The 56,590-nt window shown below is 65.4% G+C and carries 52 protein-coding genes (1 of these 52 cut by a window edge); 24 read left to right on the top strand and 28 right to left on the bottom strand.

The annotated features are described in order from the left end of the window. Window positions 1-236: transposase (locus ACXJMY_RS27950; RefSeq protein ID WP_456622571.1), on the top strand; the 236-nt coding region annotated here is incomplete at its 5' end. A 177-nt stretch (window positions 237-413) separates the two neighbouring features. On the opposite strand, the gene ACXJMY_RS27955 is transcribed toward ACXJMY_RS27950, so the two are convergent. Beyond that, window positions 414-1,190, bottom strand: a complete 777-nt coding sequence (locus tag ACXJMY_RS27955; RefSeq protein ID WP_456622572.1) for a glucose 1-dehydrogenase — start codon at window positions 1,188-1,190, stop codon at window positions 414-416. A 77-nt stretch (window positions 1,191-1,267) separates the two neighbouring features. Here ACXJMY_RS27955 and ACXJMY_RS27960 point away from each other — a divergent pair, with 77 nt between their 5' ends. Beyond that, the gene (locus ACXJMY_RS27960) at window positions 1,268-1,726 is read left to right on the top strand and encodes a MarR family winged helix-turn-helix transcriptional regulator (RefSeq protein WP_456622573.1); all 459 of its coding nucleotides are present in this window, start codon (window positions 1,268-1,270) and stop codon (window positions 1,724-1,726) included. Between the two features lie 181 nt (window positions 1,727-1,907). Here ACXJMY_RS27960 and ACXJMY_RS27965 read toward each other — a convergent pair whose 3' ends face one another. Continuing rightward, complete coding sequence (locus ACXJMY_RS27965; RefSeq protein WP_456622574.1) at window positions 1,908-2,702, bottom strand: SDR family oxidoreductase; 795 nt, start codon at window positions 2,700-2,702, stop codon at window positions 1,908-1,910. A gap of 51 nt (window positions 2,703-2,753) precedes the next feature. Then, window positions 2,754-3,449, bottom strand: coding sequence for a PAQR family membrane homeostasis protein TrhA (gene trhA, locus ACXJMY_RS27970; protein WP_456622575.1), 696 nt, complete (start codon window positions 3,447-3,449; stop codon window positions 2,754-2,756). 191 nt (window positions 3,450-3,640) lie between these two features. Here trhA and ACXJMY_RS27975 point away from each other — a divergent pair, with 191 nt between their 5' ends. Both ACXJMY_RS27975 and ACXJMY_RS27980 read left to right on the top strand, forming a co-directional pair. Further along, complete coding sequence (locus ACXJMY_RS27975; protein WP_456622576.1) at window positions 3,641-5,110, top strand: YcjX family protein; 1,470 nt, start codon at window positions 3,641-3,643, stop codon at window positions 5,108-5,110. Further along, on the top strand, window positions 5,107-6,135 hold the full coding sequence (locus ACXJMY_RS27980) for a YcjF family protein (RefSeq protein WP_456622577.1): 1,029 nt from the start codon (window positions 5,107-5,109) through the stop codon (window positions 6,133-6,135). Before ACXJMY_RS27975 ends, ACXJMY_RS27980 begins: the two co-directional genes overlap by 4 nt. A 114-nt stretch (window positions 6,136-6,249) precedes the next feature. Here ACXJMY_RS27980 and ACXJMY_RS27985 read toward each other — a convergent pair whose 3' ends face one another. Further along, window positions 6,250-7,767, bottom strand: a complete 1,518-nt coding sequence (locus ACXJMY_RS27985) for a glycosyltransferase family 39 protein (protein ID WP_456622633.1) — start codon at window positions 7,765-7,767, stop codon at window positions 6,250-6,252. Window positions 7,768-8,093: 326 nt separating this feature from the next. On the opposite strand from ACXJMY_RS27985, the gene ACXJMY_RS27990 reads away from it, so the two are divergent. The 4 genes from ACXJMY_RS27990 (at window position 8,094) to ACXJMY_RS28005 (ending at window position 12,092) form a co-directional block, all read left to right on the top strand. Continuing rightward, entirely contained in the window at window positions 8,094-9,830 is a 1,737-nt protein-coding gene (locus tag ACXJMY_RS27990; protein ID WP_456622578.1) for an adenylate/guanylate cyclase domain-containing protein, read from the top strand. Window positions 9,831-10,162: 332 nt separating this feature from the next. Then, window positions 10,163-11,362 carry a SorA family sulfite dehydrogenase catalytic subunit gene (sorA, locus tag ACXJMY_RS27995; RefSeq protein ID WP_456622579.1) on the top strand — a complete coding sequence of 400 codons (1,200 nt, stop codon included), beginning with the start codon at window positions 10,163-10,165 and terminating at the stop codon, window positions 11,360-11,362. Between the two features lie 12 nt (window positions 11,363-11,374). Beyond that, complete coding sequence (sorB, locus tag ACXJMY_RS28000; RefSeq protein ID WP_456622580.1) at window positions 11,375-11,683, top strand: SorB family sulfite dehydrogenase c-type cytochrome subunit; 309 nt, start codon at window positions 11,375-11,377, stop codon at window positions 11,681-11,683. 208 nt (window positions 11,684-11,891) lie between these two features. Further along, a complete protein-coding gene (locus ACXJMY_RS28005) occupies window positions 11,892-12,092 on the top strand; it encodes a cold-shock protein (protein ID WP_008134691.1) in 201 nt (66 codons plus the stop codon). A 167-nt stretch (window positions 12,093-12,259) separates the two neighbouring features. Here the strand turns inward: ACXJMY_RS28005 and ACXJMY_RS28010 are convergent, their stop codons facing one another. Continuing rightward, window positions 12,260-12,721, bottom strand: coding sequence for an Lrp/AsnC ligand binding domain-containing protein (locus ACXJMY_RS28010; protein WP_456622581.1), 462 nt, complete (start codon window positions 12,719-12,721; stop codon window positions 12,260-12,262). A 114-nt stretch (window positions 12,722-12,835) separates the two neighbouring features. On the opposite strand from ACXJMY_RS28010, the gene putA reads away from it, so the two are divergent. The 3 genes from putA to ACXJMY_RS28025 all read left to right on the top strand — a co-directional run bounded on the left by putA (window position 12,836) and on the right by ACXJMY_RS28025 (window position 18,225). Then, window positions 12,836-15,835, top strand: a complete 3,000-nt coding sequence (gene putA, locus ACXJMY_RS28015; RefSeq protein WP_456622582.1) for a bifunctional proline dehydrogenase/L-glutamate gamma-semialdehyde dehydrogenase PutA — start codon at window positions 12,836-12,838, stop codon at window positions 15,833-15,835. A 339-nt stretch (window positions 15,836-16,174) separates the two neighbouring features. Beyond that, window positions 16,175-17,380, top strand: a complete 1,206-nt coding sequence (locus tag ACXJMY_RS28020) for a CaiB/BaiF CoA transferase family protein (protein ID WP_456622583.1) — start codon at window positions 16,175-16,177, stop codon at window positions 17,378-17,380. A gap of 197 nt (window positions 17,381-17,577) precedes the next feature. Further along, on the top strand, window positions 17,578-18,225 hold the full coding sequence (locus ACXJMY_RS28025) for a glutathione S-transferase family protein (protein WP_456622584.1): 648 nt from the start codon (window positions 17,578-17,580) through the stop codon (window positions 18,223-18,225). Between the two features lie 187 nt (window positions 18,226-18,412). Here the strand turns inward: ACXJMY_RS28025 and ACXJMY_RS28030 are convergent, their stop codons facing one another. From ACXJMY_RS28030 to ACXJMY_RS28040, 3 genes are all read right to left on the bottom strand, one after another. Then, window positions 18,413-18,577 (bottom strand): hypothetical protein, encoded by a 165-nt coding sequence (locus ACXJMY_RS28030; protein WP_456622585.1) that lies wholly within the window; start codon window positions 18,575-18,577, stop codon window positions 18,413-18,415. Between the two features lie 27 nt (window positions 18,578-18,604). After that, window positions 18,605-20,149 (bottom strand): hypothetical protein, encoded by a 1,545-nt coding sequence (locus ACXJMY_RS28035; protein WP_456622586.1) that lies wholly within the window; start codon window positions 20,147-20,149, stop codon window positions 18,605-18,607. A 93-nt stretch (window positions 20,150-20,242) separates the two neighbouring features. Further along, window positions 20,243-21,256 (bottom strand): hypothetical protein, encoded by a 1,014-nt coding sequence (locus ACXJMY_RS28040; protein ID WP_456622587.1) that lies wholly within the window; start codon window positions 21,254-21,256, stop codon window positions 20,243-20,245. A 291-nt stretch (window positions 21,257-21,547) separates the two neighbouring features. Between ACXJMY_RS28040 and ACXJMY_RS28045 the strand changes: the two genes are divergently transcribed. Both ACXJMY_RS28045 and ACXJMY_RS28050 read left to right on the top strand, forming a co-directional pair. Further along, window positions 21,548-21,919, top strand: coding sequence for a Crp/Fnr family transcriptional regulator (locus tag ACXJMY_RS28045; RefSeq protein WP_456622588.1), 372 nt, complete (start codon window positions 21,548-21,550; stop codon window positions 21,917-21,919). After that, window positions 21,916-22,728 (top strand): MBL fold metallo-hydrolase, encoded by an 813-nt coding sequence (locus tag ACXJMY_RS28050; protein WP_456622589.1) that lies wholly within the window; start codon window positions 21,916-21,918, stop codon window positions 22,726-22,728. The genes ACXJMY_RS28045 and ACXJMY_RS28050 overlap by 4 nt, the downstream gene beginning before the upstream one ends. A 17-nt stretch (window positions 22,729-22,745) precedes the next feature. On the opposite strand, the gene ACXJMY_RS28055 is transcribed toward ACXJMY_RS28050, so the two are convergent. Genes ACXJMY_RS28055 through ACXJMY_RS28065 form a run of 3 tightly spaced genes read right to left on the bottom strand, consistent with a single transcriptional unit; the run spans window position 22,746 to window position 25,272 of the window. Further along, complete coding sequence (locus tag ACXJMY_RS28055) at window positions 22,746-23,573, bottom strand: ABC transporter substrate-binding protein (protein WP_456622590.1); 828 nt, start codon at window positions 23,571-23,573, stop codon at window positions 22,746-22,748. Between the two features lie 35 nt (window positions 23,574-23,608). Beyond that, window positions 23,609-24,373, bottom strand: a complete 765-nt coding sequence (locus tag ACXJMY_RS28060) for an amino acid ABC transporter ATP-binding protein (protein WP_456622591.1) — start codon at window positions 24,371-24,373, stop codon at window positions 23,609-23,611. Next, complete coding sequence (locus ACXJMY_RS28065) at window positions 24,370-25,272, bottom strand: amino acid ABC transporter permease (RefSeq protein ID WP_456622592.1); 903 nt, start codon at window positions 25,270-25,272, stop codon at window positions 24,370-24,372. Before ACXJMY_RS28065 ends, ACXJMY_RS28060 begins: the two co-directional genes overlap by 4 nt. Window positions 25,273-25,569: 297 nt before the next feature. On the opposite strand from ACXJMY_RS28065, the gene ACXJMY_RS28070 reads away from it, so the two are divergent. Further along, window positions 25,570-26,700: a M20/M25/M40 family metallo-hydrolase gene (locus tag ACXJMY_RS28070; RefSeq protein WP_456622593.1), complete on the top strand. Its 1,131-nt coding sequence runs from the start codon at window positions 25,570-25,572 to the stop codon at window positions 26,698-26,700. A gap of 130 nt (window positions 26,701-26,830) precedes the next feature. Then, window positions 26,831-27,850, top strand: a complete 1,020-nt coding sequence (locus ACXJMY_RS28075; RefSeq protein WP_456622594.1) for a LacI family DNA-binding transcriptional regulator — start codon at window positions 26,831-26,833, stop codon at window positions 27,848-27,850. A gap of 36 nt (window positions 27,851-27,886) precedes the next feature. Here ACXJMY_RS28075 and ACXJMY_RS28080 read toward each other — a convergent pair whose 3' ends face one another. From ACXJMY_RS28080 to ACXJMY_RS28090, 3 genes are all read right to left on the bottom strand, one after another. Further along, window positions 27,887-28,384 (bottom strand): TPM domain-containing protein, encoded by a 498-nt coding sequence (locus tag ACXJMY_RS28080; protein WP_456622595.1) that lies wholly within the window; start codon window positions 28,382-28,384, stop codon window positions 27,887-27,889. 5 nt (window positions 28,385-28,389) lie between these two features. After that, entirely contained in the window at window positions 28,390-29,289 is a 900-nt protein-coding gene (locus ACXJMY_RS28085) for a TPM domain-containing protein (protein ID WP_456622596.1), read from the bottom strand. Between the two features lie 132 nt (window positions 29,290-29,421). After that, window positions 29,422-30,030 carry a LemA family protein gene (locus tag ACXJMY_RS28090; protein ID WP_008563456.1) on the bottom strand — a complete coding sequence of 203 codons (609 nt, stop codon included), beginning with the start codon at window positions 30,028-30,030 and terminating at the stop codon, window positions 29,422-29,424. Between the two features lie 286 nt (window positions 30,031-30,316). Between ACXJMY_RS28090 and ACXJMY_RS28095 the strand changes: the two genes are divergently transcribed. From ACXJMY_RS28095 to ACXJMY_RS28105, 3 genes are read left to right on the top strand one after another with little or no spacing between them, the layout of a single operon-like run. Then, entirely contained in the window at window positions 30,317-31,171 is an 855-nt protein-coding gene (locus ACXJMY_RS28095; protein ID WP_456622597.1) for an enoyl-CoA hydratase, read from the top strand. A 5-nt stretch (window positions 31,172-31,176) separates the two neighbouring features. Next, a complete protein-coding gene (locus ACXJMY_RS28100; RefSeq protein WP_456622598.1) occupies window positions 31,177-32,325 on the top strand; it encodes an acyl-CoA dehydrogenase family protein in 1,149 nt (382 codons plus the stop codon). 17 nt (window positions 32,326-32,342) lie between these two features. Further along, on the top strand, window positions 32,343-33,539 hold the full coding sequence (locus ACXJMY_RS28105; protein WP_456622599.1) for an acyl-CoA dehydrogenase family protein: 1,197 nt from the start codon (window positions 32,343-32,345) through the stop codon (window positions 33,537-33,539). 180 nt (window positions 33,540-33,719) lie between these two features. Here ACXJMY_RS28105 and ACXJMY_RS28110 read toward each other — a convergent pair whose 3' ends face one another. The 3 genes from ACXJMY_RS28110 to ACXJMY_RS28120 all read right to left on the bottom strand — a co-directional run bounded on the left by ACXJMY_RS28110 (window position 33,720) and on the right by ACXJMY_RS28120 (window position 38,112). After that, entirely contained in the window at window positions 33,720-36,041 is a 2,322-nt protein-coding gene (locus tag ACXJMY_RS28110; protein WP_456622600.1) for a xanthine dehydrogenase family protein molybdopterin-binding subunit, read from the bottom strand. A gap of 167 nt (window positions 36,042-36,208) precedes the next feature. Then, window positions 36,209-37,084, bottom strand: a complete 876-nt coding sequence (locus ACXJMY_RS28115; RefSeq protein WP_456622601.1) for a dihydrodipicolinate synthase family protein — start codon at window positions 37,082-37,084, stop codon at window positions 36,209-36,211. A 62-nt stretch (window positions 37,085-37,146) separates the two neighbouring features. Beyond that, complete coding sequence (locus ACXJMY_RS28120) at window positions 37,147-38,112, bottom strand: VOC family protein (RefSeq protein ID WP_456622602.1); 966 nt, start codon at window positions 38,110-38,112, stop codon at window positions 37,147-37,149. Between the two features lie 183 nt (window positions 38,113-38,295). Here ACXJMY_RS28120 and ACXJMY_RS28125 point away from each other — a divergent pair, with 183 nt between their 5' ends. Both ACXJMY_RS28125 and ACXJMY_RS28130 read left to right on the top strand, forming a co-directional pair. Beyond that, the gene (locus ACXJMY_RS28125) at window positions 38,296-39,162 is read left to right on the top strand and encodes a S1C family serine protease (RefSeq protein WP_456622603.1); all 867 of its coding nucleotides are present in this window, start codon (window positions 38,296-38,298) and stop codon (window positions 39,160-39,162) included. After that, a complete protein-coding gene (locus tag ACXJMY_RS28130) occupies window positions 39,159-39,530 on the top strand; it encodes a response regulator transcription factor (protein WP_456622604.1) in 372 nt (123 codons plus the stop codon). Before ACXJMY_RS28125 ends, ACXJMY_RS28130 begins: the two co-directional genes overlap by 4 nt. A 10-nt stretch (window positions 39,531-39,540) precedes the next feature. Here the strand turns inward: ACXJMY_RS28130 and ACXJMY_RS28135 are convergent, their stop codons facing one another. From ACXJMY_RS28135 to ACXJMY_RS28155, 5 genes are all read right to left on the bottom strand, one after another. Then, the gene (locus tag ACXJMY_RS28135) at window positions 39,541-40,782 is read right to left on the bottom strand and encodes an amidohydrolase family protein (protein ID WP_456622605.1); all 1,242 of its coding nucleotides are present in this window, start codon (window positions 40,780-40,782) and stop codon (window positions 39,541-39,543) included. Window positions 40,783-40,811: 29 nt separating this feature from the next. Continuing rightward, window positions 40,812-41,900 carry a sensor histidine kinase gene (locus ACXJMY_RS28140; protein ID WP_456622606.1) on the bottom strand — a complete coding sequence of 363 codons (1,089 nt, stop codon included), beginning with the start codon at window positions 41,898-41,900 and terminating at the stop codon, window positions 40,812-40,814. Next, entirely contained in the window at window positions 41,887-42,579 is a 693-nt protein-coding gene (locus ACXJMY_RS28145) for a response regulator transcription factor (protein ID WP_456622607.1), read from the bottom strand. The genes ACXJMY_RS28140 and ACXJMY_RS28145 overlap by 14 nt, the downstream gene beginning before the upstream one ends. Before the next feature lie 97 nt (window positions 42,580-42,676). Further along, window positions 42,677-43,246, bottom strand: a complete 570-nt coding sequence (locus tag ACXJMY_RS28150; RefSeq protein WP_456622608.1) for a hypothetical protein — start codon at window positions 43,244-43,246, stop codon at window positions 42,677-42,679. A 365-nt stretch (window positions 43,247-43,611) separates the two neighbouring features. Next, window positions 43,612-45,948, bottom strand: a complete 2,337-nt coding sequence (locus ACXJMY_RS28155; RefSeq protein WP_456622609.1) for a Tex family protein — start codon at window positions 45,946-45,948, stop codon at window positions 43,612-43,614. A 400-nt stretch (window positions 45,949-46,348) separates the two neighbouring features. Between ACXJMY_RS28155 and atzD the strand changes: the two genes are divergently transcribed. Then, complete coding sequence (atzD, locus tag ACXJMY_RS28160) at window positions 46,349-47,458, top strand: cyanuric acid amidohydrolase (protein WP_456622610.1); 1,110 nt, start codon at window positions 46,349-46,351, stop codon at window positions 47,456-47,458. A gap of 227 nt (window positions 47,459-47,685) precedes the next feature. On the opposite strand, the gene ACXJMY_RS28165 is transcribed toward atzD, so the two are convergent. Next, window positions 47,686-48,945, bottom strand: a complete 1,260-nt coding sequence (locus ACXJMY_RS28165; protein ID WP_456622611.1) for a hypothetical protein — start codon at window positions 48,943-48,945, stop codon at window positions 47,686-47,688. After that, complete coding sequence (locus ACXJMY_RS28170) at window positions 48,942-49,616, bottom strand: hypothetical protein (RefSeq protein WP_456622612.1); 675 nt, start codon at window positions 49,614-49,616, stop codon at window positions 48,942-48,944. Before ACXJMY_RS28170 ends, ACXJMY_RS28165 begins: the two co-directional genes overlap by 4 nt. 326 nt (window positions 49,617-49,942) lie before the next feature. Between ACXJMY_RS28170 and ACXJMY_RS28175 the strand changes: the two genes are divergently transcribed. Continuing rightward, on the top strand, window positions 49,943-51,412 hold the full coding sequence (locus tag ACXJMY_RS28175; protein ID WP_456622613.1) for an amidase: 1,470 nt from the start codon (window positions 49,943-49,945) through the stop codon (window positions 51,410-51,412). Between the two features lie 39 nt (window positions 51,413-51,451). On the opposite strand, the gene ACXJMY_RS28180 is transcribed toward ACXJMY_RS28175, so the two are convergent. Beyond that, window positions 51,452-51,769: a hypothetical protein gene (locus tag ACXJMY_RS28180; RefSeq protein WP_456622614.1), complete on the bottom strand. Its 318-nt coding sequence runs from the start codon at window positions 51,767-51,769 to the stop codon at window positions 51,452-51,454. Between the two features lie 149 nt (window positions 51,770-51,918). On the opposite strand from ACXJMY_RS28180, the gene ACXJMY_RS28185 reads away from it, so the two are divergent. Next, window positions 51,919-52,827, top strand: a complete 909-nt coding sequence (locus tag ACXJMY_RS28185; RefSeq protein WP_456622615.1) for a PaaI family thioesterase — start codon at window positions 51,919-51,921, stop codon at window positions 52,825-52,827. A 68-nt stretch (window positions 52,828-52,895) separates the two neighbouring features. Continuing rightward, a complete protein-coding gene (locus tag ACXJMY_RS28190; RefSeq protein WP_456622616.1) occupies window positions 52,896-53,261 on the top strand; it encodes a hypothetical protein in 366 nt (121 codons plus the stop codon). Here the strand turns inward: ACXJMY_RS28190 and poxB are convergent. The 3 genes from poxB to ACXJMY_RS28205 all read right to left on the bottom strand — a co-directional run. After that, entirely contained in the window at window positions 53,258-54,994 is a 1,737-nt protein-coding gene (poxB, locus tag ACXJMY_RS28195) for a ubiquinone-dependent pyruvate dehydrogenase (RefSeq protein WP_456622617.1), read from the bottom strand. The two genes, ACXJMY_RS28190 and poxB, sit on opposite strands and share 4 nt — an antisense overlap. Window positions 54,995-55,074: 80 nt before the next feature. Then, window positions 55,075-55,707, bottom strand: a complete 633-nt coding sequence (locus tag ACXJMY_RS28200; protein ID WP_456622618.1) for a 2-dehydro-3-deoxy-6-phosphogalactonate aldolase — start codon at window positions 55,705-55,707, stop codon at window positions 55,075-55,077. A gap of 13 nt (window positions 55,708-55,720) precedes the next feature. Next, window positions 55,721-56,590 carry the 3' portion of a 2-dehydro-3-deoxygalactonokinase gene (locus ACXJMY_RS28205; protein ID WP_456622619.1) on the bottom strand. The gene runs 45 nt beyond the window's last position, so 870 of the gene's 915 nt are visible here — the last part of the coding sequence; the start codon falls outside the window, past its right edge; its stop codon occupies window positions 55,721-55,723.

Here is a 56,590-nt window from a genome sequence, read left to right on the forward strand (position 1 = left end):
GGAGCTTGCGCGACGAACTGGCCGCACGCCGTATCAAGGCCGTGATCCCGCCAAATCCGACCCGCAAGCATCCGCATCGCTACGACAAAACCGCTTACAAAGGTCGCAACGTTATCGAGCGGATGTTCTGCCGTCTCAAGGACTTCCGCCGCATCGCAACCCGATACGACAAGCGCGCAGACATCTTCCTGTCCGCAATCCTTCTGGCCGCTGCAATCACTTGGTGGATCAATTGAGTCCGGACCCTAGTGCGCAATTGCGCACGGGGGGCCGGGACCCATACCGCGTGATCTATCGATTGTGCGCGGTGCCAATCCCGAACAACCAATCTTCGCCAAACTTCTCCCTGGGGTTATGGGTCCCGGCCTTCGCCGGGACGACACCGAATTTTTGGCGAACCCCGCCAACCAAATCTACGACGCCAAAAATCCACCGTCCGCCGCCAGCACGTGGCCGACGACATAGGACGCGGCGTCGGACGATAGCCACACCACCGCTTCCGCCACCTCCTCCGGATTGCCCATCCGCCGCAGCGGCAGGCCTGCGCTCACCGTCGCCACGTCACCGACGCCGGCGCGCAGCATCATGTCGGTGACGACGCGGCCGGGGGCGATGGCGTTGATGCGGATGCCGCGCGGGGCGTTTTCCATCGCGGCCGAGCGCGTCAGCGATATCGCGGCGGCCTTCGAGGCGGAGTAGAGTGAAAAGCCGGGGTTGGGATTGCGGACGCCGCTGACGGAGGCGTTGACGACGATGCTGCCGCGGCCTTGCGCCAGCATCGCCGGCAGTTGATGGCGCAGGCACAGGAACAGCGCGCGGACATTGGTATCGAACACGCTGTCGTAGATGTCGGTGCCCTGCTCTTCCAGCGGCGCGCGCCGTTCCTGGAAGCCGGCATTGTTGAAGGCGACGTCGAGCCTGCCGTAACGGGCGAGCCCCGCGGCGATCAGGTTTTGAACCTCGTCCTCCCGCGTGACATCGGTCTTGACCGCGAGCGCCGCAGCACCGAGCTCGCGGCATGCGGCCGCGGTTTCCGCGATCTCGGCTTCGCGCCGGCCCGCGACCACGATCGCTTCCGCACCGTCGGAGGCCATCCGCAGCGCCGTGGCACGACCGATGCCGCTGCCGCCCCCCGTCACCAGGCAGACCTTGCCACTCATCCGTCCGCCGGCCGGCAAAGTTCCGCTCATGGGCCACTCCAAAACGCTTGCGCGCGCCGCTGCGCGCATATAGTTGTATGATACAACTTTATGCGGAGAGTCAAGCCGTGGCTGAGCTTGCGCTGATCGACGACATTCGCGCCGCGTCGCGCCTGATGGTGCGCGAGCTCGGCTTCATGGATGCCACGGTGGCGGCGTCGGACTATCCGCCGTCGGCGGTCCACACCATTCTCGAGATCGGCATCCGCGGTCCAATGACCTCGGGCGAGCTTTGCGACTTCCTGCGCCTGGAGAAATCCAGCGTCAGCCGCATGGTGCGCAAATTGATCGACTGCGGCGAGTTGAGGGAGACGCCGGATGAGGCCGACGCACGCAGCAAGCTGCTGTCATTGACCGCGAAGGGCCGCCGCACGCTGGAGGCGCTGCACGCCTTCGGGCGACAGCAGGTGAGCGGCGCACTGGCAGCGCTGACGGCGGCTGAGCGGCGCACGGTCCGCGAGGGGATGATGCTCTATGCGCGGGCGTTGCGGCAGAGTCGGGAGGATGAGGCACAATCGGCGGCGTAGCCGCTGGTGTCGTCCCGGCGAAGGCCGGGACCCATACCGCGTGATCTATCGGTGAAGCGCAGTCGTTAGTACCGAATAACTGCCGGTCTTCGCCAAATTTTGCCCCGTGGTTATGGGTCCCGGCCTTCGCCGGGACGACACCGATTGTTTGGCGCGAGCGTGCCACCGGCACACCGTCAGGTCACTTCCCGAACTCCTCGCGCATCTTCGCCTGGATCTTGGCCATGCCGCCGATCCAGCGGTCGTAGTTCTCGGTCTTCTTGCGCATGTAGCCGAGCACCTGCGGGTGCGGCAGGATCAGGAACGTCTCCTGTTCGAGGCCGGCGAGCACGTCCCTGGCGACTTGCTCGGGCGTCAGATCGCCGTCGCCGGATTGCGGGCCCTTCGGGATCGAGCGCAACATGTTGGTGTCGACGCCCTGCGGGCAGAGGATCGAGACGCGGATGTTGTGCGCCTTGTGCGAGATCGCGAGATTTTCGGCAAAGCCGACCGCGGCGTGCTTGGTCGTCGAATAGGCCGGGCTGCCGACCTGCGACAACAGGCCCGCGGCCGAGATCGTGTTGAGGAAATAGCCGCCGCCGCGCGCCTTCATGCGTGGGACAAGATGCCGTGCCGCGTAGACATGGGCCATGACGTGGATCGCCCAGCTGCGCTGCCACGGCTCATCCGAAGCACCACCGGCATTCACCGACATGGGATCGAAGCCGCCGCCGATGCCGGCATTGGAGCAGAACAGGTCGATCGGTCCGAACTGCCGCTCGGTCTCCTCGATGACGTGGGCGATCTCTTTTTCCTGCGCGACGTCGCATCTGAAGGCCGCGCCATCAACCGTGGCAGCCACGGCTCTTGCGTTGGCGGCGTCCATGTCCGCGACCACGACCTTGGCGGCGCCCGCCTTGTGGAAGGCCTCGCACAGCGCCTTGCCGATGCCGTTGGCGCCGCCAGTGACGACCACGACCTTGCCGGTCACCTGCATGCGACGTCTCCTCTGGTCTTATTTTGTCTTATACCGCTTCGCGGGCCTTGCTCAGCTCAACACGAGGTCGAGCACCGCGGTATAATGGCACGCCGCGCCGGCCAAGACAAAGCCGTGCCAGATCGCATTCTGGAAGCGCAGCCGCCGCCAGGCGTGGAAGATGACGCCAAAGGAGTAGAGCGCACCGCCCGCAACCACGAAGCCCAGGGCCATCGCGGGAAGCGCCTTGACCACGGCGTCGTACAGCATCATGCCGCTCCAGCCCATCGCCAGATAGATGCCGACGGCGACACGGTCGAACCGGCCGGGATAGCGAAGCTTCAGCACGATGCCGAAGATCGCCACGCACCACACGCAGACGAGCAGCGCCAGCGCAAACACGCTGTCCTTCACTTCCAGGATGAACGGCGTGTAGGTCGCCGCGATCAGCAGGTAGATTGCCGAATGATCGAACCGCCGCAGCAGCCATTTGACCGGCGAGACCGGCCAGAGGTTATAGGTCGCCGACAGCACCAGCATCGAGAGCAGGCCGGCGACGTAGATCGACACGCCGACGATGTCGATCGCGTTGGCATAGAGCACCGCAAGCACCACGAGGACGGTCGCCGCGATGATGCCGGAGAGGACGCCGATCGCATGGATGACGCCATCGGCGATCAGCTCGGCGCGATCGTAGTTCCAGCCGATCGCGTCGGCTGCGGCATGGACGGAGGTGGACGCGAACTGTTTCATTTGGAAGACGGTCATGGCAATCCAGAGGCAAGGAAGGGGCCACTTTTCTATGGGTCTTTCGGCATCGGCGCGTCGTTCAAACCGCTGATTTACCGACAAAGGCGGTGGAAGTATGAAGCTTGATTTTCCTCAGGCAGTTGCCACTTTTGTGACTAGTCCGTTTTACCTATTTGGCCCGCCCGCTCGCCCGAGACCCTCTCGTTCACATGGCATTCAGTTTCCAGGATATGGTCGAGGAGGCGCGCCTGTCGGCCCGGGCGCTGATGGACTATGGCGGGCATTTCTTCAACCCGACGGTGCGGCTCGGCGTCACCGGCCTGTCCCGGGCCGGCAAGACCGTGTTCATCACCGCCTTGATCCATGGGCTGACGCGCGGCGGCCGGTTTCCGGTGTTCGAGGCCTATGCCTCGGGCCGGATCGCGCGGGCGCATCTGGCGCCGCAACCCGACGATGCCGTGCCGCGCTTCGCCTACGAGAACCATCTGCGCACGCTGATCGAGGAGCGGCGCTGGCCGAACTCGACGGTCGACATCAGCGAGCTGCGGCTCGTCATAGACTACCAGCGCCACAACGGCGCGGACCGGACCCTCACGCTCGACATCGTCGACTATCCCGGCGAATGGCTGCTCGACCTGCCGCTGCTCCAGAAGAGCTTTGAGCAATGGTCGTCCGAAAGCCTCGCGCTTTCGCGCGAAGCGCCGCGCGTGCATCTTGCCACCGAGTGGCACGCGCATCTGGCAACGCTCAAGCCGGAGGCGCGCGAGGACGAGCAGGCGACGCTTGCGGCCGCGAAGCACTTCACCGGCTATTTGCGAGCCTGCCGCGACGAGCGCTTTGCCATGAGCCTGCTGCCGCCCGGCCGTTTCCTGATGCCCGGCAATCTCGCCGACACGCCGGCGCTGACCTTCGCGCCGCTCGACGTGCCGATCGACGGCCAGGCGCCGGAGGGATCGCTGTGGGCCATGATGGTCCGCCGCTACGAGGCCTATAAGGACGTCGTGGTGCGGCCGTTCTTCCGCGATCATTTCGCTAGGCTCGATCGCCAGATCGTGCTGGCGGATGCGCTGGCCGCATTCAACTCCGGACCCGAGGCGCTGCACGATCTCGAAGCAGCCCTTGCCGGCATTCTCGATTGCTTCCGCATCGGCCGCAGCAGCTTCATCTCCAGCCTGTTGCGGCCGCGCATCGACCGCATCCTGTTCGCGGCGACCAAGTCGGACCATCTGCATCATTCCAGCCACGACCGGTTGGAAGCCGTGCTGCGCCGCGCGGTCGCCAGCGCGGTGGCGCGGGCGGAAGATACCGGCGCCGAGATCGACGTGGTCGCGCTCGCCGCCGTCCGCGCCACGCGGGAGGCGCAGGTCGCGCGCGGCCGCGACAAATTGCCGTCGATTTTGGGAACGCCCGCCGCGGGCGAAAGCGCCGGTGGCGAGTTCTTCGACGGCAACACGGAGGTCGCGACCTTTCCGGGCGACCTGCCGCTGGATCCGGAAGCCCTGTTCAACGGCACCGACGCCTTTCGCGGGCTGTCGACGGAAGCGGCCGAGAAGAGCGACTTTCGCTTCCTGCGCTTCCGCCCGCCCAAGCTCGAACGCGAGGGCACGGACGAGCCGGCGCTGCCTCACATCCGCCTCGACCGTGCCTTGCAATTCCTGATCGGAGACAAGCTGTCATGAACGACCGACCCCAGCCGCGGCGGCCGGCGACGTTCCGGCTGGACGATCCCGGCGTCGTCGTCACCGAGGCCGATGAGACCGGCCGGCCCGGCCGCGGCACCATCCAGATCACGCCGGAGCCGGATCCCCTGACGCTGCCGGTGCCGATCGAAACCGCGCTTCCGGCGCGGCGCGGCTGGCCCTGGGGCGCGCTGTTCTGGTCCGGCGTTGCCGGGCTGACGCTGCTCGGCGTCGGGCTCGGCGTGGTCCATCTGATCGAGGACCTGTTTGCGCGCAGCGAAAGCCTCGGCTTCGTCGGTCTTGCGTTCGCCCTCGTCACGACGCTCGCGCTGGCAGTGGTGACCGGGCGCGAGGCATTTGGCCTGGCGCGCCTTGCGACGATCGAAAAGCTGCATCAGCGCGCGGCCGCGGTGCTCGCCAGCGACAATCGCAAAGAGAGCCGCGCCATCGTGCAGGACCTGCTCAAGATCGCGCACCAGAACCCGCAGCTCGCGCGCGCCCGCGCCGCGCTGGAGAGCCATGCCGGCGAAATCATCGACGGCGCCGACATGGTCCGGCTCGCCGAGCGCGAACTGATGTCACCGCTGGATGCCGAGGCCCGGCGGCTGGTGTCGGTTGCGGCACAGCGGGTGTCGATCGTCACGGCTGTTTCGCCGCGCGCGCTGATCGACGTGATGTTCGTGTTCGTGGCCTCGCTCCGCCTGATCCGCCAGCTCGCCCGGCTCTATGGCGGCCGCCCCGGCGCGCTCGGCATGATCCGCCTGCTCCGCCACGTCATCGCCCATCTCGCCATCACCGGCGGCATGGCCGCGAGCGACAGCCTGGTGCAGCAGATGCTCGGCCACGGCATCGCGGCGAAGCTGTCGCAGCGCCTCGGCGAAGGCATGCTCAACGGATTGCTCACGGCGCGGCTTGGCCTCGCCGCAATCGACGTCACCCGCCCGCTGCCGTTCGCGGCCCTGCCGCGGCCAAAACTGTCCGATCTCGCGACGGATCTGCTGCGGAAGAAGGAGGATGAGGAGTAGCGCTTCGCCTCTCCCCGCTTGCGGGGAGAGGCCGGAATGCGCGCAAAGCGCGGATTCCGGGTGAGGGGGACTCTCCGCGAGTCCATCTATCACTGTCCTCGCGGAGACTCCCCCTCACCCCAACCCTCTCCCCGCACGCGGAGAGAGGGAGAAGAAGGCCAGCACGCGCCACTGGAACAACGGCGAATCTTTCGGCGGTGAGAGTTCTGGCGTCCAACCGGTGAGCTTCTCAATTACATAGGTATCCGTCAGAACGCCGCGCCAGCGGCGCTCGACCTGGCCGAGCTGCTCGCGCTTCGCCGGAATATTCTCCCACAGCGGCGAACGATTGTCGGGCTCGCGGCCGACATAGATGCCGGCGTGCCCCTTGATCCTGTCGATGCCGGGATCGCGAAAATCCTGGAAGCGGCCGCGCTCGTTGATCTCGATCACCGGCACGCGGCCCCTGAACAGCCAGCGCATCATGGCGTAGGTGCGGTAATCCGTGGTCGCGATCCAGGTCGCGCCGGTCTCATCGAGCGCTGCCTGCGCGCGCGCCTCGACCTGCTCGTAGCCGGCCTCGGCGCCGATTGGATCGATCTTGCCGAGAAAATTCCAGGGCGCGGCGACGTAATAGAGGAACACGATGACGACAAAGGCGAGCCCCGAGACGACCGCGGTGTTGGCCCAGAACACGCACGACCGGATCATCCGCGCCGACCAGTTTTCGCGCGACAGCACGGCGAGGTTGATCGCCGCCGCGGCAAAGCCGACCGGCCACATGAACATCGGCCAGGTGTCGCCGACCCTGAGCGTCAGAGATTTCGCGAAGAAATACAGGAACGGCACCAGCACCGCGGTCGACAGCAGGATCGCGACCGGCTCGCGCGTGCGATAGCCGCGCCACGCCGTCATCACCAGCCCGGACAGCACCACCGGCAGCATGACGAAGCCGACGAGGCCGAATTGCAGGCCGATATAGTCGCCGATGGTGCGCAGAGAGATGCCGTAATTCGTGGTGGCGCGCACGCCCTGGAAACGGAACGAGGCCCAGTCGTGCTGCGCGTTCCAGATCAGGACCGGCGAGCACACGGCGATGGCGACCACAATCGCGAGCCAGGGATAGGGGCTGCGCAGCCAGCGCCCGCGCCAATCCGGCACCAGCAGAAAGGCGGCCACGGCAGGCGCGAACATGACCGCGGTGAATTTCGACAACATCGCCAGCCCGGCGAACAGTCCGGCCGCGAGCCACCAGCGACCGTCGCCACCTTGCGCGAGCCGCACCAGCGACCAGATCATCGCGACCGCAAACGGGATCATGGCGACGTCGGGCGCCACCTTGGCCATCAACAGGCCGTAATAGAGCGCAGCCTCCGGCATCAGCACCGCAAGCACGACCGCGCGCGTGTCATGGGTGACGCGCCGGACGATGTCGGCGAGCAGCAGCTGCGTGACCAGCATCGCGACGATGCCGCCGAAGCGAACGCCGAGCGGGGTGTCGCCGAAGATCGCGGTACCAAAACGGATGAACCAGGCGATCATCGGGGGATGGTCGAGGAAGCTCAGCGCGCTCTCGTTCGACCAGGTCCAGTAATAGGCCTCGTCGGTGCGCAGCTCGATCGCGGAGGCATAGACGATGCGCAGCACCGTCATCGCGGCAATGATCAGCGCGGCCACGGCGAGCAGCCGGCGCGCGGCGCCGTGAGCGGGTACGGTGATGTCGGGAACTGTCGTCACGGCCGCGCTTTTCGCCAACCTGGGAGGGGGAGTCAATGTTGGGGAGACCGTAGGGTGGGCAAAGCGGAGCGTGCCCACCATCAAAGGATGCGATGCGGGATGGTGGGCACGGCGCCAAGGGGCGCCTTTGCCCACCCTACGATTTCGTAACCATTGCCGCGCATGTGATCCGGCCAGCTGCCCATCGCCGGAATTAAACGCTACGCTGGCTGTTCTCCTTCATGAACTGATACGATCGAATCATGGCCGCCACCGCTCTTTCACGAATGTCCGAACTTATCCGCGGCACCAGCGCGCGGCAGGTGCGGCTGGTCTGTGGCGTCATCCTGTTCGCCTATGTGGTCAGCCATTTCCTCAACCACGCGCTCGGCAACGTTTCGGTCGACGCCATGGAGGTCGGGATTTATTACCACATGGCGTTCTGGCAGTTCCTGCCGGTCACGCTCGTGTTCTATGGCGCCGCGCTCACGCATATGGGGCTCGGCGTCTACGCGCTGTATCAGCGCCGGCAGTTCCGGTGGAAGACGATCGAGCCGCTCCAGCTCGTGCTGGGGCTGAGCATCCCCGCCCTCATCATGGCGCATGTCATCGGCGTGCGGCTCGGGCAGACGCTGTACGGGCACGAGAAGCTCTATCCGCAGGAGCTCTATCTGTTCTTCGTCGCCTCGCCCGTCCGGCTCTGGCTGATGACGATCCTGCTCATCATTGCCTGGGTGCACGGCTGCATCGGCATCTATTTCTGGCTCCGCCTGAAGCCGTTCTTCACGCGCGCCGCCCCTTATCTGCTCGCGGCGGCCGTGCTGATCCCGACCCTGGCGCTGCTCGGCATCTATCAGGGCGGACGCAACGTTGCGGCCGAGGCCGACGACGGGGAGTGGCGCACCCACAATCTCACCCGGCGCCAGGTCGGTTCGGTCGCGGAGGCCAACACGCTCGACCGTATCACCGGCGGCCTCACGGTGGGCTATGTCGGCCTTCTCGGGCTGGTGCTGCTCGCGCGCGGCGTGCGGGCCTATCGCGAGCGGCGCGGCGGCATGATCGCGCTGTCCTACGGCAACGGCAAGACGGTGCGCGTGCCAAAAGGCCTCTCCGTGCTGGAAGCAAGCCTGCGACACAATCTGCCGCATGCCAGCGTCTGCGGCGGCCGCGCCCGCTGCTCGACCTGCCGCATCCGCGTCATCGGCGACCATGCCGCCCTTCCCGAGCCCTCGCAGCGCGAGGCGTTCGTGCTCTCACGCGTCGGCACCACCGATCCCTCGATCAGGCTCGCCTGCCAGCTGCGGCCGGACTCCGACCTTTCCTTCTTCCAGCTCTTCATGCCGCATACGCTGTCGGCCAACGCACAGGCCTCGAGCCCGGCGCGGATCGGCCAGGAGCGCTATCTCGTCAGCCTGTTCGTGGACATGCGCGGCTCGACCCAGCTCGCCGAGAAACGGCTGCCGTTCGACACCGTCTTCATCGTCAACCGTTTCCTCGGCGCGGTGTCGCAAGCCGTGATCGAGAATGGCGGCCAGCCCAACCAGTTCGTCGGCGACGGCATGCTGGCGCTGTTCGGGCTCACCAGCGACCCACAGACGGCTTGCCGGCAAGCGCTGAGGGCCGTGGCCGGCATCGCCACCCATGTCGACGAGCTGAACGAGCTCCTGAGCCACGATTTGCGCCAGCCGATCCGCTTCGGCATCGGCGTCCACGGCGGCGAGGTCATCATCGGCGACATCGGCTATCGCGATCACATCGTCTTCACTGCGCTGGGCGACGCCGTCAACGTCGCCGCCCGCCTCCAGGACATGACCAAGACGCTTGCCTGCGAGGCGATCGTCTCCGAAGAGGTCCGCCGCACCGCCGGCCTCGCCGACGATGCCCTGCCGCAGCAGGAGGTCGCAATCCGCGGCCGTGACGAGCCGATGGTCGTGCGTGTCGTCGCCGATGCCAGGCAGGTGTCGGCGCTGGTCGCGGGCAGCGAGCGCGTCGCGGCCTGATTCTTCGCCTCTCCCCGCGGGCGGGAGAGGCCGGAATTCAAGCGCAGCCTGAATTCCGGGTGAGGGGGAGCCTCCGCAAACTCAACTGTCACCGTCCCCGCGGAGACTCCCCCTCACCCCAACCCTCTCCCCGCACGGCGGGGAGAGGGAGCGCATCGGCGCAGCGGTCACAACTCGACTCCACCTCGTCGCAGCGTAACACCGCGTTGTTGCATCGCAGCGGCATGGGCCTGCTGCGAAAGCACGAATTGACTTCGCGGCTTTCGACGCGACAGATGGGCGCGGGTTTGTGGTGATGACCGCGACCCAACGAAAAGCTCCGGGAGGAGACCATGTTTGACAGACGCGACCTGCTCAAAGGAGCGGGACTTGCCGCACTTGCGGCCACACTGAACTCGACCAAAGCGCTGGCCGCGGACACCGTCACCCTGCCATTCGTCAATGGCGAACGGCCGCTGGTGAAATATCCGCAGAAGCGGCCGATGATCGGCCTGACCAGCCGGCCGCCGCAGCTCGAGACGCCGTTTGCGGTGTTCAATGACGGCCCGATCACGCCGAACAACGCGTTCTTCGTGCGCTATCATCTCTCCGACCTGCCCTACAATCTCGACCCCGACAAGTTCACGCTCGAGGTCAAGGGCAAGGTCGACAAGCCGCTCAAGCTGTCGCTCAAGGACATCCGGAAGATGAAGGCGACGGAGATCGTCGCCGTCAACCAGTGCTCCGGCAACAGCCGCGGCTTCTTCGAGCCGCGCGTTGCCGGCGGCCAACTCGCCAACGGCGCGATGGGCAATGCGCGCTGGCGCGGCGTGCCGCTGAAGAGCGTGCTGGAGCTGGCGGGCGTGCAGAGCGGCGCCAGGCAGGTCACCTTCAACGGCATGGACGGCCCGGTCAGCGACAAGACGCCCGATTTCGTCAAGGCGCTCGACCTCGATCACGCCAGCGATGGCGAGGTGATGCTGGCCTATGGCATGAACGGCGAGGACCTGCCGTTCCTCAACGGCTTCCCGCTCCGCCTGATCGTGCCCGGCTATTACGGCACCTACTGGGTCAAGCACCTCAACGAGATCACCGTCATCGACAATGTCTTCGACGGCTTCTGGATGAAGTCGGCCTATCGGATTCCGGACACGCCGAACAATGCGATCGAGCCAGGCACTGCGCCGAAGGCGACGATCCCGATCAACCGCTTCACCATCCGCTCCTTCATCACCAGCGTCGCTGACGGCGCGAAGCTGAAGGCGGGCGGCACGACGCTGCGCGGCATCGCCTTCGACGGCGGCAAGGGCATCAAGGAGGTCGCGGTCTCCACCGACGGCGGCAAGACCTGGGCCAGCGCCAAGCTCGGCAAGGATCTTGGCAAATACTCCTTCCGCGAATGGAAGCTGCCGGTGAAGCTTGCAGCCGGCCCCTACGAGCTCAAGGTCCGCGCCACCAGCAATTCCGGCGAGACGCAGCCGGACCAGCCACGCTGGAACCCGGCGGGTTATTTGCGCAACGTCGTCGAAACCGTCCGCGTGACGGTGGCCTGAGGGAGAATGATCATGCAGCGCACCGTTCTCCTCGCCATCTCACTCGCCGTCGCCGCCATGGTGGGTTCGGCACTTGCGGCGCCGGTCAACTACAAGACGCCCGACGAGGTCGCCGCGTTCAAGCCAGGCCCCAATCTCGAGGTCGTGCAGGGCAATTGCAGCGCCTGCCACTCGGCCGACTACATCAACACGCAGCCGCCGATGAAGAACAAGAAGGAGTTCTGGCAGGCCGAGGTGACCAAGATGATCAAGGTCTACGGCGCGCCGATCGACGATGCCGATGTCGGCAAGATCGTCGATTATCTGGCCGCGACTTATTGACAGGTCGCGGTGCGCGTTCGAGCCGATTGACCGCGAAACGGGCAAAACCGGTAAAAACGCCGCGAAGTTGAGCGATTTTCGGCGGAATGCCGATGTGGTTTGATCTATGAAGCCCGCCACATTCCGCGTATCCTGTTAGGACCGAACCGGCCGGTTGGCGGGGACTGGCGGTTCGAGATCTTGGAGGAAGACCCGCGGAGAAGACGTGATGGCTAAAGGTACGGTCAAGTGGTTCAACCCGACGAAGGGTTATGGATTTATCCAGCCTGCGTCGGGTGGCAAGGATGTGTTCGTGCATATCTCGGCAGTGCAGAAAGCCGGTCTGTCGTCCCTCAACGAAGGACAGACGGTGGAATATGAAGAGATCGCAAACCGGGGCAAGACATCCGCAGAGAACCTCAAAGTATAAGCCCGCCGGCCTTTGCCGCCTCCCGGATCTGCCGGGAGTTGGGCCAAGAAAATTTCATAAGACGGTCCGTGCATTCGACGACAGGCGTTGCGATTGCACACGGATGGCTGTTTGCCGCAAAGACCGCTTCGTCAACGCCATGGCAATGACAATCGCGACGGCACTTCTCAGCCCACCGGCAACGGTGCGTCGCGCTTGATCTCCTCCATCACCGCGTAGGTGCGCGTCTCGCGCACGCCCGGCATCGACAGCAAGGTCTCGCCGAGGAACCGCCGGTATGCGGTCATGTCGGCCAGCCGCGCCTTCACAAGATAGTCGAAGCCGCCGGCAACCATGTGACACTCCAGCACTTCAGGCGCGAGTTTCACCGCGCGCGCAAACCGCTCGAAATTATCGGGCGTGGTCTTGTCGAGCATCACCTCGACGAACACCAGAAGTCCGAGGCCAAGCCGATGCGGATTGAGCCTGGCGCCATAGCCCTCGACAAAGCCCTCGCGCTGCAAGCGCTTCAGCCGTTCGCCGATCGAGGTCGGCGACAGCCCGATGCGCTCGGCGAGCTCGACATTGGCGATTCGCCCATCCTCCTGGAGGATCGAGAGGATTTTGCGGTCGATTCGGTCCAATTCCATTGTTTCCACGGGAAAAATATCATCTGTCTTCATTTTCTAAGGCAATATCGCTAATTTGTCTATCGAACTACGGCGCAGCGGGAATTATCGTGGAGTTGAGCCACAGGACACGCCATGTCGAACATTCCGCCTTCCTTCAACGCCCCCTACGCGCCTGACGATGCCGAGATCGCCGCGCGGCTCTTGCCAGCGTCGCATCTCAGCCCGCCGCAGGAGGCGCGGATCGATCGCACCGCGACGCGGCTGATCGAGACGATCCGCAAGCGCGACGACCGGCTCGGCGGCGTCGAGGACATGCTGCGGGAGTTCGCGCTCTCCACCAAGGAAGGGCTGGCGCTGATGGTGCTGGCGGAGGCGCTGCTGCGCGTGCCGGACGCGCGCACCGCCGACCAGTTCATCGAGGACAAGCTCGGCGAGGGCGACTTCATCCATCACGAGACCAAGTCCACCGCCTTCCTGGTCAACGCCTCGGCCTGGGCGCTCGGCCTGTCGGCGCGGGTGATCCAGCCCGGCGAGACGCCCGACGGCACCATCGGCCGGCTGGTGAAGCGCCTGGGCGCGCCGGCGGTGCGCACGGCCACCCGCCAGGCGATGCGGCTGATGGGCAATCATTTCGTGTTAGGGGAGACCATCGAACAGGCGCTGGAGCGGGGCCGGCCGCGCTCCGGCCAGAAGCCGCGCTACTCCTTCGACATGCTCGGCGAAGGCGCGCGGACGGCTGCGGACGCAAAGCGCTATTTCGACGCCTATGCCAGTGCGATCGAGACCATCGGCAAGGCGGCCGGCAACCATCCCCTGCCCGACCGGCCCGGCATCTCCGTCAAGCTGTCGGCCCTGCATCCCCGCTTCGAGGCGATCAGCCACGCGCGCGTGATGCGCGAGCTGGTGCCACAACTGCTCGATCTGGCCCGGCGCGCCAAGGCCCATGACCTCAACTTCACGGTCGATGCCGAGGAAGCCGACCGGCTGGAGCTGTCGCTCGACGTGATCGCGGCAACGCTCGCCGATGCCTCGCTCAAGGGCTGGGACGGGTTCGGGCTCGCGATCCAGGCCTACCAGAAGCGCGCCAGCGCGGTGATCGACTACATCCACCAGCTTGCGCACGCGCATGATCGCAACCTGATGGTGCGGCTGGTCAAGGGCGCCTATTGGGACACCGAGATCAAGCGCGCGCAGGAGCGCGGGCTCGACGGCTATCCCGTGTTCACGCGCAAGGCGATGACGGATCTGAACTACGTCGCCTGCGCGCAGAAGCTCTTGGGTCTTCGGCCGCGCATCTTCCCGCAATTCGCCACCCATAACGCGCTGACGGTCGCGACCGTGCTGGAGCTGGCCGGGACCAGCGGCGGCTTCGAATTCCAGCGCCTGCACGGCATGGGCGAAGCGCTCTACGAACAGCTCGCCAAGGATCACCCTGATATCGCCTATCGCACCTATGCTCCGGTCGGCAGCCATCGTGACCTGCTCGCCTATCTGGTGCGGCGGCTGCTGGAGAACGGCGCCAATTCGTCCTTCGTGGCGCAGGCGGCCGATTATCGCGTGCCGGTCCTGGCGCTGCTGAAGCGCCCGGCCGATCTCATCGTCCGGCCGGATCATGCGCACCACGCCAAAATTCCGCTGCCGGGCGACCTCTTCGCCCCGGAGCGGCGCAATTCACGCGGCGTCGAGTTCGGTGAGCGTGCCGCGCTCGACCGCCTGCTGGCCGATGTCAAGCGTGAGACGCCCGATCTCGGACCGCCGCCCGACGCAACGCCGGATCAGGCCAACGCAGCGATAGAAGCGGCACGCGCGGACTTTGCGGCCTGGAGCCGGACGCCCGCGGCCACGCGCGCCGCGGCGCTGGAGCAGGCCGCGCATCTGCTGGAGAGCCGCAGCGCCCATTTCATCGCGCTGTTGCAGCGCGAGGGCGGCAAGACGCTCGACGATGCGCTGTCGGAACTGCGCGAGGCCGCCGACTTCTGCCGCTACTATGCAGCGCAGGGCCGAAAACTGTTCGGCAGCGAGACGGCGATGCCGGGTCCGACCGGCGAGAGCAACACGCTTGCCATGCGCGGCCGCGGCGTCTTCGTGGCGATCTCGCCCTGGAATTTCCCGCTGGCGATCTTCCTCGGCCAGGTCACGGCGGCGCTGATGGCCGGCAACAGCGTGGTGGCAAAACCGGCCGAGCAGACCCCGCGCATCGCGCGCGAGGCCGTAGCCCTGCTGCACGAGGCCGGCATCCCCAAGAGCGCGCTGCATCTCGTCACCGGCGACGGCCGCATCGGCGCCATGCTGACGGCGCATCCCGACATCGCCGGCGTCGTCTTCACCGGTTCGACCGAGGTGGCGCGCGCCATCAACCGGACGCTCGCCGCCAAGGACGGCCCGATCGTGCCGCTGATCGCGGAGACCGGCGGCATCAATGCCATGATCGCGGATGCCACCGCGCTGCCCGAACAGGTCGCGGACGACGTCGTGACCTCGGCGTTTCGCTCCGCCGGTCAGCGCTGCTCGGCGCTGCGGCTGCTGTTCGTGCAGGAGGATGTTGCCGACCGCATGATCGAAATGATCGCGGGCGCGGCGCGTGAACTCAGGATCGGCGACCCCGCCGAAATTGCAAGCCATGTCGGACCGGTGATCGACCAGGAGGCCAAGCAGCGGCTGGATGCGCATATCGCGCGGATGAAGCGAGAAGCGCGGCTGCACTTTGCAGGCTCGGCGCCGGAGGGCTGCTTCGTCGCGCCGCACATCTTCGAGCTCAGGGATGCCGGCCAGCTCACCGAGGAAGTGTTCGGCCCGGTTCTGCACGTCGTACGCTATCCGGCCGAGCAGCTCGGGCGCGTCCTGCAGGCGATCGCGCGCACCGGCTACGGGCTGACGCTCGGCGTCCATTCTCGCATCGACGACACGGTCGAGGCGATCATCGACCGCGTCCAGGTCGGCAACATCTACGTCAACCGCAACATGATCGGCGCCGTGGTCGGCGTGCAGCCGTTCGGCGGCAACGGCCTGTCCGGAACCGGGCCCAAGGCCGGCGGCCCGCACTACCTCGCGCGCTTTGCCACCGAGCAGACCGTGACCATCAACACGGCGGCAGCCGGCGGCAATGCTGCGTTGCTGGCGGGGGAGGAGTGAGGCTGCTTCCGGATTCGTACCCTCTCACAACACGCGCAATTGCAGTTCCGTCATCCTGAGGTGCGAGTGGCGCGATGCCAAGCATCGCGCCGGGAGCCTCGAAGGATGAACGGCCGGGATGCAGCCGGGCCGTCGCCCTTCGAGGGCCGCTGAAGAGGCGGCCACCTCAGGGTGACGGGGATAAATTCAGGATCCGTGGCGGACGCGCGCTGATCGCCGCAGCGATGCCCTGCGCCCGATGGCGTTGCATCGCGCCAAAACATCGGTCTAATGCTCCCATGATGTGGCCGCGCCAATTCCAGCGCGCGGGAAACAACAAGAGCGAGGAGCAACGCCGCGATGGAAAAAGGCATTTTTGCAGGGCTGAAGGTTCTGGACTGCGCGAGCTTCATCGCAGCGCCCGCCGCCGCGACCGTGCTCTCGGATTTCGGCGCCGACGTCGTCAAGATCGAGCCGCCCGGCGCCGGCGACCCCTACCGCAATCTGCCCAACATTCCGGGCTATCCGAGCAGCGAACACAATTACGCCTGGCTGCTGGAGGCCCGCAACAAGAAGAGCATCGCGCTCGACCTCTCCAAGCCGGAGGCGCAGGCCGTGCTCTACAAGCTGGTGGAAGAGACCGACGTCTTCATCACCAACATGCCGCCGCCGGTGCGCGCCAAGCTCGGCATCACCTATGACCACCTCGCCCATCTCAACGACCGGCTGATCTACGCCTCCTTCACCGGCTATGGCGAGAAGGGCGAGGAGGCCAACAAGCCCGGCTTCGACAGCAACGCCTATTGGGCGCGCTCCGGCCTGATGGACCTGGTCCGCGCCGACATCGACACCACGCCGGCCCGTTCGGTCGCAGGCATGGGCGACCATCCCTGCGCCATGGCCCTGTACAGTGCGATCGTCACCGCGCTGTATCAGCGCGAGAAGACCGGCAAGGGCTCGCATGTCGCCTCCAATCTGATGGCGAACGGGGTGTGGGCCGCGGGCACGCTGGCGCAGGCCAAGCTCAGCGGCGCCAAATTCGCCGAGAGGCGGCCGCGCGAGCGCGCGCTCAACGCTGTCGCCAACCACTATCAGTGCAAGGACGGCCGCTGGCTGATCCTGTCGCTGCTGAGCGAGGAGAAGCAGTTTCCGACGCTGGCCAAATGCCTCGGACGCGAGGATTTGATCGCCGATCCACGCTTTGCCACAAAGGCCGACCGTCACGCCCGCTCGGTCGAGCTGATCAAGATCTTTGACGAGACCTTCGCTACCAAGGATCTCGCCGAATGGCGAAAAATCCTCGACGGCAACGGGTTGGTGTTCGGCATCGTCGGAATTCTCGACGACATCCCGAATGACAAGCAGATGCTCGACAACGAAGTGCTGGTGCCGTTCGAGAACGACACCATGCTGACCATCTCGAGCCCGATCTGGATCGACGGCACCAAAAAGGTGCAACCGCGCAAGCCGCCCGGCGTCGGCGAGCACAGTGACGAGATTTTGCGCGGGGCGGGATACGACGAGGCGGCGATCAAGCAGCTGCGGGGTTCGGGGGCGGTGGGGTAAGGGCGCGCTGGCGCCACATACTCCGCCGTCGTCCCGGCGAAGGCCGGGACCCATATCCCAGAGTGAGAGTTGTCGCGCAAAGCCGGCAACTCCAAGTCTTCGCCAAACCACATTCGGTGGCTATGGGTCCCGGCCTTCGCCGGGACGACGATGACGTGATAGCTTTGCCTCCACAACTACCGTCGCCGTGAGGTCCCATGCCCAGCTATCGCCTGCACTACTTCCCCGAATCCGGCAACAGCTACAAGCTGGCGCTGATGCTGACGCTGTGCGGCGAGAGGTTCGAGCCGGTCTGGACCGATTTCGGCGGCGGCGTCACCCGCACGCCGGAGTGGCGCAAGACCGTGAACGAGATGGGCGAGATCCCGGTGCTCGAGGTCGATGGCGTGAAGATGACGCAGACCGCGCCCCTCCTGCTCAAGCTTGCCGACCAATACGGGCGTTTTGGCGCCGAGACGGAGGAGGAACAGTTCGAGCTGTTGCGCTGGCTGTTCTGGGACAACCACAAGCTCACCGGCTACATGGCGACCTACCGCTTCATGCGGGCGTTTACGCAAAGCAACGATCCGCAGGTGTTGAAGCACTTCCGCCGGCGGCTCGACGACTTCCTCGACATCCTCGACGGGCACCTCCAGCACAATGCCTTCGCGATCGGTGCGCGGCCGACGGTCGCCGATATCTCGATGATGGCCTATCTGCACTATCCGAGCGACGAGCACGGCTTTGATTTCGCGGAAAGCCATCCCGCCATCCACGCCTGGCTCGGCCGTATGGCGGCGCTGCCCGGCTGGAAATCGGCCTATGACCTGCTGCCCGGCAAGCGGATGACGAACTACGCGAAGTGAGGGCGCGACGCTCTCTCTTCTCCCTCTCCCCGTTCTTACGGGGAGAGGGTTGGGGTGAGGGGCTGCCTCCGCAAATTCGGTGAGAGTCGGACTCGCGGAGAGCCCCCTCACCCGGAATCCGCGCTTCGCGCGCATTCCGGCCTCTCCCCGCACGCGGGGAGAGGCGAAAGGAAATCTTCGCGTCCAACTACCGCAACGCCAGCCAGCCGAGCGTGAACAGAATTCCGCCGACGATGACGACCACCGCGACCGCCCAGGTGCTGACGCGGATGCTGCCGGTGACCTGCTTGGCTTCCTCATTGCGCGCGATCTCGCGATTGCGCTTCTTRTCGGCGTCACTCGTGTCCGTCATGGGGAATCCAAACCGGTTGGAGGCGGCCTAACGCGTCTTGATGAAGCACATGCCGATGCGGCTCGAGGCCGCGGCAGCCTGACAGGTGAGACCTTTAGCACAGGTCCATGACGTAAAACTCTTGTCGGCCGCCCCCGATCCCGGATTCTGCAGATAACAATGCGCGCCCCAGCCGTCCTGGTACTCGGTCCCGGCCAGCTCCGGGCTGCCGCGGGTTTGCGGGCGGCTGGAAAAACCGCGAGAGAAATCAGGGCGTTTGCCCGCGGCAAATGAGGTCAAGATGTCGCGGCGGCGGAGCTGGTCGCCGAAGAAGTGCGGCGAGGCCGGCACGATGGTGGAATTGGAGGGCTTGTCCGCAAGCCAATCCACGCCCGGGAAATGAAAGCCGCCGATGCCGCGGGTCTGGTGGCAGCCCGAGCAGGTGACGTCGTTGAGGCGGCGCTGGAAGCCGGCGACCGAGCGGACATTCTGCATGTCGATACCGCGCGCGGCAGCCTGCTTCAGCGCGCCGACGACATCGTCGTCGGTGAAGACGGGATCGCCCTTGCTCTTGTCCTCCCCCTGCATCATCCCGAATTCCGGCTGCAAGTCCGATGCATCGAAGCCCGCCGGCGTCGGCGCGATTGCGGCTTTGGCCAGGAATTTTTCGGGGATCAGCACCGTACCGCGATCGAACGCGCGAAGGTTCTCCGGCGCGAGCAGCCAGGCCTTGAAGTCGCGCCGGAGCGTATCGTCCGCGCGGATGCGGTCACGATCGATCTGGTTCTCCAGCGTCGATTCCTCGAAACGCTTCGTGGCGGCGTCGTACTTGAACACTTTCAGGAGATAGTCGGAGCGGAAATCGTGCAGCGCCGATTTCGGCGCGATCGAGATCTGGATGTTGGTCTCGATGCGGTCGAGCATGGCATCGGTTGGCTGGAACGAACTGCCGATCAGCCCCTGCCAGTCGCCATTGTCGAGCCAGCTCTGCGCGACCTCGGCGCAGGTGACAGGCCTGCCGCTGCGATCGGTCTGGCGCGCGTCCCTCGCCTTCATCACCAGGTTGAGCGTCATCGGCAGGCGTGTCGCCGTCGTGCCGCCGTCCGGCTTGCCGTCGAAGCGGGTCAACCGGTAGATCAGCCGGATCTCGCCGCAGGACTCTTCCGACACGTAAGCGCGGTCCATGCGATTGACGATGCCAGCGAGCACGAAACGCGTGTCAGGGGATTTCAGGACGGCCCGATCGAACAGCTGGACGTCAAAACCTTCGCCGACGCCAATGGTCTCGCTCGGGAATGCCGCCTTGTGCTGCCCGATATAGCGGTCGAACTCGGCATCGATCGCCGGAGGAATTGGCGCAAGCTGCGGCAGCAACGCGAACAGCTTGTCGGTCGTGAGCGGAAAATCCGCGTTCCGCTCCGGCGACAGCAGGCGCGAGATCGTGAGCGCGTCGTGCTGATCGAGCTGGCGCAGGAGATCGGGATCGGTGATGGCGGTGCCGCGCGCGAGCGCCGCAGTCTCCGCGGCCATTGACGACACGGCGCCACCGAACAACACGACGACAGCAACGAGAATTCGCAACGCGCGGCTCATGCCTCCACTAACACCGCGCGGGTCCGCCTATTCAAGCAAAAAGGCGCTTCACATCGTGGTGAAGCGCCTCTTCGAAAGTCGGATATCGGGGGCTCAGCGCGCGACGATCAGGCCCTTGCTGGTGACGACCACCCAGCGGCCGTCCTGGCGGCGGATCGCATCGACGCGGCCGATGCCGGGAATGGGGTCGCCGGCATAGACCTCGTAGAGACCTCCGCGGCCCTCGATCAGCGCGCCGCCGTTTGAGACGTCACGCAGTACCCAGCCTTCGATCGTCGGCAGCCGTCCGACCTCGGTCTTGGGCGCGGCGACCGCCGGAGCCGCGGCCGGCGCGGCAGTGGCGACCTGGGTCGGCGCGATCGACCCGGTGGTCTCCTTCGCGGGCGCTGCGGCCGCGGCCTGTGCGGGCGCCGCAGGCGGCGTGGCGCGGAGCTTGTCGACGGTCTCGGACAGTTTTGCCAGCTTGGCCATCGGCTCGGCCTGCGCCTTCTCGAGCTTGTCGAGACGGTCGTTGGCGCGGTTGAACTGGCTGAGGCCGGTCTTGGAGCTGTGCTCGACATTGGCCTTGAGCGCGACCACGTCGGCATCGATCCGGGCGACCGACGATTCCAGCGCGCTGGTGTCGGCGACCTGCACCGGTGCCGGGTTAGCTGCGAAATGCATCACGCTCACGGTTGCGAGCGCGCCACTGACGGCGCCGACGCAGGCTGCAAGCGCGATCACCGCGGCCATCGCCGACAGGCGGCGCTTGCCACCGGTCTCGCGCGGTTCCTCCGCCTTTACATGCGGGGCGAAGTCCTCGCGGTCCCAGGACCGCTCCGACGGCGCCATCACGATGAGCTTGCCGGGCTTCGGCTCGGGCTTGATCTCGGCCTTGGTCTCGGGCTTGGCTTCAAACTTCGGCACCTCGATCCTCGATGCCTCGATTCTTGATGCCTCGATTCTTGGCGGCTCGACCTTCGGGGCCTCTGCCTTGACCGGATCTGGCTTGGGCGGCGCCTCATGGTCGGGGGCGATCGAGGGTGCCTCGATTCCGGCCGCCTCGACGGCCTGCGGCACGGTCGCAGCTGCCACGACGCTCGTATCCTGGGCAGCCTGCTCAGCCATTGGTTCGCTCACAGTTCAAATACTCCACTCTGGATTGACCTTTTGGTAACTTTCATTGCTTGCGAAATCCTTACCTCGGGACCCGCTTACCGAAATTTTAGGAACTCCTCCGGGGCCGAATTGGGTCGGGAAAGTGGAACCGGCGTGGCGGCGTGCAACAAATTGTCAGCCGATGCTGCTCTGCAGCAGGCCGCCAAGCCGGCCGAGCGGGCTGTTGCCCGCCCTGGCGACCCGGCTAACATGGACAGTGCCGTCAGCCAGAAGGGCGACAGAGGGCCCTCGGGGAGTGTCATGACGATCGAGAAATGCATCAACGAGTTTGGTGTCGATGACGTCATCTTCGAGGAGGGCTCGACCGGCCGCGAGCTGTTCGTCGTCCTCGACGGCGAGGTCGAGATCGCCAAGATCAGCGGCGCCGACAAGACCAGCATCGTCAAACTCGGCAAGGGCGAGTTCTTCGGCGAGATGGCCGTGATCGACGGCTCGGCACGCTCGGCGACGGCGATCGCGGCGGCGCCGAACACGAAGGTGATGAGGATCAACCACGCCCGCTTCGTCTATCTGGTCAGCCAGCAGCCGGCCTTCGCGCTGATGGTGATGGACGCGCTCTCCAAGCGCCTGCGCGCGTCCAACGCCGTCACCTACCGGACCGCGCAATCATGAGTGACCGCAAGCCGACGGCCTTCCCGATCCTGATGAAGAACGACGTCTGCTCGCTGATCCAGGCCGCGGACAACGTCTACCAGATCCGCTTCTCCAACCGCGCCGCCAACGCCTATCTGGTGCGCGGCTCGGCGCGCACGATCCTGATCGATGTCGGGCTGTCCTCGAACTATCCGGCGCTGGCGGAATGCCTGAACTTCGCCGGCTGCCCGCCGGACAAGATCGACATGGTCGTGCTGAGCCACGAACATCTCGACCACATCGGCGCCGCCTGGCACTTCAACGCGCATCGCACGTTCGTCGCAGCCCATCGCCTCGCCGCCAACAAGATCATGCTGCGCGACGATTTCTCGATGCTGCGAAAGATGTTCAACGAGCCGAACGTGCCGATCAACGTCGACATCTGGCTCGAGGAAGGCAATCTGATCGACCTCGGCGATTTTCGCCTCAACGTGATGCACACGCCGGGCCACACCTCGGCCTGCATCACGCTGTACGACCAGGACAAGGGCCTGCTGTTTGCCGCCGACACCTTGATGCCCGGCGGCGTGATGGGCGGCGTGTTCGGCTCGGGCAGCATCGCCGACTACATCCAGTCGCTGGAGCGGTTGAAGGGGCTGGATTCGAAGATTTTGTTGTCGGGGCACGGACGGCTGTCGGACACGCCGCAGGAGGATGTGCGTATTGCGATTGCGAGGTCGCACGGCTTGCTGGCGGACACGGCGCAATTGTTCGACGCGCTGGACGCGCGCTCGAACTTCGAGCCGATCATGCAGTCGGTCAGGGATCTGAACAAGCTGGATGATTAAGGGGCGCGCCGGTGCGTTCAGGGCTGGCCGTTGATCATGGCTTGCTCGATCGCGCTGCCCGTCAGGTCCCATTTGCGCAGCAGCTCCTGATAGCTGCCGTCGGCCATGAGGGCCGCGAGCGCCTGCTTGAGCTTCTGTCCGAATTGCACATCGTCCTTGGCAAATCCGAGTCCCATGTCCTGGACGAGGAATGGCTTGCCGAGAATGACGTAGCGGTTGCCCTCGATCGAGTTCTGATACGGGATGGTCTCGGCGCCCTGGACTGCCGCATCGGCGCGTCCCTGGTTCAGTTGCAGCCGCGTATCCGGTGATCCGTCCGTTCCCACCACGATCACGGCAGGCTTGCCGGCGGCGGTGCAATGCTCGTCGCTCCATTTCTCGATTGCGGCGGGCCAGATGGTCCGGCGCGCGGTGGCGACCCGTTTGCCGCACAGCGCGTCCAGATCCGGATAGCGTGCGGCGTTGGCGCGCAGTGTGAAGAACACCGTATTGGCGTGCAGGTAATCGAGAAAGCTCACGGTCGCGCGGCGCTCCGGCGTATCGGCCATGCCGGCCACGATGACGTCGGCACGCCTGGTCTCGACCGAGCTGATCAGCTGGTCGAAGCTCGAATCGATCCAATTGACCTTGATGCCCATCCTGGCGGCGATCGCGTCGACGATATCGACATCGAATCCGATCAGCTTGCCGGACGCCGGATCCTTGAATTCGAAAGGAGGATATTTCGGCACCGTCGCCGCGTTGATGATCGTCTTCGTGCCCTGCGCCCAAGCGATGCCCGTGGCCTGGCCGAGCGCGACCACGAAGGCGACAGCTGCAAGACAACGGCGGGATCGTGTAAGCATGATATTCCCCTATGCGCCTCGATGGCGTCGAACGGCTAGCTCAGCACTGCCGAAATGAAATCGCGTGTACGGGCCTGGGTTGGCCTGCCGAGAACCTGTTCGGGCGATCCGGCTTCGACCACCAGTCCGTGGTCCATGAACAGCACCCGGTTCGCAACTTCGCGTGCGAAGCCGAGCTCGTGGGTCACGACGATCATGGTCATTCCGCTCCGTGCGAGATCGCGCATGACGGAGAGCACTTCGCCGACGAGCTCCGGATCGAGCGCGGAGGTCGGCTCGTCGAACAACATCAACGCCGGCTTCATCGCGAGTGCGCGCGCAATCGCAACGCGCTGCTGCTGGCCGCCCGACAGCTCGATCGGGTAAGCCCCGCATTTGTGCGCAAGTCCGACGCGTGCGAGCAGTTCGTTGGCCGCCAACTCCGCCTGCCTGCGCTCCATCTTCAGCACCTGAACCGGTCCTTCGATGACGTTCTCCAGGGCCGTCTTGTGCGGAAACAGGTTGAAGCGCTGGAACACCATGCCGGTCGCGAGCCGCTGCCGCGCGATCTCGCGCTCGGAGAGTTCAAACAGCTTGCGGCCGGTGCGCCGGTAGCCGACCAGCTCGCCGTTGACCCACAAGGCACCGCCATCGATGGCTTCGAGCTGGTTGATGCAGCGCAGGAAGGTGCTCTTGCCCGAACCCGACGGGCCGACAATGCACAGCACCTCGCCGCGGTCGATTTCGAGATCGATGCCCTTCAGGGCTTCGAACCCGCCGAAGGACTTGCGCAGGCCGACGGATTTGACGATGGGAGTCACGTCGATACCCCGGCTCGTGTCATTGCGCCGGATGCGCCTGCGCCGCGCGCGAAATATCGCTCGATCCGCCCCTGGAGAGCGGAGAGCACCGTGACGACGACCACGTACCAGATGCCCGCGACGATCAGCAGCTCGATGACCCGGTTGTTCGCGTAGTAGATATTCTCCGCGCTATAGACGATTTCCGGAAACTGGATCACGCTCGCAAGCGAAGTCAGCTTGACCATGCCGATGAGCTCGTTCCCGATCGGCGGAACGATCACGCGCATGGCCTGGGGCAGGATGATCCGGCGCAGCGCTTGCAGGCGAGGCATGCCGATCGCCTTGGCGGCCTCGTATTGCCCCTGGTCGACGGACAACAGGCCGGCGCGCACCACCTCCGACGTATAGGCCCCCTGATTGATGCCGAGCCCCAGGAGCGAAGCGAGGAAAGGCGTCATCACTTCGACGGTCGGCACCTCGACAAGTCCGGGAATGCCGAGATTGGGGAACACCAGGGCCAGGTTGAACCACAGCAACAGTTGCAGCAGCACGGGCGTGCCGCGGAAGAACCAGACATAACCGGCCGCCGCCCAATTGATCACCGGGTTGGCCGAGAGCCGCATGATGGCAACGGTCACGCCGATCGAGACACCGAGCAGCATCGCCAAGGCGGTCATCAGCACGGTGTTGCCGAGGCCCGCAACGATGCTGCGCACCGCGAGATATTGTCCGACGATGGCCCATTCGATCCGGCCGTGGGCGAACGCCATGACGACCCAGGACACGAGCGCGACGATCAGCGCGGCGCTGACATAGCGGCCGACATGCTTCCGTCGCACATGCTCGAACTCCGAAATGTCCTCGGTGAGGCCCTCTCGCCCGCCCATGGCGGGATTTTCACTCAATACGCTTGCCATGAAAGTGTCTTCGTCGTCCTACGATGCTCGCTTCCCATGCGATTGCGCGATCGCCACCGCGCCGCCGGCTCGTCGCCGCGGGTCTGGAGTTAACCAGCTTGCCTTTGGCTTCACAGCTTAGTAAATCGTTTTACTAAACTACAAAGACCGGGAAGAATGTCAATGCACCATGTAACGAAAGATGACCTGATCGCCGAGATCGAGCGCGATCGCGCCTCCCACATCGCCTTTCTCCAGGCGTTCATCCGCGAGCCGTCGCCCAATCCGCCGGGTGATACGCGGCGGGCCGCGGCGATCGTGACGCGCTATCTCGCAAACCGCGGCATCGAGGCGTCGATCGTGGCGCCGCGCGAGGACCTGCCCAATGTCGTCGCCGAATTCGATGGAGGGCGCAGCGGGCGGCGACTGGTGATGAACGGCCACATCGACGTGTTTCCAGTGGGTGACGGCAGCGGCTGGTCGCGCGATCCCTGGTCGGGCGCGCTGGAAGATGGCTGCGTGCATGGCCGCGGAGCCTGCGACATGAAGGCCGGAACCGCCGCATCGGTGATCGCGTTCAGCTACCTTCACACCCACCGGGCCGCGCTGGCGGGCAGCCTCGGCCTCACCGCCGTGTCGGACGAGGAGACCGGTGGACGCTGGGGCAGCCGCTGGCTCCTCGAAAACGACACGCGATGGCATGGCGACTGCATGATCAACGCGGAGCCCAGCGGTCTGCAGACCGTCCGCTTCGCTGAAAAAGGCACGTTGCGGCTGACCTTCACGGTACGAACCGCCGGCGCGCACGGCGCATATCTGCACAAATCGGAGAGCGCGACGCGTATCGCCGCGAGCCTGATCAACCGGCTTGGACAGATTGAGACGATCGTCCCCGACCTCGCACCGTCGCTGCGGGCCTATCTCGCCTTGCCTGATGTGCGCACTGCGGCCGATCGCGCGATGGGCGCCGGCGCCGCCGACGTCCTGACCCGCCCTACGCTGAATATCGGCACCGTCCAGGGCGGGCTGAAGGTCAACATGATTCCCGCGTCCTGCGTCTTCGAGGCGGACATTCGATTGCCGATCGGCCTGGACGCCGCCCGGGTCATGCAGACCATCGATACGATTCTCGGCGACTATCCGCAGGCGGACGTCGCCATTCAGGAAGCCGCAAGCAACCCTTCGAATTCATGCGCACACGACCATCCGATGGTCGGCATCCTCGCGCGCAACGCCGAGACCGTCTCAGGTGTGCGCCCGGTCGCGATTCCCTCGCTCGGCGCCACCGATTGCAAGTTCTGGCGCTATCACAAGGTGCCCGCTTATATCTACGGGCCGGCGCCGACACGTATGGCCGCAGCCGACGAATGCGTGTCGGTGGAGGAGTTCATGACTGTCATCAAGACCCATGCATTGTCGGCGTGGGACTACCTGACCGGCAGCGAATAGCTCGTCCATCCCCACCCCGGGGAAAATTGCACTGCGCGGGCAGCGGCGCTCCGGTCTTTCCGATGCTATAGGATGCGACGCCGGACTGAGGTCTATCGTCCGGCTCGGGATAATCCAGAGGCGAGGCTTGGTGGCTGGCAAGAGAGTGACGATAGCCGACGTCGCGAAGGCGACGGGCGTTTCGCCCGGCGCGATATCGCGCATCCTGAACAACGATCCGACGCTCAACGTCAGGGACGAGACCAAGGAGACGGTTCGCCGCGCGATTGCGGAACTGGGCTACATCCCCAATCCACAGGCGCGGGGCCTGCGCCTTGCGCGCTCGGGCAGTCTTGCGATGATCGTGCCCGAGATCAACAGCCCGGCATTCGTCGCCATCATCCAGGGCGCGCAGCGGGCGGCCTACGAGCTCGGATATTCGATGCTGATCGGCGGCATCGGCGAGGAAGGTGAAGACCCGAACCTCGCCGCGCGCATTCTCTCCAGCAACAGGGTGGACGGATTTCTGATCTCCACGGGCAAGCAGGAGGCACGGCAATTGGCTGCCGTGCAGCAGCTCGGAGCGCCCGCTGTGCTCGTCAATCGCTATCTGAACGAGCAGTTTCCGCACGTCATGCTGGATGACGAGGCGGGCGTTACGCTCGCCGTACGTCATCTGGCGGAGCTCGGCCATGAGCGGATCGGATTTCTCGGCAGCACGCGGCGCTTCCTCGGCACACGGCGTCTTGCGGGATTCAAGCAGGGACTCGCCGAACGCGGGCTGCGCTTCGACAAGCGGTTCGTGGTCAATTGCGGCTATGACCGTGAGGGCGGCGAGGCGGGTGCGCATGCGGTGCTCGCGCTCGCCGACCGTCCGACCGCGATCTTCGCCACCAACCATCTGGTGGCCGCGGGTGCGCTGCGCGTGGCGCGACAACTCGGCCTGGACGTTCCGGGCGCGTTGTCCGTCGCAAGCTTCTATGACGGTCCCGTTGCCGATCTGCTGACGCCGGCCGTGACGTCGGTCGCCTACCCGCTCGATCAGCTTGGCTATGAGGCAGTGCGGATGCTGGTTCGCCTGATCACAGGTGAAGCGCCGGGGCCCACCGGCATCACCATTCAACCGACTGGCCTCGTCGTCAGACAGTCGACCGGCGCCATCTCAGGATAAACGCAAGACCCCGCCCCTGGTCGGGACGAGGTCGGACTACATCACCACCGGCGCATCCGGCAGCTCGTTCGCATGCGGACCCTGCGGCGGAAAGTGCCGCGCCAGCTCGCCCGACACAGCCGCGATGCCGCTGATCACGCCGTGTTCGAACCGGCCGAATCTGAACTCGACCTCCATAGCGCGGCAGATCCTTTCCCAGCCCTCGCCACCGACCTTCGCGTCGATGCCGCGGTCGGCGACGATCTCGACGTCGCGGTCGGCGAGCAGGAGATAGATCAGCACGCCGTTGTTGTGCGCGGTGTCCCAGATCCGTAAGTGCGAGAACACGTCGAGGGCACGCGCGCGTGCCGACTGATTGCGGAACAGCGGTGCGCCGTCGAGCGCGCCTTCGACGACGAAGCGGACCTGGCCGGAGTGGGTTGTTTCGCCCTGCCTGATTGCCTGCTCGATACGGTCGAGCACGTTTGGCGGAAAGACCTGCTTGGCCCGCCAATGATGCTGCACGAGATGCCTGGCAATGCGCTTGATGCTCATGACCGCTACCAGCTCCCCGAGGCGCCGCCGCCGCCAAAACTGCCACCGCCACCGCTGAAGCTGCCGCTATCGCTGCTGCTTGACGATCCGCTGCTCCAGCCACCTCCCGAGGAACCGCTCGACCACGCGCCGCCGCGCGACGACCCCGAGCTTGGCCCCATCGCCGAAAACAGATCGGCGATGAACCCGATGACGAAGCCGAGAGCTCCGAGGGCGACGGCGAGTCCCAGAGAACCGAGAATAAGCCAACTCAGCGCTGCAATGATTCCTCCGGTCACCAATGATCCGAGCAGCCGACCGAGGACGGCACGGAAGAACCCGCCCACCCCCAGCGAGACGAACAGCGTCACGATGAAGAGCGGTGCGAGGTCGTCCAGATTGCCGAAATTCACGCTGGGCGAGGGAATCGGCAACGGCTCGCCGTCGATGACGCGGATCATGCGATCGACGCCATCGGCGATGCCGCCGGCGAAATCGCCGGTCCTGAACTTCGGCGTGATGACCTCGTCGATGATCCGCCGCGAGGTCACGTCGGTCAACGCGCCTTCGAGGCCATAGCCGACCTCGATGCGCAAATGCCGGTCGTTCCTGGCCACCACCAGGATCGCGCCGTCATCGACCTTCTTGCGCCCGATCTTCCAGGCCTCCGCGACGCGGATCGAGAACTGCTCGATCGTCTCCGGCTGCGTCGTCGGCACGATCAGCACGGCGACCTGGCTGCCCTTCCGCGTCTCGAAGTCGCGCAGCTTCTGCGTCAGCGCGGCGATATCGCTGCTGGAGAGCGTGCCGGTCTGGTCGACCACGCGGCCGGTGAGTTGCGGTACGGCGACGTCGGCCGAGGCGGGGAGGACGAAGGCGAGGACGAGTGCGACTACGGCAATCGTTCGCCACAACCTCGCTGTCATCGCCCGGCTTGACCGGGCGATCCAGTATTCCAGAGACGCCGGCGGATTACGGAGAAGCTGCGGCGTACTGGATTCCCCGCTTTCGCGGGGAATGACGGCGGAGGATGTGGTGCGCATCGGGGCTGAGCGCACTTACTTCGACGGCGCGGGCGCGGGGTTGAAGTCGACCTTCGGCGCGGTCGAGATTGCCTTCTCGTTCTCGACCGAGAAATTCGGCTTCTCCTTGTAGCCGAACATCATCGCAGTGAGGTTGCTCGGGAACGAGCGGATGGTGACGTTGTAGTCCTGCACTGCCTTGATATAGCGGTTGCGCGCCACCGTGATGCGATTCTCGGTGCCTTCGAGCTGCGACATCAGGTCCTTGAACAGCGCGTCCGATTTGAGCTGCGGATAGTTCTCGGTGACGACCAGGAGCCGCGACAGCGCGCTGGAGAGCTCGCCCTGGGCGGCCTGGAACTTCTGGAAGGCGGCGGGGTCGTTCAGCACCTCCGGCGTCGCCTGGATGCTGCCGACCTTGGCGCGTGCATTGGTGACGCCGAGCAGCACATCCTTCTCCTGCTGCGCAAAACCCTTCACCGAATTGACAAGATTGGGCACGAGATCGGCGCGGCGCTGATACTGGTTCACGACCTCGGACCAGTTGGCCTTGATCTGCTCGTCCTCGCTCTGGATCGCGTTGTAGCCGCAATTGGTCAGGCTGAGCGAGGCCAGCGCCGCCAGCACGGTCAGGATCTTGCGCATCAAATTTCTCCCGGTGGAAACTGGCGCAAACTACCAGACTGAGCGCCGGGGATGCCAGCCTTCTGGCGTCATTCCGGGGCGATGCGTCAGCATCGAACCCGGAATCTCGAGATTCTCAGGTGCGCAATTGCGCACCATAGTTCGCTTCGCGCCCCGGAATGACAGCGATGAGTAGTTGTGCGCGCCCAACCGCCAGCCGATTGACGCAAGCCCCTTGCCTAATCCTGACTGAAATAGTCAACTCGCGAGAACAATAATTCCGAGACGGAAACGCCAGGGAAACGCCATGACCTCGTTCGAGACCATCCTCGTGGAGAGGCCGGAGCCGGCGATCACCCGGATCGTGATGAACCGGCCCGACGCGCGCAACGCGCAGAACCTGCAAATGACCTACGACCTCAACGCCGCCTTCGATGCGGCGGTGCAGGACGACACGGTCAAGGTGATCATCCTTGCCGGCAACGGGCCGCATTTCTCCTCTGGCCACGATTTGCGGCCCGGCGGCAAGAATGAAGCAGGCGTCGATTTTCCGCCGATCGGAAATTGGGGCGGTTTTGCTGAAGCCAACGCCCATGGCCGCTTCGCGCGCGAGCAGGAAATCTATCTCCAGATCACGCGGCGCTGGCGCAACCTCGCCAAGCCGACGATCGCCGAGGTGCACGGCAAGTGCATCGCCGGCGGCCTGATGCTGGCATGGGCCTGCGATCTCATCGTTGCCAGCGACGATGCGCAGTTCTGCGATCCCGTCGTCACCATGGGCGTGTGCGGTGTCGAATGGTTCGTGCATCCCTGGGAACTCGGCCCGCGCAAGGCCAAGGAGTTTCTGTTCACCGCCGACACATGGAGCGCACAGGAGGCGCACCAGCTCGGCATGGTCAACCAGGTGGTGCCGCGCGCGGAGCTTTCATCTTCCGTGCTGGCGCTGGCGCGCCGGATCGCATCAAAGCCATCCTTCGCGCTGAAGCTGACCAAGGAAGCCGTCAACCGCTCGGTCGACGTGATGGGGCAGCCGGCGGCGATCGACCAGGCCTTTGCGCTGCACCAGCTCTGCCACGCCCATAACCTTCAGGAGTTCGGCATGATCGTCGATCCATCCGGCCTGCATCCCTCCGTGCGCAAGCCGCCGGCGGCTGCGGAGTAGACGCGATGGATCTCAATCTGAGCGACGAGCAGCGGCTGCTGCGCGAGAGCGCGGAACGCTTCGTAGCCGAGAGCTACAATGCCGACCACCGCCGCAGGATGGCGAACGATCCGCTCGGCTTCAGCCCGGCGGTCTGGACGCAGTTCGCCGAGCTCGGCTGGCTGGCGCTGCCGATCTCCGAAGACTATGGCGGGCTCGGCGGCGGCGCGGTCGAGACCGGCATTCTGATGGAGGCGTTTGGCCGCGGGCTGGTGTCGGAGCCCTACATCGCGACGGTCGTGCTGGGGGCGGCGCTGGTCGAGCGATGCGGCGGCGCGGCGCAGAAGCAGGCGCGGCTGCCGAAGATCGCCGACGGCACGTTGAAGCTGGCGCTCGCCCATTCCGAGCGCGCGGCGCGGTTCGATCTTTCCAAGGTCGCGACGATCGCCAACAAGACGGCGCAAGGCTGGCGCCTCTCCGGCAGCAAGATCGCCGTGCTCGACGGCCATGCCGCCGACGAGATCATCGTCTCCGCGCATATCCACGATCATCAGGGCCCATCCGGGCGGATCGGCCTGTTCCTGGTGCCGGCAAAGACCCCGAGCGTTGCGATCTCCGACTACGAGCGCCTCGGCGGCGGACGCGCCTGCAACATTGAGCTGTCCGGCGTAGAGCTGCCGGAGGATGCCTTGCTCGGCGATGGGAAAGACGCGCTGCCGGCCATCGAATGGGCCGTCGATCGCGCCACGGCTGCACTCGGCGCGGAAGCCGTTGGCATCATGCAGGTGCTGCTCGACACCACGCTCGAATACACCAAAATTCGAAAACAGTTCGGCCGGCCGCTGTCCGCCAACCAGGTGATCCGCCACCGCCTCGCCGACATGGCGATGCAGGTCGACGAGGCGCGCTCGATGGCGCTGCGCGCCGCGCTGAAGGCGGACAGCCCGCCGATCGAGCGCGCACGGGCCGCATCCGGCGCGAAAGCGAAGATCGGAAAATGCGCGCGCTTTGTCGGCGAACAGTCGATCCAGCTTCACGGCGGCATGGGCGTCACCGAGGAGCTCGAGGTCGGCGCCTATTTCAAGCGGCTGGTCGCCTTCGACACGCTGTTCGGCGGCAGCGCGCACCACTACGCACGCCACGCCCGGCTCGGTCGCGCCAGCGTGCCGGCCTGAACCGAAGGGAGCGCATCATGGACTTGTCGTTCAACTCCGAGGAGCGCGCCTTCCAGGACGAGGTGCGCGGTTTCATCGCGAAGAATCTCACCGAGGAGATGAAGCGCGCGACCGCGCTGACGCCGTCCGTGTTCTCCGATCCCGATATCGGCATGGCCTGGCAGCGCGCGCTGCACGCCCAAGGCTGGGGCGCGCCGGGCTGGCCGGTCGAGCATGGCGGGCCGGACTGGACGCCGGCCCAGCGCTGGATCTTCGAGACCGAAAGCGCGCGGGCCGGTGTGCCGAACGTCAACGTGATGGGCGTCAAGATGGTCGGGCCCGTCATCATCGGCTTCGGCAGCCCTGAGCAGAAGAATTTTTACCTGCCGCGAATTCTCTCCGGCGAGGACTATTGGTGCCAGGGCTATTCCGAGCCGGGCTCGGGTTCGGATCTCTCCTCGCTGAAGACGCGCGCGGTGCGCGACGGCGACGATTACATCATCAACGGCACGAAAATCTGGACCACGCATGCCCATCACGCCAACCGCATGTTCGCGCTGGTACGCACCAGCGACGGGCCGCGGCAGCAGGACGGCATCAGCTTTGTCCTGATCGACATGACAACGCCGGGCATCACCACGCGCCCGATCCTCACCATCGGCGGTGACCACGAGGTCAACCAGGTGTTCTTCGACGACGTGCGCGTGCCGGTGGCCAACCGCGTCGGCGAGGAGGGCAAGGGCTGGACCTACGGCAAATATCTGCTCGAATTCGAGCGCGGCTCGGGGATCGCTTCGGCCAAGCTGCGCGAGGGATTGAAGGCGATCTCGGAGCTCGCCGGGTCCGATCTGACCGGTCGCGCGATCGACAGCCCGGATATCGCCACGCGCATCTCCGAGGTCGAAATCGACATCGACGCGCTGGAGATGACCGAGCTGCGCGTGCTCTCGGCGCTCCAGACCGGGCAGAATCCCGGCGCGGTGTCGTCGATCCTGAAGCTGCGCAACAGCGAAATCCGCCAGGCCGTGACACGGCTGGGCGCCGACGTGATCGGCCACGACGCCCTCGCCGTCGAGCCGATGCGTCCGCTCTACAAGCTCAACCACGAGCCGGCGACACCCGAGGACATGCTGACGGTGGTGCCGGAATATCTCAACGGCCGGGCCTACACGATCTTCGGCGGCACCTCGGAGATCCAGCGGGATATCATTGCGAAGATGATGCTGGGGATTTGAGCCGCGAACTGGCGCCACACACTCGCTGTCGTCCCGGCGAAGGCCGGGACCCATACGCCGGGAAGAGGTGTGGCGCAAAGCTGGTAATGGCCGATCTTCGCCAAACTCCGCTCGGTGGGTATGGGTCCCGGCCTTCGCCGGGACGACCAGCTGAAATTGGCGCAGCAGCGCAGGCTACAATTAACCCACCTTCGCGTCCCGGATCGCCTTCCAGATCTTCTGCGGCGTCAGGGGCGTGTTGAGCTGGGTGATGCCGAGCTCGGCGAGCGCGTCCATCACGCCGTTGGTGACGCAGGGCGGGCCGCCGATGGCGCCGGATTCGCCGCAGCCCTTGGCGCCGAGCGGATTGGTGCGGCAGGGCGCGGAGTCGTCGAGCGTCACCACGATCGGCGGAACGTCGTCGGCGCGCGGGATGCAGTAGTCCTGGTAGCTCGCGGTCAGCAACTGGCCCTCGGCATCGTAGGAGACGCCTTCGTAGAGCGCTTGTCCAATGCCCTGCGCGACGCCGCCATGGATCTGGCCGGTGACCAGCATCGGGTTCACCGCGACGCCGACATCGTCGACCGTGGTGTAGCGCACGACGCGGGAGACACCGGTCTCGGGGTCGATCTCGACCTCGCAGATATGGGTGCCGTTCGGCCAGCTCGGCCCGTCGACCTCGCCCTCGGAATCGACGCTGAGTTTTGCACCGCCCTCCTTCTCGGCGAGCTCGAACAGGCTGATGCGGCGGTCGGTGCCGACCACCGTAAGCATGCCGCCCTGATATTCGATGTCCTCGACCGAGGTCTCCAGCACGTTCGCCGCCTTCTCGCGCGCCTTCTGGATCAAATCGTTGGAGGAGACCGCGACCGCGGTGCCGCCGACGAACAGCGAGCGCGAGCCGACGCTGCCAAAGCCCATGGCGAGATCGGTGTCGCCCTGGACGACATCGATCTTGTCCATGGCAATACCGAGCGTGTCGGCGATCATCTGGGTGTAGGTGGTCTGAAGCCCCTGCCCCATTGCCATGGTGCCGGAATGCAGGATGACGCGGCCCTGCGCGGTCGCATGCAGGCTGACCTTCTCGGTATGGGCGCGGCCGCCGGTCCATTCGATGTAGGAGGTGAGCCCGCGGCCATAGAGCAGGCCCTTCTTCTTCGCGGCCTTCTTGCGCGCGGCGAAGCCGTCCCAGTCCGCAAGCTTTACGGCGCGATCCAGCATGTGCGCGAAGGCACCGGAATCGTAGACCTGGCCGGCCGCGTTGGTATAGGGCAGTTGTGCCGGCTTGATGTAGTTGGCCTTGCGGATCGCGCGCGGATCCATGCCGATTTTTCGCGCAGCCGCGTCGAACAAGCGCTCGACGATGAACACCGCTTCCGGGCGCCCGGCACCGCGATAGGCGCCGACCGGCGCGGTATGCGTCATCACCGACTTCACCTCGAAATGCACCAGCGGCAGGTCGTAGACGCCGGTCTGCACGAAGGGCCCGAGCACCAGCGGGATGATGTTGGCCGCGCCCGAGGAATACGCGCCGGTGCAACCGATCGACTTGACGCGATAGGCCAGCACCTTGCCCTTCTCGTCCAGCGCGAAGGACGCGGTCGAGGTGAGGTCGCGGCCATGGGTGCCGCCGACGAACTCGTCGGTGCGGTCGCCGCGCCAGCGGATCTTCCTGTTCAGCCTGGTCGCGGCATAGGCCACGATGCCGTCCTCGGGATAGAGATTGGTCTTCTGGCCGAAGCCGCCGCCGATGTCGCCGACCAGCACACGCACGCTGTCCTTGGGACGCTTCAGCACGGCCTCCGCCAGCACGTCGCGGGTCGAGGCCGGGGTCTGCGACTGCACGTGCAGGAGCAGACGTCCGGTCTTCTTGTCGATCTCGGCAATGGTCGAGCGCGGCTCCATCGCCGACGGCACCAGGCGCTGGCTGACGATATCGAGCTCGACCGTATGCGCGGCGCTGGCGAAGGCTTCATCCGCCTTGGCGGCATCGCCATAGCTCATCGCGCCGACGATGTTGTCGGGCGCCTCGGGCCACACCACGGGCGCGCCGGGCTTCACCGCCTCGACCGGATCGACCACGGCCGGCTGAACGTCATATTCGACCACGATGGCTTCGGCGGCGCTCTGCGCCTCAGTACGCGACGAGGCAACCACCGCCGCCACCGCCTCGCCGGCATAGCGCACGATCTCATGGGCGAGTAGCCGGCGCGGCGGCACCGTCATCGGCTTGCCGTCGGGGCGCTTGAAGATGCTCAGCGTCGGAATGGTGCCGATGTCGTCCTTGATCAGATCGACGCCGGTGTAGATCGCGGTGACGCCGGGCATCGCGGCCGCCGCGCTGGCGTCGATCGAGACGATCCTGGCGTGCGCATGCGGCGAACGCAGCACATGCAACCACAGCGCGCCGTCCTCCGGCTTGTCGTCGATGAATTGCCCCTTCCCGGTGAGCAGCCGCTGGTCTTCCAAACGCTTGACGGGCTGCCCCGCTCCGAAACGCAAATTGCCGGGAAGAATGTTCATTCCGTGGGGTCCTTGAGGTCTCTTGAAATGCGGCAGCCTTTTAGCGGATCGAGGCAGGCGAGACCAGCCGCGGTTTTGGGCGGGATATCCACGATTTCGGCATGCCCGGGCTTGTGGTGGAGGCCGTCATTCCGGGGCGATGCGCAGCATCGAACCCGGAATGACAGCTATGCCAGCTCCCTGAGCGCCGCTTCCACGACCTTGCGCGCATCGGCCGTCAGCGCGGCCTGCGGCGGGACGGGGTCACCGACGTCGTAGCCCTGGATCGAAAGCCCGGCCTTGATGCAGGCGGCGAGGTTGAAGCGGGCGAAGGTCTCGTTGATGCGCCACAGCCTGCGCTGAAGCACCATGGCCTCGTCCCAGCGGCCGGCATTGCAGAGGTCGTAGAGCGCGACGCTCTGGCGCGGAATGATGCAGGCCGGGCCCGCCATCCAGCCGAGCCCGCCGATCAGCATCACCGCGGCCGGAATGTGGGCGGAGGCCGAGAACACGCGCAAGCCATCGCCGCAGCGGTTCATGATCGAGAGCAGCCGGCCGGTGTTGGTCGAGGCGTCCTTGATGTAGCCGATGCGCGGATGTTCGGCGAGGCGCGCGATGACGTCGAGCGTGAGATCGGAGCGCTGGAATTGCGGATTGGTGTAGATGACGACGGGAATATCCACCGCATCCGCGATGGCGCGGAAATAGGATTCGACCTGGGCGTCGGCGAGCGGGAAATAAGCCTCCAGGATCGCCAGGATGCCGTCGGCGCCGAGCTTCTGGTAGGCCTTCGCCTGGGCCACCGCATCCGCCGTCGAGGTCGAGGCGACGCCGGCCACCACGGGCACGCGGCCCTTCGCGGCCTCGATCGTGGTCTGCACCACCGCCGTGCGTTGCGCGGCGTTGAGGTAGGCGAATTCGCCGGTCGACCCCAGCGGCGTCAACCCGTGCACACCGGCGCCGATCAGGTCGTCGCAGAGTTTCGCGAGCACGTTCCTGCGCACCGCGCCGTCGGCATCGACGGGCGAGACGAGATACGGGAAGACGCCGTGGAAATCGAGCATGTCAGGGGGATCCCGGAAACTGGTTTGCGCCTGACGGGTCTTAGCAATGCCTGCGCGGGCGATCAAACCCTGAGCAGCCGCACCCGCGTGCCCCAGGGATCGACGGCCTCCACGCCGTCCGCAAGCGCCGTGACTTTCGCGCCACCCTTGCGCAGCCGCTCTTCCTGTGCGGCGAGCAGCTCCTGCTTCGCCGTCACCAGCGAGAACCAGGCGAGCCCGGTCGTGGCATCATCCCGTTGGCCGGCGCCCTGGCTCTGCCAGACGTTCATGCCGAGGTGATGATGATAGCGGCCCGACGACAGGAACGCCGCGCCATTGCGCTTGCGGGTCGGGTCGAGGCCGACAGCGCCGTGGTAGAAGCTTTCCGCCTGCGCGAGATCGCCGACGCGCAAATGCATGTGGCCGATGCGCATTCCGTCCGGCGCCTTGGCGTAGTCGGGAATGCGCGAGTTGGTCAGCGACAGCAGGTCGGGGATGTTGAGCTCGTCGGTCGCCATCTTCACGCTGCCCTCGCTCCATTGCCATTGCGAGGGATCGCGGTCGGCATAGACCTCGATGCCGTTGCCTTCGGGATCGTCGAGATAGACGGATTCGCTGACGAGATGATCGGCAAAGCCCGACAGCGGCACGCGATGCGAAGCCGCATGCACCAGCCAGCGCGCGAGATCCTTGCGCGTCGGCATCAGGAATGCGGTGTGGTAGAGGCCGGCTGCATTGCGCGGCTCGATCGCCGCTTCGGGACGGGCCTCGAGCACGAGCAGCGTGATGCCGGCCGTGCCGAGCTTCGCGGCTGTGGCCGAGCGCTCCATCACGGCCAGCCCGATCACGTCGCGGTAGTAGTCGGCCACCGTGTCGAGATTCTTGACCCGGAGCGTCACCATGCCGACCCGCATCGGCGTGCGGCTGGCATAGGTCGGCCCGGTGCCTTGCGCAGTGCCCTCGGCCCGCGCCGCGGCCGCGGCGGCCATCGCGAGCGAGGTGGCGCCGGCGAGTTGCAGCAGGGTGCGGCGGGTGAGGTCGATGGTCATCGGTCAGGGCTCGCTGGAAACGTTTAGGGCCTTGCGGCGCAATGTCGGCCGATTGCTACACGTTCCCGTGAGCGGCTCCCAATCACATGTTCGTCGGCCGGCGCCGGCTCTGTCCTGGCCACCCGGCCAGTTTCGCAATCGCCCGCGACATCCCAGATTGAGGACAACTTACAGGAGACCGCCATGACCGCCCCAACTCCTCTGTCTTCACTGTCGTCCGCGCTCGCGGACGTCGTGGCGCGCACCGCGCCCTCCGTCGTCTCCGTGCATTCGCATCGCTCCCGCGCGACCGGCTTCGTCTGGAAGCCCGGCCTGATCGTCACCGCCGACGAGGCGCTGGCCGACGAGGGCGAGGTCGAGATCGGCCTCCCCGACGGCAGCCGGGTCGCCGCCACGATCGCCGGCCGCGACCATACGACCGACATCGCGCTGCTGCGTGCCGAGATTGGCGTCGCGCCGGTCAAGCTGGCCGCGACGGTCCCGCCCCTCGGCACCTTGTCGGTTGTCGTGGCCACCAACCGCGACACGCCGAGCGCCGCGCTTGGCATGGTGTCGGCATCCGGCAGGAGCTGGCGCTCCTTGCGCGGCGGCGACATCGATGCGCGGATCGAGCTCGACGTTCGCCTGCGTCCCGGCCAGGAAGGCGGCCTCGCGCTCGACGCGACGGGTGAAGCTTTCGGCATGGCTGTGCTCGGACCGCGGCGCGTACTGGTGATCCCGACGGCGACGATCGAGCGCATCGCGCCGCAGTTAGAGGCGCGCGGCCGCATCGCGCGCGGATATCTCGGGCTCGGACTCCAGCCGGTGCGGCTCGACGACGGTATCGGCGCGATGGTGATGAGTGTCGACAAGGCCGGGCCTTCGGCGGCGGCCGGCATTCGCCAGGGCGACGTGATCGTGGCGGTCAACGACCAGAAACTGTCCGGCGTGCGCGCGCTGTCGCGGACGCTGGGACCTTCGAGCGTCGGCGCCGTGGTCGATGTCGCGGTGCGCCGCGGCGGCGAGCCGATCAGCTTCAAGGTCACGGTCGGCGAGAGGCCGGAGGCGTGAGCGAGGACAAGCTGCCGGAGATCCTGCTGTCCCTGGAGATCGACGATCCCGCTCTCGCCGACCGCCTGGCTGCGCTGCTCGGCAATGTCGCCGGGCTGCGCCTCGCCGCGCCCGGCGAGCAGGCCGCGGCGACGATCGTTGTCCGCGATCCGCGCGGCATGCCCGAGGATATCGCGCTGACGCAGCGCGAGCTCGACGTGCTGGCGCTGATGGCCGAGGGCGCCTCCAACAAGATGATCGCGCGTCAGCTCGGCATCTCCGTGCACACCGTGAAATTCCATGTCGGCTCGCTGCTCGACAAGCTCGACGCCACCGGCCGCACCGATGCGGTGGCGCATGCGGCGCGCCGCGGCGTCATCGAGCTCTGAGCAGCGCGCGTCACCCGGACGGCACCATTTGTGCGAGCGTGCGCATGCGGTCGGCGTCCACGATCCGGCCATGGCTGATGACGATGCGGGGTGGGGTGTGGAAGCGCAACGCCTCGGTCACGTCGGCCTGGTCGAGGACGACGAGATTGGCCGCGCAGCCAAGCCCGAGGCCGTAGCGCTCCAGGTTCATTGCCGTCGCGGCGCGCGTGGTGATCATGTCGTAGAGCACATCGAGCTCGCTCTTCTTCGTCATCCACAAGAGATGCGCGGCAAGGAAGGCCACTTCCAGCATGTTGTTGCGGCCGAGCGGGTAATAGGCGTCCGAAATGTCGTCCTGCCCGAGGCAGACATTGATGTCGGCGGCCAGCAGCTCCTTCACCCGCGCGTGCAGCGGACCGGTATGGGGATCGCTGACGATACTGACCCGCGCTTCCCGAAGCAGTGCCGTCAGCTCCCGCAGATAAGCCTCGGGATAGAGCGCCATCGCACGGCAGTGATGCGCAAGCGCCCGGCCCTCGACGCCACGCGCGATCATCGCGCGCGCCATCATGTCGAGCGTGCGCATATCGGCGTCGCCGACATCGTCCAGCAGCATCGAGATTTCGGCGCCATGCTCGGCCGCGAGATCGAAGCAGAAATCGACGTGGCGCCGCCTGTCGTCCTCGCCGGCTTCGATCCAGGGAATGCCGCCGACGACGTCGGCGCCGAGCGCCATCGCCTTGCGCATCAGGCCGTCGGCGCCGGGCTCGCGAAACAGGCCGTCCTGGGGAAAGGCGACCACCTGGATGTCGACGATGCCGCGAAACTCCTCGCGCACCGCGAGCAGCGCCTTGATGCCCTCGAGCCGGGCCTTGGTGTCGACATCGGCGAAGGCGCGGATGTGGAGGTTGCCGTGGAGCGCGGCCAGCGCCACTGCGCGCCGTGCGTTCGGAATGATCCATGACGCGTCGTAGCTGCTCTTGACCGCCGCGGCGAGATCGACCGCCTTCGCCGCCTCGCTCATGCCTCCGCCCTGATAGGCTTCCAGCGCCTCCTCCGACATCATCGGCAGCGTCCAGACCTTGCAGAGATGCAGGTGCGGATTGACATAGGCGGGCGTCACCAGGCCGCCCTTCGCATCGACGAAGGCCTGTGCGCCGGTTTCGAGCCTGCTGCCGATTGCCGTAATCGTGCCGCCGGTGATGGCGATGTCGACGATCTCGCGGCTGCGCATGCGGGCGTTGGTGACGATGATGTCGGGCAGGCGGGACATTGCGGGACTTCCACTCGAGACGCGGACGATCATGCAAATTGGGTGCCGGACTGGTGCGACGGGAAGCTGAGCTGGACCGTCAGGCCCGGCGCCTTATCATGCAGCGCGATCTCGGCGCCATGAAGGCGCGCAACTGCCGCAACGAGGCTCAGGCCTAGCCCGTTGCCCGGCGTGTAGCGGCTCTGCTCGAGCCGGTAGAAGCGCTTGAAGACGTGATCGCGCTGGTCGGCCGGAATGCCCGGCCCATCGTCGGCGATCGCGATCATCGCACCTCCGCCGGCGTTGCGGCAGGTCACGGTCACCTGCCCGCCCGCGCGGCCGTGCTTGATCGCATTGTCGACGAGATTGGCGATGGCATCGAACAGGAGGTCGCGATCGCCGGTCACGGTCACCTCGCTGTCGCCGTCGAGGCTGAGGCCGGTCGCAACCTGCTCGGCGGCGGCATCGTAGAGCTCGACGACCTCGCCGGCGATCTCGGCGAGGTTGAGCGCACGAAAGGCGCTCCTGCGGGCACGCGTCTCGATCTCCGAGATCCGCGTGATGGAGGCGAACATGCCGAGCACCGCGTCGAGATCGGCGATGGTGTCGCCGATCAGGGCCGCATCAGCATCGCCGTTGCGCTGGTTGTGATAGGCCTTTTCCAGCCGGCCGCGCATCCGCGTCAGCGGCGTGCGCAGATCGTGGGCGACGTTGTCGCTGACCTGCTTGACCTCGCCCATCAGCGTTTCGATGCGATCGAGCATCTGGTTGAGGTTTTCGGCGACGCGGTCCCATTCGTCGTGGCTGCCGCGCAAGGGGATACGCTGGTCGAGGCCCGACAGCATGATGGCGCGGCTAGTGGCGTTGATCTCTTCGATCCGCCCGACCGTACGCCGGGTCACCAGCACGGCGGCGAGGCCGGCCAGCACCAGCAGCAGCACGGCGACCGCGGCCATCGCGAGCCCGATCATGTCCTTGAAGCCGTCGTGATCGCCGACATTGCCGAGCCGGCTCTGCACATAGGCGAGCGTGCCGAAATAGACGTAGGCCATGATCGCCGCGACGATCAGTCCGAACGCCGCGATCGCCAGCAGCGCCAGCCTGAAGGTTGACGAACGAAGCGTCTTAACCAGGAGCACGGAGGCAATATCCGATGCCGCGGATGGTGTGGATCAGCGGATAATCCTGGCTGTCATCGACCTTGCGGCGGACGCGCCCGACATAGACGTCGATGATGTTGGTGGAGGGATCGAAGTGCAGGTCCCAGACGTGCTGGAGCAGCATCGCGCGGGACACGACGCGTCCTTCGTTGCGGACCAAATATTCGAGCAGCTGGAACTCGCGCGGCAGCAGCGGGATCTTCCGGCCGCGGCGGCTGGCGTTGCGCGCGATCAGGTCGATGGCGAGATCGCCAACCCGCAGGATGGTTTCCTTGGCAATGGTCTCGCTGCGGCGGCCGAGCGCTTCCAGCCGCGCCAGCAGCTCGACGAAGGAGAACGGCTTGACCAGGTAATCGTCGCCGCCGGCGCGCAAGCCGCGCACGCGGTCATCGACCTCGCCGAGCGCGGAAATGATCAGGAAGGGCGCGGCGATGCCATCGTCGCGCAGCTGCCGCATCACCGCGATGCCGTCGATGTCGGGCAGCATGCGGTCGATGGTGATCACGGCATAATCGCGCGCCACGCCGTGGCTCAGCGCCTCGCGGCCGGTCGCGGCGAGATCGACGTCGTAACCCGAGATCGTCAGTTCCTCGACGAGCTGGCCTGCGGTTTCCGGATCGTCCTCGACGACCAGGATGCGGCGGTGACCTCCGGTCATGACAAACTCCGCGCGACGGTCGCCACCAGACTATCCCGTTCCGGGGCTGAGCGGAACCGCCCGGTGGCGATCGCGACAATGGTGCGGTACGGCGATGCTAGTACCAACTGTCTCCGCACACATTGACCCATTGCCATCCATAGGCTGTCCAGCTCCTTTGCCAGCAGCCGTCGTCGTAATAGTTGGCATAGAAGTACGGCGCGCCGACGAAGGCGAACCGGTGGAAGCGGTGATGGCGGAAGAAAAAGGCATGTCGGCCGATGAAGGGCCTGCCGTGCCAGCCCGGGCCAGCAAACCGTGGGCCGAAAGCGGCGCGGGTCGCTAATGGTGCACCGGCAAAACGCGGCCCGATGGCAGCGCGGGCGGCCATTGGCGAACCGGCGAAGCGGGCGCCGCCGAAGCCTGGCCCGCCGGCGAAACGCGCACCGCCCATGCCACCGACATGCATGCCGCCGCCGCGCATCCCGCCGCCAAACCCGCCTGCGTGCATCCCGCCGCCGAAGCCGCCATGGCCGCCACCGCCGAAGCCACCATGTCCGCCACCGCCGAAGCCGCCGCCATGACCACCGCCGCCGCCACCGCCGCCACGGGCAAGGACCGGTGAAGCGAGCGCCATCACCGCGGCGATCGTCACCGCGGTGACGCCTTTGAGAAGCTTGTTGTCCATCGAAGCATCCTCCGTGCTGCGCGGCGACACTCACGCCGCGCCAGGAGGATCAGATGAGAGGAAGGGACAGGCACCTTCAACTTACAAACGCGCCAGATTCTGACGCGGAAGTCAGGAAGGCGTCGCTCTGTCACTCCCTCGCCCCGTTCTTACGGGGAGAGGGTGGGGTGAGGGGCTGCGTCCGCGAATGCGATCCAAAAAGTGAACGCAACGCTTGTCGCGTGCACAATCAACTTAGGAGACGGAGGGACCGTTGATGCGGTCAACCATGTGCCCTGCCCCTCACCCGGATCGCGCCGGACGATGCCTCGCATTGCCGGGGGCGATCCGACCTCTCCCCGCTAAGAGCGGGGAGAGGTTAAAACTCACGCGCGCTTGCCGCCGTTCTTCTCGGCTGCGCGGCGCAGCGCTTCGGCGAGCGCGCCGCCGCCGGAGGACTCCTGCTTGCGCGGCGCCGACGAGGTCATGCGGGCGGTGTTGCGCGAATTGTTGTCGCGCTGCATGCCGGGCGCATCCTTCTTGGCGCCGACCTCGTCGTCGAGGCGCAGCGTCAGCGAGATGCGCTTGCGGGCGACCTCGAAGTCCAGCACCTTCACCTTGACGATGTCGCCGGGCTTCACCACTTCGCGTGGATCCTTGATGAACGTCTTCGACATCGCCGAGATGTGCACGAGGCCGTCCTGGTGCACGCCGATATCGACGAAGGCGCCGAAGGCGGCAACGTTGGTCACGGTGCCCTCGAGGATCATGCCCTTCTGGAGATGCTTGATCTCCTCGACGCCTTCCTTGAACACCGCGGCCTTGAACGCCGGGCGCGGGTCGCGGCCGGGCTTTTCCAGCTCGCGCAGAATGTCGGTGACAGTCGGCAGACCGAAGGTCTCGTCGACGAAGTCCTTTGGCTTCAGCGTGCGCACAATGTCGCTGCTGCCGATCAGGGCCTTGATGTCGCTCTTGGTGGCGGAAAGGATGCGTCGCACCACCGGATAGGCTTCCGGATGCACGCCGGAGGAATCGAGCGGGTCTTCGCCGCCAAGGATGCGCAAAAAGCCCGCGCACTGCTCGAACGCCTTCGGCCCGAGCCGCGGCACGTCCTTCAGCGCCTTGCGCGACTTGAACGGGCCGTTGGCATCACGGTGCTGCACGATGCTCTGCGCGAGGCCGGAACCGACGCCCGACACCCGCGCGAGCAGCGGCGCGGAGGCGGTGTTGACGTCGACGCCAACCGCGTTCACGCAGTCCTCGACCACGGCATCGAGCGACTTGGCGAGCTTGGCCTCGCCAAGATCGTGCTGGTACTGGCCGACGCCGATCGCCTTGGGCTCGATCTTGACCAGCTCGGCAAGCGGATCCTGGAGCCGCCGCGCGATCGAGACCGCACCGCGCAGGGTGACATCCAGGCCCGGCAATTCCTGCGACGCGAAGGCGGAGGCCGAATAGACCGACGCGCCGGCTTCCGACACCACGATCTTGGTCATCTTCAGTTCGGCCAGGCCCTTGACGAGATCGGCCGCGAGCTTGTCGGTCTCACGCGAGGCGGTGCCGTTGCCGATCGCGATCAGCTCGACGCGATGCTTCAGCGCGAGCTTGCCGAGGATCGCAAGCGCCTCGTTCCACTGCCGCTGCGGCTCGTGCGGATAGATCACGGCGGTATCGACCACCTTGCCGGTCGCGTCGATCACCGCAACCTTGACGCCGGTGCGGAAGCCGGGATCGAGCCCCATCGTCACGCGGGTGCCGGCGGGCGCGGCCAGCAAGAGGTCGCGCAAATTGGAGGCGAACACGCGCACGGCCTCAGTCTCGGCGGCATTCCACAGCCGCATCCGCAGATCGATGTTGAGATGCACCTGGATCTTGGTGCGCCAGGCCCAGCGCACGGTGTCGATCAGCCAGCGGTCGCCGGCGCGCTTGAGGTCGGCGATGCCGAACCGCTTCATGATCTTCAGCTCATAGGCGCCCGGCACGCCGGGCGGCGGCGCTTCGGCCTCAGCCTGGATCTGGAGATCGAGGATCTCCTCCTTTTCGCCGCGGAACATCGCGAGGATGCGATGCGATGGCAGCTTCGTCAGCGGCTCGGAAAATTCAAAATAGTCGGCGAATTTTTCGCCCTCGGTCTTCTTGCCGTCGCGCACCTTGGAGGCCATGCGCGCATTGGTCCACATCTCTTCGCGCAGCGCGCCGATCAGGTCAGCGTCTTCGTCAAAACGTTCGACCAGGATGGCGCGGGCACCGTCGAGTGCGGCGGCGGCATCCGCGACGCCCTTCTCGGCGTTGACGAAGGCTTCGGCCACGATCTTCGGATCGTTGGCAGGCTCCGCCATCAGCTGATTGGCGAGCGGCTCGAGGCCGGCTTCCTTGGCGATCTCCGCCTTGGTGCGGCGCTTCGGCTTGAACGGCAGATAGATGTCTTCCAGGCGCGCCTTGCTGTCGGCGGCCATGATCGTGGCTTCGAGCGCGGCATCGAGCTTGCCCTGCTCACGGACCGATTCGAGGATGGCCTTGCGGCGGTCTTCGAGCTCGCGCAGGTAGCCCAGGCGCTCCTCCAGGGTGCGCAATTGCGCGTCGTCGAGCGCACCGGTCGCTTCCTTGCGGTAGCGGGCGATGAAGGGAACCGTGGCGCCGCCGTCGAGCAGCGCTACCGTCGCCTCGACCTGCTCCGCCCGAACCCCAAGCTCCTGCGCAATTTTCTGGTTGATATTCGCCACGCGAGAACCCCTCTATCCAAGCACGCAACGCGAACCGAAACCGGCCGCGGGACGCCGCTTATGGACCAACCGAGGTTGATTCATCAAGGTGCGCCGCGCAACCGTCGACAGAGGATTTTTTTTGGTGAAGCGATGCGATCTCGCCACAATCGTGGGGATGGCGCAGACGACGCACATATTGCGCCGTCGTCCTGGCGAAAGCCAGGACCCATTACCCCAGGGAGCGGTTTGGCGAAGACTCGCAGTTCGGTACTGATACCAAATTCAACCGATGGATTCCGCGGTATGGGTCCTGGCTTTCGCCAGGACGACAGCGCGACTTGCCTTGACATCTTGACAGCCGCCCCGGTTCAGCGGCTGTTTTGTCCGCCGGACTCCTGAACTCCATGTGAGGACTACAATGCGTACCACATCGGTCGGCGTCATCAGGATCGCCACCAAGGGCCCCGGCGACGTCTCCGGCCTCATGGCCATGATCGGCTCCGGCGCGATCGATCCGACAACGATTTTGGCCATCCTCGGCAAGACCGAGGGCAATGGCGGCGTCAACGATTTTACGCGGGAATATGCCGTTGCCGCGCTGTGCACGGCGCTGGCGCCAGCACTCGGCCTTTCGCCAGACGCGGTCGAGCAGCGCATCGCCTTCGTGATGTCGGGTGGCACCGAGGGCGTGCTCAGCCCACATATCACGGTGTTCACGCGGCGCGAGGCTGAGCGCCCGGCAGGCCTGTCCGGCAAGCGCCTCAGCATCGGCATGGCGCACACGCGGGATTTCCTGCCCGAGGAGCTCGGCCGCGCCGCGCAGATCGCGGAGACGGCCAAGGCCGTGAAGGCCGCGATGGCGGATGCCGGCATCACCGATCCCGCCGATGTCCACTTCGTGCAGATCAAGTGTCCGCTGCTCACCAGCGATCGCGTCGAGGCCGCAGCCGCGCGCGGCAACAAGACGGCGACGACGAGCGCCTATGGCTCGATGGCCTATTCGCGCGGCGCCTCCGCGCTTGGAGTGGCGGTCGCGCTCGGCGAGATTGCTTCCGATGTCCGCGACGAGGACGTGCTGCGACGCTATGATCTGTTCTCGAAGGTCGCCTCGACCTCGTCCGGGATCGAGCTGATGCACAACGTCGTCATCGTGCTCGGCAATTCAGCGTCATCCGCGAGCGAATTCGAGATCGGGCATGCCGTGATGAGCGACGCCATCGATTCCGCCGCAGTGATGTCAGCGCTGAGCAGCGTGGGTCTCGGCATCGCGCCGCAGGCAAAAGCGTGCCGCGAGCTCGTCAACATCTTCGCAAAGGCCGAGGCCTCGCCGAACGGCAGCGTGCGCGGCTTCCGCCACACCATGCTCGAGGACACCGACATCAGCTCGACACGCCACGCCCGCGCCGCCGTCGGCGGCCTGATCGCCGGCCTCGCCGGTACCGGTGCGGTCTATGTGTCGGGCGGGGCCGAGCACCAGGGGCCGGCCGGCGGCGGGCCGGTTGCGGCGATCGCAAAGCTCTCGAATTGATGCGCGCGCAAGCAAGGCGAGCTCGCATGCGACCCCCGCCCGGCGCAACCCTGCCCCTCGCGTCGGCTCAGTTGATTCGGGCGGTACCTTGCGAAAAAGGTGACACCGCATCTAGGGGATTTGACTTTCATGACTTTGCCGATGAGCTGGAATGAATGGGCGCAGCACGATGGCGTGGGGCTGGCGGCGCGCGTCCGCAAGGGCGAGCTGATACACCTCAATTTCAACTAGTTATGCCGAAATATCTGGATGAGCCTGCTTTCGAGACTTCGAAGACCAATTGACGACAGCGCCAGGTCCCGAATGAATTGCATGTGCATCTGACCTGGGGAATAAAAGGACTTGAACAACCACCCGGGAATCTTGATTGGAAACGAAAATTTCCAGAGGCTGAATGAAACGGTCTGCCGTTCTAGCAACAACTGCTTCCTCAGATTCTGCTTCAGTTCATCGAGGTCAGCTTTTAGCCTCAGAACTTTCAGGCCGGAATCTGGAGCCGAGATGGATTGCAGGCATTTGCGATATTGAACTGCAGCCGGGGTGTTGCGCATCTGAACTGCTATCGGAATACAATCTTCGGGCTTATTAGCCTCGCGTAGTACAGCGCCGAGCACCGGCGGCAGGTCGAGATCGAAGAGATTGCAGCTGGCCACAGAGTTCACGTCACCAGCGATCTCATGTCTAAGCCTCTGAACGAACTGCACCGGCAAAGATGCGTAATTCTCAACGACTCCGGCTGCCCATAAACCATCCGACATGACTATTGGTGAACGTCCGCCATGAGGATGGTAGGGAATACGCCGCACTTTCGCGACATCGTTGTAGTAGAGGCCTCGCAAAAAGTATCCCAGGATGTCCTCTGGATAAAAATGAGACGTCTCGGCCAATTGGATGCTGTTCGCATTCTCGCGGAGCTTCCGGCGAAAGGCGCGCGACAATTCTTTTGGGTCAACAAGGCCTTGCACACGCGACCAAACGGTTTCGCCGTCGAACTTGTATACAGTTTGGCTGTGGGAGAATAAATCAGGCAGCCCCCTATAGGCGGGCTGCTTCAGGAGCTCGAATAAAGCGTTTATCAAGGAAGTGAGCAAAGCCCCGGATTTTGCGGCTTCCTGTATCCAGTTCTGAAAATTGATCGAATCCCCCGAAGCAACGTCGAGCTCCTCCAGAATGGATTCAGCGCGAAGGAAACTCATCATATTGCGCTGCCTCGAGCCGTCCTTCACATACCGACCCAACTCCCGATTTCTATCCCCATCGGCAACATCCAACACGCACAATGTCTCGTGGATAACAATACCTTCAACCAAATCCGCAAGACTCGCCACCTCCAACCACATCGGCGAATCCGGATGAGTAGGCTGGCCAGCCAACAATGATCGATAGGGATTCTTTGTCGACGAGGGGTAAATCGCATCCGCGCAGCAGATGACATTTGCCGCCGATACGAGCGTCGTATAGTCAACAAGAACCGTATTCTTTGTCATGAGCGATGCTTTTGCTCGCCGGCCCTCAGCAAATCTCGAATTGCTGCTTCAACGCTGGCACCCTCGGGAGTTTCAAGAAATCGGAGCCGCGGAAACGAAAACACGTTCTTGTTGTCCGAGCGCACCATATCAAGTGCGCTGTTGTCCTCGAGCGCGTCGATCGTCTCGGGCTCATTGAGCAGGGCGAGGCCGGCAGACAGATTACTTACCGCCTCGCCAAATTGTTCAGTGTCCGTCTGCAGTATACCGAGCCAACACAATACCTCCAGCAATCCCTTTCGGTCGCCAGCCGCGTTGAGCGAAGGTATCATACCTTCCAAAATCGCCAATGAGGCGGGCAGATTTCCTCGCTGAAAGGAGATGCTATACATTGCAAATAGGGCGCAGCTTTGGGCGTTCGACACGCCAACCTGCAATCCGAAATCAATCTCCAATTCTGGCTTGATCATCCCCAACAGGACTCCCACCTCGGCCAGCATCAGACTCTCGGAACCCTTATCCATCATGGATGTCATGAGAGACAGACGAATCAACTGCTGGACGTTGCTCCCGTCAATATTGTCGATAACCTCTGGCGCCGAAAGCATCTCCGTTGCGCGAGCGACATCGATTTCTTTTCGCGAAAGCGCCATGCCAATAGATACAAGATAGGAGTCGAATTGCTCCGACATAAAATGACTCCATCAAAGCAAAGCGAAATATTGCCGTCGGTCATTCCATGGAATTGGTTGTCGCTAAGAATTAGTCTTCGCCTTAAATTTCGTTGCCCGCTTTCCTTGAAACAGACTGAGCGAGATGTTCTAGACTACAATTAAAGGTAGATCCATTGCAAGCTGACCGCGATGGCGATCAAGCCATCCCAACCCCTAAGCGTAGAGCTTGTCCTGGGGGGCGCTGACCCCTCCGCCCGGCGCAACCCTGCCCCTCGCGCCGGCTCAGTTGATTCGGGCGGTACCTTGCGAAAAAGGTGACACCGCATCTAGGGGATTTGACTTTCATGACTTTGCCGATGAGCTGGAATGAATGGGCGCAGCACGATGGCGTGGGGCTGGCGGCGCGCGTCCGCAAGGGCGAGCTGACGGCGAAGGAATTGGCCCGCCAGGCCGCCGCCGGCGTCGCCAAGGTCAATCCGGCACTGTCGGGTGTGGTCGAGCTGTTCGATGACGTGATCGCCGACCCGGCCAAGGACGGCGCCAATCTCGCCGGCCCGTTCGCCGGCCTGCCCTTCCTGATGAAGGACCTCGGCCCGACCATGAAGGGCCGGCTCCAGGAGATGGGCTCGCTGTTGATGCGCGGCAATCGCGCCGCCGCCGACACCTTCCTGACCGGCAAGTTTCGCCAGGCCGGACTGAACCTGATCGGACGGACGACGACGCCGGAATTCGGCGTGTGCAGCTCGGCCGACAATCCGGCCGTCTATGTCACGCGCAATCCCTGGAACACCGACTACACCACCTGCGGCTCGTCGGCCGGCAGTGCCGCGATGGTCGCGGCCGGCGTGGTGCCGATCGCGCATGCGACCGACGGTGGCGGCTCGATCCGCATTCCCGCCGGCGTCAACGGCAATATCGGCCTGAAGGTCTCGCGCGGCGTGTTCTCGCTGGCGCCGCACATGTCCGACCTCACCGGCCTCGTCTCGATCCAGGGCTGCCAGTCGCGCAGCGTGCGCGACACCGCGGCCTTCGTCGACCACGCAAGGGGACCGGCGCCCGGCGAGTTCATGCCGTTCTGGACCACGGCGCAGCCCTATTCCGAGATGATCAAGCGCGATCCCGGCAAGCTCCGGATCGCGCTGTCGCACACCTGGGGCGACTACACCGCGACGCCGCAGATCGCGGCCGAGCTGGAGAAGACCGGCCGCTTCCTCGAGGGCCTCGGCCATCACGTCGACTACGCCCTGCCCGAGCTCGATTTCCGCGCCGCATTCGAGGCGCAGACCACCTGCTACATCAGCAACTTTGCCGTCGTGATCTCCAACATGCTGGCCGCGCGCGGGCTGGAAATGCCGCCGGAAGATCTCATCGAGCCCATGAACATCCGGATCTGGGAAGCCGGCCGCCACACGAGCTTCGCCGAGCGCGCCAAGATGCAGGGCGCGTTCAACACCACATCGCGCGGCTTCGGCGCCTTCTTCGAGCAGTGGGACGTCATCCTGACGCCGATCACCGCGCTGCCGACGCCGAAGGTCGGCACGACAGAGTATCTTACCATCTCCGACAATCCGGATGTGCTCGACTGGTTCGGCAATCTCTGGCGCTTCTTCGCCTTCACGCCGCTCGCCAATCTCTGCGGCATGCCGGCGATCTCGATGCCGATGGCAAGCCAGGATCACGGCCTGCCGCTCGGCATCCAGGCGATCGGGAAACRGGCCAGCGACGGCCTGCTGCTGCAACTCGCCGCCCAGATCGAGCGCGCGCTCGACGGCAGGTGGAACGACGGCAAGAAGCCGAAGGTGCATGTGAGTTGAGAAACTGCGATCGCGGCGACATGCGACCGCGATGCCGCATCAGTTCTTCACCGCCGGAATCTCCTCATTCGGCTGCTGCTGCCCCTGCCGGTACATCGCGAGCGCCTTGTCGAGCGCTTCGCGCAAGGCCAATGCCGCGGCCACGCTGCAGCGCAGATGCGCGGTCTGGATCACGTCGACCCTGACGGCGGCACCGACCGGCATGAGCAGGTTCGCGGCGAGCTCGATCTGGATCGCGCCGTTGTGATGGCCGAAGCAGGAGGCGCCGTCGAAATAGATGATCGGTGCCCGTTCCGAGCTGGAGCTCGAAATGGTCACGGGCCCCTGATTGGTGGCGGGTGTTTCGGGGTCGGCCATGGGCACTCCTTGGGGCTAGTCGACGGACGAAGCGCCCACCATCGTTGCTTCGGCACGCCGTGTCGAGGCCAAACCGGCCCAGGCAGGACTGCCTGATGAAGTCCTTTCGGGGTTTTGCGCGGCGCCCGACACTGGTCTAGAACGTCGTCATGTCCACTTCACCGACCACGCTTCCGTTCGAGGAGCTCGCCGAGGCCATCCAGGGCCGCCGCTCCGACTACGGCCACATCAGCGGGCTGCGGCTCGACCGGTTCGCGCCGGGCGAGGCGTGGTCGAGCCTGCCCTACCGTCCCGTCTTCGTCGGCGACACCGAGACCGGCGTGCTGCATGGCGGCGTCGTCACCGCGATGCTCGACGAGAGCTGCGGCATGGCCGTTCAACTCGCGCTCGACGGCACGCGCGCGATCGCGACCCTCGATCTGCGCATCGACTACCAGAAGCCGGCGACGCCGGGCCTCGACATCAAGGCGCATTCGGTGTGCTACCGCACCACGCGCTCGATCGCGTTCGTGCGCTCGACCGCCTATCAGGACTCCGAGGACGATCCGGTCGCGACCGCCACCGCTTGCTTCATGATCGGCGCCAACCGCACCAACATGCTCGCCGACCGCAGGATGGATACGCGCAGCATCCCGACGCTGGAGGCGCCGGACGATCCGGATGGCCCCTTCGCCAACAGCCCGTTCGCGCGCTGCCTCGGCATTCGCGTCAACGACGACGGCACGCTGACGATGCCGTTCTCGCCGAAGATCATCGGCAACCCGATCCTGCCCGCCATCCATGGCGGCATGACCGGCGCCTTCCTCGAGACCACCGCGATCGTCGGCGTGACGCGCGAGCTCGGCATCGCCGCGCTGCCCAAGCCGATCGGACTCACTGTCAACTATCTGCGCTCCGGCCGCGCCCTGGACACCGTCGCCAACGTCTCGATCGTGAAACAGGGCCGGCGCATCGTAGCCTTCGAAGCGCGGGCCTGGCAGGACGATGCGAGCAAGCCGATCGCCACCGCTTTCGGCCATTTCATGCTGCGGCCGACGCCCGGAAACGACGAGGAATAGGCGTATTTTCCCTTGACGGCGACGGACCGGGCCACAACGATAGCGCGTTTCCTGCGAGAGGTATTGGGTTGCGGCATCCGCTCGACATCATCGCCATGTTCGCCGCACTTTGGCTGCTGGCATCGATGGTGCTCGACGCGCTGACGCCGAAGGAGCTGACCGCGGTCATGATCGGCATTGCGATCGGGCCCGCCATCGTCATCACCGCCGTATTCTATTATCTGCGCTGCCCGCGCACCGATTTTGCGGTGATGTTCGCAGCCCTCTGGCTGATCTCCGACATCGCCATCGCCTTCATCTCCCCGAAGGAGCTGCCGCATTTCCTGATCGTGCTCGGCTTCGTCCCGGCGCTGCTGATCGGCATCGTGCTGCACTGGCAACGCTTCCAGCACCGCCACGAGCGGCTGCCCGCGCCTTCCGCAAAGCGCGGTTAGCGCGGCAGCAGATTCGTCTTCGCGAGATCGACGACCTCGTCGCCGCGGCCGTTCATCACCGCGCGCAGCACCCAGAGGCTGAAACCCTTGATCTGCTCGGGCGTGATGGTCGGCGGCATCGACAGCTCCTGCTTGGCGGTGACGACGTCGAGCAGCGCCGGTCCGTTATGGGCCAGCATCTCCTTCATGGCGCCCGGGAGCTCGCCGGGATCTTCGACGCGCTTGGCGAAGATGCCCATCGCGCGCGCCATCGCCGCGAAATCGGGATTCTCCAGGTCGACATTGGTGTCGACGAAGCCGGCGGCCTTCATCTCCAGCGCGACGAAACCGAGCACGCCGTTGTTGAAGACGACGATTTTCACCGGCAGCTTCATCTGCGTCAGCGTGATCAGATCGCCCATCAGCATGGTGAAGCCGCCGTCGCCCGACAGCGAGATCACCTGGCGGCCGGGCTGCGCAGCCTGCGCACCGATCGCCTGCGGCATGGCGTTGGCCATCGAGCCATGCACGAAGGAGCCGATCAGCCGGCGGCGGCCGTTCATGTCGAGATAGCGCGCGGCCCACACCGTCGGCGTGCCGACATCGGCGGTGAACACGGCGTCGTCGGACGCATGATCGCTGATGACCTTTGCGAGATATTGCGGATGGATCGGCTTGGCTCCCGGCGTGCCCTTGGCGAGCGAGTCGAGCCCTTCGCGCGCCTTCTTGTAATGCGCGATCGCATCGTCGAGATGCCTGCGCTGCGTCTTGGTCTTCAAGAGCGGCAGCAGCGCCTCGATGGTGAGCTTGACGTCGCCGACGAGGCCGAGATCGATCTTGCAGCGACGGCCAAGATTGTCCGGCCGGATGTCGATCTGCGCGACCTGGCAGTCGGTCGGGAAGAACTGCTTGTAGGGGAAATCGGTGCCGAGCATCACGAGCGCGTCGCAGGCGTGCATGGCGGCATAGCCCGAGGAGAAGCCGATGAAGCCGGTCATGCCGACATCGTAGGGATTTTCGTATTCGACGTGCTCCTTGCCGCCGAGCGCATGCACGATCGGGCTCTTGAGGGCCTCTGCAAGCTGCATCAGCGGCGCATGTGCCCCGGCGCAGCCGCGGCCGCAGAACAGGGTGATGCGCTCGGCGCCGTTCAGGAGATCCGCGAGCGCCTTCAGTTCGTCGGCCTGTGGCACGACCTTCGGCGACGTCAGCGCGAGGCCGCGCGCCGTCGACAGCGCACGCTTCGGCGGCGTGCGGAACGCAACGTCACCGGGCATGGCGATCACGGCGACCCCGCGCAGGCCCACCGCAGCACGGATCGCATTCTCCAGCACGTAGGGAAGCTGGCTCTGGTCCGAGACCAGCTCGCAATAATGGCTGCATTCGCGGAACAGGTTTTGCGGATGGGTTTCCTGGAAGTAGCCACCACCGATCTCGGCCGATGGGATCTGCGCCGCGATCGCCAGCACGGGAACCCGGCTGCGATGCGCGTCGAACAGGCCGTTGATCAGGTGCAGATTGCCGGGGCCGCAGGAGCCCGCACAGACCGCGAGGCTTCCCGTCATTTCGGCTTCACCGGCAGCCGCGAACGCCGCGACCTCCTCGTGCCGGACATGGATCCATTCGATGGTGCCGCGACGGCGCAGCGCCTCGGTGAAAGCGTTCAAACTGTCGCCGACGATGCCGTAGATGCGCTTGACGCCGGCCTGTTCGAGCGTTGCCACGAACAGATCGGCCACGTTGTTGATCGCCATGTCGGTCTCCTGATCTCGCTGGTAGCGCAAGATAGGATACAAGGCGGCTGTGACGACATCACGGCTTGTTTATTGCCGGCTCAGTCTTTCGCAATCGCCCGATCGTAGGCTGCGATTGTCACCTTTGCGCGAGCAGCGACATCGGCGGCCGTCATGTCGGGCTTGTAGAGGCTGGAGCCGAGCCCGAACGCCGTCACGCCGCCCTTGATGTACTCGGCGAAATTCTGGTCGGAGACACCGCCGACGGCGGCGATCATCACGCCGGCCGGCAGCACGGCGCGGATCGCGGCAATGCCGGAGGCGCCGAGAACGCTCGCCGGAAAGAATTTCAGGCTCGACGCCCCCGAGCGCGCTGCGAGCAGCGCCTCGGTCGGCGAGAACACGCCGGGCATCGTCACCATGCCATGCTGATGCGCGCGCGCCAGCACGTCGGTGTCGACATTCGGCGACACCATCAGCCTGCCGCCGACATCGTGGAGACGATCGACATCCGCCGCGGTCAGCACCGTGCCGGCGCCGATCAGCACGCCGGTGGGCGCCTGCTTCACGGCGGTGGCGATGGAGCGGAACGGATCGGGCGAGTTCAAGGGAATCTCGATCGCGGTCATGCCGGCCTCGATCAGGACGCTGACGATCGCCTCGGTCTCCTCGGGCTTCACGCCGCGCAGGATTGCGACCAGCGGCCGCTTCATCGGCGGAAAGGGAACGCTCATCTCAACAGTCCTTCTACCTTGTCCAGATCGCCGCAGCCGCCATCGACAGGCCGCGGCGGACGGCCTCGTCGGCCTCGATCGACGCGACAGTCACCGACAGCGCGTCAAAGGCCAGCTTGTACAGCATCGCGAGCCGCCCCGAGGCGATCAGGATGACACCCGCTTTCGGCAACGTCCCGGAGAGGCCTGCCGCCAGTTCCACGCCGATCAACGTGCCCGAAAGCGTCTCGCGCGCCGCGGCCGGCGTGCCGCCGAACAGGAGCTGCCGCGACCGCGCGCCAAACAGCAGGTTGGCGGCGAAAGCCGGCGCCTCGAAGGCAGCGACCGCGGCTGCCTTGAAGCTCGCGACATCCTCGGCATCGTCGGCACCGGCCACCGCGAGCGACAGAATCGTCTCGCGCGAGACCACGCTGAAAAGCTCGCCGGTCATGAAAGTGGAAAAATGCGCGACCGTGCCGTCCTTGACGCGCACCCATTTCGAATGCGTGCCGGGCATGCAGACCAGCGCCTCGCCTGCCGCATCCAGGCCGAGCGCGCCGAGCAATTGAGTTTCCTCGCCGCGCATCACGTCCGGCCTCGCCACATCGCGCTGCGCGATGCCAGGCAGGATGCGGATGTCGCGCGCTTCGCCGGGCACCCGTACAGCCTGCTTCAGGATCGCGGCAAGCGGCGCCGGCGTATCGACATAGCCAGCCTCGACCCAGCCGGTGCGGGCACCGGCCATGCCGCAGACGAGAACGGGGAGCGTATCCGGCGCCTCGACTGCGGCCAGATGCGACTGCAGCACGGCGGCGAAGCCGGCCTTGGCGGCTGCCATCATGCCTTCGCCGCTGCGGCGTTCGGCCAGGACCTGGCCAGCACGGTCGATCAGCCAGAGCCGGAA

The organism is Bradyrhizobium sp. P5_C12, from assembly GCF_054049735.1.

Excerpts from the sequence above, each read along its gene's own strand:
- ACXJMY_RS27980 (WP_456622577.1), top strand. The coding sequence starts at position 5,107 with ATGAACGACCGACCCCAGCCGCGGCGGCCGGCGACGTTCCGGCTGGAC.
- ACXJMY_RS28020 (WP_456622583.1), top strand. The coding sequence starts at position 16,175 with ATGGAAAAAGGCATTTTTGCAGGGCTGAAGGTTCTGGACTGCGCGAGC.
- ACXJMY_RS28105 (WP_456622599.1), top strand. The coding sequence starts at position 32,343 with ATGGACTTGTCGTTCAACTCCGAGGAGCGCGCCTTCCAGGACGAGGTG.
- ACXJMY_RS28110 (WP_456622600.1), bottom strand. The coding sequence starts at position 36,041 with ATGAACATTCTTCCCGGCAATTTGCGTTTCGGAGCGGGGCAGCCCGTC.
- ACXJMY_RS28115 (WP_456622601.1), bottom strand. The coding sequence starts at position 37,084 with ATGCTCGATTTCCACGGCGTCTTCCCGTATCTCGTCTCGCCCGTCGAT.
- ACXJMY_RS28055 (WP_456622590.1), bottom strand. The coding sequence starts at position 23,573 with ATGCTTACACGATCCCGCCGTTGTCTTGCAGCTGTCGCCTTCGTGGTC.
- ACXJMY_RS28100 (WP_456622598.1), top strand. The coding sequence starts at position 31,177 with ATGGATCTCAATCTGAGCGACGAGCAGCGGCTGCTGCGCGAGAGCGCG.
- ACXJMY_RS27990 (WP_456622578.1), top strand. The coding sequence starts at position 8,094 with ATGGCCGCCACCGCTCTTTCACGAATGTCCGAACTTATCCGCGGCACC.
- atzD (WP_456622610.1), top strand. The coding sequence starts at position 46,349 with ATGCGTACCACATCGGTCGGCGTCATCAGGATCGCCACCAAGGGCCCC.
- ACXJMY_RS28080 (WP_456622595.1), bottom strand. The coding sequence starts at position 28,384 with ATGAGCATCAAGCGCATTGCCAGGCATCTCGTGCAGCATCATTGGCGG.
- ACXJMY_RS28045 (WP_456622588.1), top strand. The coding sequence starts at position 21,548 with ATGACGATCGAGAAATGCATCAACGAGTTTGGTGTCGATGACGTCATC.
- ACXJMY_RS28090 (WP_008563456.1), bottom strand. The coding sequence starts at position 30,030 with ATGCGCAAGATCCTGACCGTGCTGGCGGCGCTGGCCTCGCTCAGCCTG.
- ACXJMY_RS28150 (WP_456622608.1), bottom strand. The coding sequence starts at position 43,246 with ATGGACAACAAGCTTCTCAAAGGCGTCACCGCGGTGACGATCGCCGCG.
- ACXJMY_RS28085 (WP_456622596.1), bottom strand. The coding sequence starts at position 29,289 with ATGACAGCGAGGTTGTGGCGAACGATTGCCGTAGTCGCACTCGTCCTC.
- ACXJMY_RS28010 (WP_456622581.1), bottom strand. The coding sequence starts at position 12,721 with ATGGAATTGGACCGAATCGACCGCAAAATCCTCTCGATCCTCCAGGAG.
- ACXJMY_RS28040 (WP_456622587.1), bottom strand. The coding sequence starts at position 21,256 with ATGGCTGAGCAGGCTGCCCAGGATACGAGCGTCGTGGCAGCTGCGACC.
- ACXJMY_RS28125 (WP_456622603.1), top strand. The coding sequence starts at position 38,296 with ATGACCGCCCCAACTCCTCTGTCTTCACTGTCGTCCGCGCTCGCGGAC.
- ACXJMY_RS28185 (WP_456622615.1), top strand. The coding sequence starts at position 51,919 with ATGTCCACTTCACCGACCACGCTTCCGTTCGAGGAGCTCGCCGAGGCC.
- ACXJMY_RS27955 (WP_456622572.1), bottom strand. The coding sequence starts at position 1,190 with ATGAGCGGAACTTTGCCGGCCGGCGGACGGATGAGTGGCAAGGTCTGC.
- ACXJMY_RS27985 (WP_456622633.1), bottom strand. The coding sequence starts at position 7,767 with ATGACGGTGCTGCGCATCGTCTATGCCTCCGCGATCGAGCTGCGCACC.
- ACXJMY_RS28065 (WP_456622592.1), bottom strand. The coding sequence starts at position 25,272 with ATGGCAAGCGTATTGAGTGAAAATCCCGCCATGGGCGGGCGAGAGGGC.
- ACXJMY_RS28145 (WP_456622607.1), bottom strand. The coding sequence starts at position 42,579 with ATGACCGGAGGTCACCGCCGCATCCTGGTCGTCGAGGACGATCCGGAA.
- ACXJMY_RS28165 (WP_456622611.1), bottom strand. The coding sequence starts at position 48,945 with ATGACAAAGAATACGGTTCTTGTTGACTATACGACGCTCGTATCGGCG.
- ACXJMY_RS28170 (WP_456622612.1), bottom strand. The coding sequence starts at position 49,616 with ATGTCGGAGCAATTCGACTCCTATCTTGTATCTATTGGCATGGCGCTT.
- putA (WP_456622582.1), top strand. The coding sequence starts at position 12,836 with ATGTCGAACATTCCGCCTTCCTTCAACGCCCCCTACGCGCCTGACGAT.
- ACXJMY_RS28035 (WP_456622586.1), bottom strand. The coding sequence starts at position 20,149 with ATGAGCCGCGCGTTGCGAATTCTCGTTGCTGTCGTCGTGTTGTTCGGT.
- ACXJMY_RS28005 (WP_008134691.1), top strand. The coding sequence starts at position 11,892 with ATGGCTAAAGGTACGGTCAAGTGGTTCAACCCGACGAAGGGTTATGGA.
- sorB (WP_456622580.1), top strand. The coding sequence starts at position 11,375 with ATGCAGCGCACCGTTCTCCTCGCCATCTCACTCGCCGTCGCCGCCATG.
- sorA (WP_456622579.1), top strand. The coding sequence starts at position 10,163 with ATGTTTGACAGACGCGACCTGCTCAAAGGAGCGGGACTTGCCGCACTT.
- ACXJMY_RS28135 (WP_456622605.1), bottom strand. The coding sequence starts at position 40,782 with ATGTCCCGCCTGCCCGACATCATCGTCACCAACGCCCGCATGCGCAGC.
- poxB (WP_456622617.1), bottom strand. The coding sequence starts at position 54,994 with ATGGCGATCAACAACGTGGCCGATCTGTTCGTGGCAACGCTCGAACAG.
- ACXJMY_RS28180 (WP_456622614.1), bottom strand. The coding sequence starts at position 51,769 with ATGGCCGACCCCGAAACACCCGCCACCAATCAGGGGCCCGTGACCATT.
- ACXJMY_RS28200 (WP_456622618.1), bottom strand. The coding sequence starts at position 55,707 with ATGAGCGTTCCCTTTCCGCCGATGAAGCGGCCGCTGGTCGCAATCCTG.
- ACXJMY_RS28095 (WP_456622597.1), top strand. The coding sequence starts at position 30,317 with ATGACCTCGTTCGAGACCATCCTCGTGGAGAGGCCGGAGCCGGCGATC.
- trhA (WP_456622575.1), bottom strand. The coding sequence starts at position 3,449 with ATGACCGTCTTCCAAATGAAACAGTTCGCGTCCACCTCCGTCCATGCC.
- ACXJMY_RS28025 (WP_456622584.1), top strand. The coding sequence starts at position 17,578 with ATGCCCAGCTATCGCCTGCACTACTTCCCCGAATCCGGCAACAGCTAC.
- ACXJMY_RS27975 (WP_456622576.1), top strand. The coding sequence starts at position 3,641 with ATGGCATTCAGTTTCCAGGATATGGTCGAGGAGGCGCGCCTGTCGGCC.
- ACXJMY_RS28120 (WP_456622602.1), bottom strand. The coding sequence starts at position 38,112 with ATGACCATCGACCTCACCCGCCGCACCCTGCTGCAACTCGCCGGCGCC.
- ACXJMY_RS28050 (WP_456622589.1), top strand. The coding sequence starts at position 21,916 with ATGAGTGACCGCAAGCCGACGGCCTTCCCGATCCTGATGAAGAACGAC.
- ACXJMY_RS27965 (WP_456622574.1), bottom strand. The coding sequence starts at position 2,702 with ATGCAGGTGACCGGCAAGGTCGTGGTCGTCACTGGCGGCGCCAACGGC.